The organism is Halalkalibacter wakoensis JCM 9140 (genome assembly GCF_000513095.1).
Classification (GTDB): domain Bacteria; phylum Bacillota; class Bacilli; order Bacillales; family Bacillaceae_D; genus Halalkalibacter; species Halalkalibacter wakoensis.
The window spans coordinates 1-57,671 of the sequence record NZ_BAUT01000014.1; the positions used below are offsets into that span (position 1 = coordinate 1).

52 protein-coding genes, 3 pseudogenes and 1 other annotated feature (1 of these 56 running past the window's edge) are annotated in these 57,671 nt (G+C 38.9%); of the genes and pseudogenes, 40 read left to right on the forward strand and 15 right to left on the reverse strand.

Annotated elements, in window-relative coordinates; all coding sequences use genetic code 11:
* Window positions 1-549 precede the first annotated feature (549 nt).
* From ftsW to JCM9140_RS07880, 4 genes are all read left to right on the forward strand, one after another.
* The gene (ftsW, locus tag JCM9140_RS07865) at window positions 550-1,704 is read left to right on the forward strand and encodes a putative lipid II flippase FtsW (protein WP_034744670.1); all 1,155 of its coding nucleotides are present in this window, start codon (window positions 550-552) and stop codon (window positions 1,702-1,704) included.
* 132 nt (window positions 1,705-1,836) lie between these two features.
* Window positions 1,837-3,018, forward strand: a complete 1,182-nt coding sequence (rodA, locus tag JCM9140_RS07870) for a rod shape-determining protein RodA (protein ID WP_034744673.1) — start codon at window positions 1,837-1,839, stop codon at window positions 3,016-3,018.
* Between the two features lie 69 nt (window positions 3,019-3,087).
* Window positions 3,088-3,774 carry a hypothetical protein gene (locus JCM9140_RS07875; RefSeq protein WP_034744677.1) on the forward strand — a complete coding sequence of 229 codons (687 nt, stop codon included), beginning with the start codon at window positions 3,088-3,090 and terminating at the stop codon, window positions 3,772-3,774.
* A complete protein-coding gene (locus JCM9140_RS07880) occupies window positions 3,761-4,471 on the forward strand; it encodes a pseudouridine synthase (protein WP_034744680.1) in 711 nt (236 codons plus the stop codon). The genes JCM9140_RS07875 and JCM9140_RS07880 overlap by 14 nt, the downstream gene beginning before the upstream one ends.
* Window positions 4,472-4,547: 76 nt before the next feature.
* On the opposite strand, the gene JCM9140_RS07885 is transcribed toward JCM9140_RS07880, so the two are convergent.
* On the reverse strand, window positions 4,548-4,766 hold the full coding sequence (locus tag JCM9140_RS07885) for a DeoR family transcriptional regulator (protein ID WP_034744682.1): 219 nt from the start codon (window positions 4,764-4,766) through the stop codon (window positions 4,548-4,550).
* A gap of 265 nt (window positions 4,767-5,031) precedes the next feature.
* Here JCM9140_RS07885 and pepV point away from each other — a divergent pair, with 265 nt between their 5' ends.
* Window positions 5,032-6,450 (forward strand): dipeptidase PepV, encoded by a 1,419-nt coding sequence (gene pepV / locus JCM9140_RS07890; RefSeq protein WP_034744684.1) that lies wholly within the window; start codon window positions 5,032-5,034, stop codon window positions 6,448-6,450.
* A gap of 59 nt (window positions 6,451-6,509) precedes the next feature.
* On the opposite strand, the gene cysK is transcribed toward pepV, so the two are convergent.
* Complete coding sequence (cysK, locus tag JCM9140_RS07895; RefSeq protein WP_034744686.1) at window positions 6,510-7,442, reverse strand: cysteine synthase A; 933 nt, start codon at window positions 7,440-7,442, stop codon at window positions 6,510-6,512.
* A gap of 163 nt (window positions 7,443-7,605) precedes the next feature.
* On the opposite strand from cysK, the gene thpR reads away from it, so the two are divergent.
* The 5 genes from thpR to JCM9140_RS07920 all read left to right on the forward strand — a co-directional run bounded on the left by thpR (window position 7,606) and on the right by JCM9140_RS07920 (window position 10,609).
* A complete protein-coding gene (gene thpR / locus JCM9140_RS07900; protein WP_034744689.1) occupies window positions 7,606-8,151 on the forward strand; it encodes an RNA 2',3'-cyclic phosphodiesterase in 546 nt (181 codons plus the stop codon).
* A complete protein-coding gene (locus JCM9140_RS07905; RefSeq protein ID WP_034744692.1) occupies window positions 8,151-8,519 on the forward strand; it encodes a CidA/LrgA family protein in 369 nt (122 codons plus the stop codon). The genes thpR and JCM9140_RS07905 overlap by 1 nt, the downstream gene beginning before the upstream one ends.
* Window positions 8,516-9,202 carry an LrgB family protein gene (locus tag JCM9140_RS07910; RefSeq protein ID WP_034744695.1) on the forward strand — a complete coding sequence of 229 codons (687 nt, stop codon included), beginning with the start codon at window positions 8,516-8,518 and terminating at the stop codon, window positions 9,200-9,202. Before JCM9140_RS07905 ends, JCM9140_RS07910 begins: the two co-directional genes overlap by 4 nt.
* 65 nt (window positions 9,203-9,267) lie before the next feature.
* On the forward strand, window positions 9,268-10,212 hold the full coding sequence (locus JCM9140_RS07915; RefSeq protein ID WP_034744698.1) for an NERD domain-containing protein: 945 nt from the start codon (window positions 9,268-9,270) through the stop codon (window positions 10,210-10,212).
* A 76-nt stretch (window positions 10,213-10,288) separates the two neighbouring features.
* On the forward strand, window positions 10,289-10,609 hold the full coding sequence (locus tag JCM9140_RS07920; RefSeq protein WP_034744701.1) for a hypothetical protein: 321 nt from the start codon (window positions 10,289-10,291) through the stop codon (window positions 10,607-10,609).
* A gap of 760 nt (window positions 10,610-11,369) precedes the next feature.
* Here JCM9140_RS07920 and purU read toward each other — a convergent pair.
* A complete protein-coding gene (gene purU, locus JCM9140_RS07925) occupies window positions 11,370-12,236 on the reverse strand; it encodes a formyltetrahydrofolate deformylase (protein WP_034744704.1) in 867 nt (288 codons plus the stop codon).
* Window positions 12,237-12,391: 155 nt separating this feature from the next.
* Here purU and pulA point away from each other — a divergent pair, with 155 nt between their 5' ends.
* Entirely contained in the window at window positions 12,392-14,545 is a 2,154-nt protein-coding gene (pulA, locus tag JCM9140_RS07930) for a type I pullulanase (protein ID WP_052002137.1), read from the forward strand.
* A gap of 102 nt (window positions 14,546-14,647) precedes the next feature.
* Window positions 14,648-15,427, forward strand: coding sequence for a phosphotransferase family protein (locus tag JCM9140_RS07935; RefSeq protein WP_034744707.1), 780 nt, complete (start codon window positions 14,648-14,650; stop codon window positions 15,425-15,427).
* Window positions 15,428-15,532: 105 nt separating this feature from the next.
* Here JCM9140_RS07935 and JCM9140_RS07940 read toward each other — a convergent pair whose 3' ends face one another.
* Window positions 15,533-15,820, reverse strand: coding sequence for a YtzH-like family protein (locus JCM9140_RS07940; protein ID WP_369384409.1), 288 nt, complete (start codon window positions 15,818-15,820; stop codon window positions 15,533-15,535).
* A 118-nt stretch (window positions 15,821-15,938) separates the two neighbouring features.
* On the opposite strand from JCM9140_RS07940, the gene trmB reads away from it, so the two are divergent.
* Window positions 15,939-16,586: a tRNA (guanosine(46)-N7)-methyltransferase TrmB gene (gene trmB, locus JCM9140_RS07945; protein ID WP_034744715.1), complete on the forward strand. Its 648-nt coding sequence runs from the start codon at window positions 15,939-15,941 to the stop codon at window positions 16,584-16,586.
* An 839-nt stretch (window positions 16,587-17,425) separates the two neighbouring features.
* Window positions 17,426-18,268, forward strand: a complete 843-nt coding sequence (locus JCM9140_RS07960) for a YtnP family quorum-quenching lactonase (RefSeq protein WP_034744723.1) — start codon at window positions 17,426-17,428, stop codon at window positions 18,266-18,268.
* A 49-nt stretch (window positions 18,269-18,317) separates the two neighbouring features.
* Here JCM9140_RS07960 and JCM9140_RS07965 read toward each other — a convergent pair whose 3' ends face one another.
* A complete protein-coding gene (locus JCM9140_RS07965; RefSeq protein ID WP_034744726.1) occupies window positions 18,318-18,623 on the reverse strand; it encodes a PepSY domain-containing protein in 306 nt (101 codons plus the stop codon).
* 180 nt (window positions 18,624-18,803) lie between these two features.
* Here JCM9140_RS07965 and JCM9140_RS07970 point away from each other — a divergent pair, with 180 nt between their 5' ends.
* From JCM9140_RS07970 to JCM9140_RS23670, 3 genes are all read left to right on the forward strand, one after another.
* On the forward strand, window positions 18,804-19,877 hold the full coding sequence (locus JCM9140_RS07970; RefSeq protein WP_034744729.1) for a M42 family metallopeptidase: 1,074 nt from the start codon (window positions 18,804-18,806) through the stop codon (window positions 19,875-19,877).
* 77 nt (window positions 19,878-19,954) lie between these two features.
* Window positions 19,955-20,476, forward strand: coding sequence for a DUF84 family protein (locus JCM9140_RS07975; RefSeq protein ID WP_034744732.1), 522 nt, complete (start codon window positions 19,955-19,957; stop codon window positions 20,474-20,476).
* Window positions 20,477-20,512: 36 nt separating this feature from the next.
* A complete protein-coding gene (locus tag JCM9140_RS23670) occupies window positions 20,513-20,677 on the forward strand; it encodes a hypothetical protein (RefSeq protein WP_156314834.1) in 165 nt (54 codons plus the stop codon).
* A 211-nt stretch (window positions 20,678-20,888) separates the two neighbouring features.
* Here JCM9140_RS23670 and JCM9140_RS07980 read toward each other — a convergent pair whose 3' ends face one another.
* Entirely contained in the window at window positions 20,889-21,329 is a 441-nt protein-coding gene (locus JCM9140_RS07980) for a YtoQ family protein (protein WP_034744736.1), read from the reverse strand.
* A gap of 126 nt (window positions 21,330-21,455) precedes the next feature.
* Between JCM9140_RS07980 and JCM9140_RS07985 the strand changes: the two genes are divergently transcribed.
* The 9 genes and pseudogenes from JCM9140_RS07985 (at window position 21,456) to murC (ending at window position 30,236) form a co-directional block, all read left to right on the forward strand.
* Window positions 21,456-21,962 (forward strand): hypothetical protein, encoded by a 507-nt coding sequence (locus tag JCM9140_RS07985; RefSeq protein WP_034744739.1) that lies wholly within the window; start codon window positions 21,456-21,458, stop codon window positions 21,960-21,962.
* Between the two features lie 27 nt (window positions 21,963-21,989).
* Window positions 21,990-23,020 (forward strand): annotated as a pseudogene (locus JCM9140_RS07990) (PTS sugar transporter subunit IIC).
* Between the two features lie 20 nt (window positions 23,021-23,040).
* Entirely contained in the window at window positions 23,041-23,364 is a 324-nt protein-coding gene (locus JCM9140_RS07995; RefSeq protein WP_034744741.1) for a thioredoxin family protein, read from the forward strand.
* A 267-nt stretch (window positions 23,365-23,631) separates the two neighbouring features.
* On the forward strand, window positions 23,632-23,838 hold the full coding sequence (locus JCM9140_RS23080) for a PspC domain-containing protein (RefSeq protein WP_369384410.1): 207 nt from the start codon (window positions 23,632-23,634) through the stop codon (window positions 23,836-23,838).
* 217 nt (window positions 23,839-24,055) lie between these two features.
* Window positions 24,056-24,850, forward strand: a complete 795-nt coding sequence (locus JCM9140_RS08000; protein ID WP_034744744.1) for a DUF1444 domain-containing protein — start codon at window positions 24,056-24,058, stop codon at window positions 24,848-24,850.
* 216 nt (window positions 24,851-25,066) lie between these two features.
* Complete coding sequence (locus tag JCM9140_RS24430; protein WP_034744746.1) at window positions 25,067-25,501, forward strand: hypothetical protein; 435 nt, start codon at window positions 25,067-25,069, stop codon at window positions 25,499-25,501.
* Window positions 25,502-25,704: 203 nt separating this feature from the next.
* A pseudogene (locus JCM9140_RS24435) lies at window positions 25,705-27,495 on the forward strand (DNA translocase FtsK); the annotation flags it as partial.
* A 112-nt stretch (window positions 27,496-27,607) separates the two neighbouring features.
* A complete protein-coding gene (locus JCM9140_RS08015; protein ID WP_034744749.1) occupies window positions 27,608-28,705 on the forward strand; it encodes a nicotinate phosphoribosyltransferase in 1,098 nt (365 codons plus the stop codon).
* Between the two features lie 229 nt (window positions 28,706-28,934).
* Window positions 28,935-30,236, forward strand: coding sequence for a UDP-N-acetylmuramate--L-alanine ligase (murC, locus tag JCM9140_RS08020; RefSeq protein ID WP_034744752.1), 1,302 nt, complete (start codon window positions 28,935-28,937; stop codon window positions 30,234-30,236).
* Window positions 30,237-30,285: 49 nt separating this feature from the next.
* On the opposite strand, the gene JCM9140_RS08025 is transcribed toward murC, so the two are convergent.
* Entirely contained in the window at window positions 30,286-31,401 is a 1,116-nt protein-coding gene (locus JCM9140_RS08025) for an aminopeptidase (protein ID WP_034744755.1), read from the reverse strand.
* Window positions 31,402-31,586: 185 nt separating this feature from the next.
* Here JCM9140_RS08025 and JCM9140_RS25165 point away from each other — a divergent pair, with 185 nt between their 5' ends.
* The 3 genes from JCM9140_RS25165 (at window position 31,587) to JCM9140_RS08035 (ending at window position 32,481) form a co-directional block, all read left to right on the forward strand.
* Entirely contained in the window at window positions 31,587-31,781 is a 195-nt protein-coding gene (locus tag JCM9140_RS25165) for a DUF948 domain-containing protein (protein ID WP_369384407.1), read from the forward strand.
* Window positions 31,782-31,861: 80 nt separating this feature from the next.
* A complete protein-coding gene (locus JCM9140_RS25170) occupies window positions 31,862-32,029 on the forward strand; it encodes a hypothetical protein (protein WP_369384408.1) in 168 nt (55 codons plus the stop codon).
* A complete protein-coding gene (locus JCM9140_RS08035; protein ID WP_034744758.1) occupies window positions 32,026-32,481 on the forward strand; it encodes a YtxH domain-containing protein in 456 nt (151 codons plus the stop codon). Before JCM9140_RS25170 ends, JCM9140_RS08035 begins: the two co-directional genes overlap by 4 nt.
* Before the next feature lie 92 nt (window positions 32,482-32,573).
* Here JCM9140_RS08035 and JCM9140_RS08040 read toward each other — a convergent pair whose 3' ends face one another.
* The gene (locus tag JCM9140_RS08040) at window positions 32,574-34,724 is read right to left on the reverse strand and encodes a cell division protein FtsA (protein ID WP_034744761.1); all 2,151 of its coding nucleotides are present in this window, start codon (window positions 34,722-34,724) and stop codon (window positions 32,574-32,576) included.
* 236 nt (window positions 34,725-34,960) lie between these two features.
* Between JCM9140_RS08040 and JCM9140_RS08045 the strand changes: the two genes are divergently transcribed.
* The 5 genes and pseudogenes from JCM9140_RS08045 to JCM9140_RS08065 all read left to right on the forward strand — a co-directional run bounded on the left by JCM9140_RS08045 (window position 34,961) and on the right by JCM9140_RS08065 (window position 39,803).
* Window positions 34,961-36,037: a bifunctional 3-deoxy-7-phosphoheptulonate synthase/chorismate mutase gene (locus JCM9140_RS08045; RefSeq protein WP_034744764.1), complete on the forward strand. Its 1,077-nt coding sequence runs from the start codon at window positions 34,961-34,963 to the stop codon at window positions 36,035-36,037.
* A 220-nt stretch (window positions 36,038-36,257) separates the two neighbouring features.
* Window positions 36,258-37,259 (forward strand): catabolite control protein A, encoded by a 1,002-nt coding sequence (ccpA, locus tag JCM9140_RS08050; RefSeq protein WP_034744767.1) that lies wholly within the window; start codon window positions 36,258-36,260, stop codon window positions 37,257-37,259.
* 81 nt (window positions 37,260-37,340) lie between these two features.
* Window positions 37,341-38,151, forward strand: a pseudogene (gene motP, locus JCM9140_RS08055) (flagellar motor protein MotP).
* Window positions 38,138-38,896 (forward strand): flagellar motor protein MotS, encoded by a 759-nt coding sequence (gene motS, locus JCM9140_RS08060; RefSeq protein WP_034744770.1) that lies wholly within the window; start codon window positions 38,138-38,140, stop codon window positions 38,894-38,896. The pseudogene motP and the gene motS overlap by 14 nt, the downstream one beginning before the upstream one ends.
* Before the next feature lie 208 nt (window positions 38,897-39,104).
* Window positions 39,105-39,803 carry a 5'-methylthioadenosine/adenosylhomocysteine nucleosidase gene (locus JCM9140_RS08065; RefSeq protein ID WP_034744773.1) on the forward strand — a complete coding sequence of 233 codons (699 nt, stop codon included), beginning with the start codon at window positions 39,105-39,107 and terminating at the stop codon, window positions 39,801-39,803.
* Window positions 39,804-39,859: 56 nt separating this feature from the next.
* On the opposite strand, the gene JCM9140_RS08070 is transcribed toward JCM9140_RS08065, so the two are convergent.
* From JCM9140_RS08070 to JCM9140_RS08080, 3 genes are read right to left on the reverse strand one after another with little or no spacing between them, the layout of a single operon-like run.
* Window positions 39,860-41,023 carry an acetoin utilization protein AcuC gene (locus JCM9140_RS08070; RefSeq protein ID WP_034744776.1) on the reverse strand — a complete coding sequence of 388 codons (1,164 nt, stop codon included), beginning with the start codon at window positions 41,021-41,023 and terminating at the stop codon, window positions 39,860-39,862.
* Complete coding sequence (locus tag JCM9140_RS08075) at window positions 41,020-41,664, reverse strand: acetoin utilization AcuB family protein (RefSeq protein ID WP_034744856.1); 645 nt, start codon at window positions 41,662-41,664, stop codon at window positions 41,020-41,022. The genes JCM9140_RS08070 and JCM9140_RS08075 overlap by 4 nt, the downstream gene beginning before the upstream one ends.
* Window positions 41,665-41,681: 17 nt before the next feature.
* The gene (locus JCM9140_RS08080) at window positions 41,682-42,314 is read right to left on the reverse strand and encodes a GNAT family N-acetyltransferase (RefSeq protein ID WP_034744779.1); all 633 of its coding nucleotides are present in this window, start codon (window positions 42,312-42,314) and stop codon (window positions 41,682-41,684) included.
* A 212-nt stretch (window positions 42,315-42,526) separates the two neighbouring features.
* Between JCM9140_RS08080 and acsA the strand changes: the two genes are divergently transcribed.
* Complete coding sequence (acsA, locus tag JCM9140_RS08085) at window positions 42,527-44,242, forward strand: acetate--CoA ligase (protein WP_034744782.1); 1,716 nt, start codon at window positions 42,527-42,529, stop codon at window positions 44,240-44,242.
* Window positions 44,243-44,340: 98 nt separating this feature from the next.
* Here the strand turns inward: acsA and JCM9140_RS08090 are convergent, their stop codons facing one another.
* The gene (locus JCM9140_RS08090) at window positions 44,341-47,193 is read right to left on the reverse strand and encodes a transglycosylase domain-containing protein (RefSeq protein ID WP_034744784.1); all 2,853 of its coding nucleotides are present in this window, start codon (window positions 47,191-47,193) and stop codon (window positions 44,341-44,343) included.
* A gap of 132 nt (window positions 47,194-47,325) precedes the next feature.
* Window positions 47,326-47,542 (forward strand) — a binding site (T-box leader).
* Window positions 47,543-47,597: 55 nt separating this feature from the next.
* On the opposite strand from JCM9140_RS08090, the gene tyrS reads away from it, so the two are divergent.
* Window positions 47,598-48,839, forward strand: a complete 1,242-nt coding sequence (gene tyrS, locus JCM9140_RS08095) for a tyrosine--tRNA ligase (RefSeq protein WP_034744789.1) — start codon at window positions 47,598-47,600, stop codon at window positions 48,837-48,839.
* A gap of 339 nt (window positions 48,840-49,178) precedes the next feature.
* Here tyrS and rpsD read toward each other — a convergent pair whose 3' ends face one another.
* Window positions 49,179-49,781: a 30S ribosomal protein S4 gene (gene rpsD / locus JCM9140_RS08100; protein ID WP_034744792.1), complete on the reverse strand. Its 603-nt coding sequence runs from the start codon at window positions 49,779-49,781 to the stop codon at window positions 49,179-49,181.
* 465 nt (window positions 49,782-50,246) lie between these two features.
* Here rpsD and JCM9140_RS22425 point away from each other — a divergent pair, with 465 nt between their 5' ends.
* Entirely contained in the window at window positions 50,247-52,460 is a 2,214-nt protein-coding gene (locus JCM9140_RS22425; protein ID WP_052002139.1) for a sensor domain-containing diguanylate cyclase, read from the forward strand.
* Between the two features lie 51 nt (window positions 52,461-52,511).
* Here JCM9140_RS22425 and JCM9140_RS08110 read toward each other — a convergent pair whose 3' ends face one another.
* Entirely contained in the window at window positions 52,512-52,997 is a 486-nt protein-coding gene (locus tag JCM9140_RS08110; protein WP_034744794.1) for a free L-methionine (R)-S-oxide reductase MsrC, read from the reverse strand.
* A 221-nt stretch (window positions 52,998-53,218) separates the two neighbouring features.
* Here JCM9140_RS08110 and refZ point away from each other — a divergent pair, with 221 nt between their 5' ends.
* A complete protein-coding gene (refZ, locus tag JCM9140_RS08115; RefSeq protein WP_034744797.1) occupies window positions 53,219-53,878 on the forward strand; it encodes a forespore capture DNA-binding protein RefZ in 660 nt (219 codons plus the stop codon).
* Here refZ and hisJ read toward each other — a convergent pair.
* Window positions 53,873-54,697 (reverse strand): histidinol-phosphatase HisJ, encoded by an 825-nt coding sequence (gene hisJ, locus JCM9140_RS08120; protein WP_034744800.1) that lies wholly within the window; start codon window positions 54,695-54,697, stop codon window positions 53,873-53,875. The two genes, refZ and hisJ, sit on opposite strands and share 6 nt — an antisense overlap.
* 244 nt (window positions 54,698-54,941) lie before the next feature.
* Here hisJ and ezrA point away from each other — a divergent pair, with 244 nt between their 5' ends.
* Both ezrA and JCM9140_RS08130 read left to right on the forward strand, forming a co-directional pair.
* A complete protein-coding gene (ezrA, locus tag JCM9140_RS08125) occupies window positions 54,942-56,633 on the forward strand; it encodes a septation ring formation regulator EzrA (RefSeq protein ID WP_034744804.1) in 1,692 nt (563 codons plus the stop codon).
* 171 nt (window positions 56,634-56,804) lie between these two features.
* Window positions 56,805-57,671, forward strand: the 5' portion of a protein-coding gene (locus JCM9140_RS08130) for a cysteine desulfurase family protein (RefSeq protein ID WP_034744806.1). It continues 270 nt past the right edge of the window; the window shows 867 of its 1,137 coding nt (coding positions 1-867); it begins with the start codon at window positions 56,805-56,807; its stop codon lies beyond the right edge, outside the window.

Below are 57,671 nucleotides of genomic sequence, written 5' to 3' on the forward strand. Positions count from 1 at the left end.
GGTCCCGCAGGAGTCTGCGTGTCATTCCTCTGCTAGTATCAGCTTTTCATACTCTTAACCCAAGATCCAACTATAACGAGCTTTTGTACGTGAGATATCAATGATGATGCCTTTACTCGTTATAAGATCGTTGAAGAGTGGGGAATTTCTATCGTGCCCCCATCCCGGGAGCGAGGTCGAAGCTGCTTTTTAAGTCCGAAATAAGCAAGCACTTTTTCAGGAGCCACCTCCTTGCGGGTGCAAGTGGCTGGAGCGGAATGGAACGATCCTGTGAAGAGCACATTAACCTGTAAAAGCAACAAAGTATACGAAAACAAAACAATGGGTTATCTAGAAACGTTGAATGGTATCTAGCTAACCTCATGTTTTTCTAACATTTTCGACATTCTTTGGCAAGGAAAGCCTCTTTTGCATGTGAAGGTCGTTTGATATAATAAGAGATGTTCAATATGTCTGTTAATAACAGGCATATTTTACCTGTGTTCTTTTTTGAAAGCTGGTAGATTTCATGGTTGCCTGCTTAAAATGAATAGTTGCTAGGGGGGCGCGATGAAATATTCTTTAAAGAAAGATAATGATTGGTTGTTAATCATCACGACGTTCCTTTTAGCTGGATTTGGTTTGGTGATGGTGTTTAGTGCCAGCTATCCTTTAGGCATTGGACAAACAGTTCCGAATCCATATGCGTTTATTCAACGTCAGTTGTTGTGGTTTATGCTAGCAGTCGTTGCCTTTTTCGTTGTGATGCATTTTCCGTATCGTTTGTATAAAAAAATGTCGCCAATTATCATCATCATCTCGATTATTTCTTTGGTTCTAGTATTGCTTCCTTGGTTTGGAGTAACAATTGGTGGTGCTCAGCGCTGGATTCAGTTAGGTCCATTACGTGTTCAACCATCTGAATTTGTGAAGATTGGGATGATTATTTATTTAGCACAAGTGTATTCACAAAAACAAGCTTATATTGATCAATTTGTTAAAGGGGTAATGCCCCCGTTAGTTGTCGTTGGCTTTGTATTTGGTTTAATAATGATGCAACCAGATCTTGGAACAGCTACATCAATTTTATTGGTTACGTTTTTTCTTGTATTTTTTTCTGGTGCTAAATGGCGTCATCTAATTGGACTTGGAGTCGTAGGCGTTACTCTTTTTATTGTGTTTGCGATGTCAGCTCCTTACCGAGTAAGACGCCTAACGTCATACCAAGACCCATTTGCAGATCCGATGGGAGATGGGCATCAGGTAATCCAATCGTATATTGCCATGGCACATGGTGGATTGAGCGGGACTGGCTTAGGACAAAGTGTTCAGAAACTTTATTATTTACCGGAGGCACATACTGATTTTATTTTAGCTATTGTTGCCGAGGAATTAGGATTATTAGGTGTGTTAATTGTGCTAGGATTGCATACACTTATTTTAATTCGAGGTGTAATGATTGGTGCCCGCTGTAAAAGCCCTTTTGGAAGCTTGCTTGCATTTGGGATTGTGTTTCAGATAGCGGTGCAAATTGTCTTTAATATAGGAGCTGTAACAGGAATGCTTCCTATTACCGGAATTCCATTGCCGCTCATTAGCAATGGAGGTTCATCACTGTTTTTTACCCTCTTATCATTAGCAATACTGGCAAATATCTCGCGTAATAATATACGCCAAAAAAGAATGAAAGACTATAAGGAAGAACCACAGCTTTCTGCTTCTTAAGGAAGGAAGAGAGCTGTTCTTTCATCAATATTCTGCAAAAAAAGTCGATTTTTGAAGCATGGATGGATGTTCCTACTCAAAAAGAAACGAGTATGTGCAACTCTTTGCATCCTTTATTAGATGGAGGCTACAATGGAAGAAAGGAAAACGGGCTTTCAACAGCTAGATTATACTTTGCTCTTTCTGTTGTTTCTGCTCATGTGTATTAGCTTACTAGCTATCTATAGTGGCTCTGGCCAATACAGTGTTGATCCAACATACTATGTAAAACGACAAATTCTTTGGTTTATCGTTGGTATTGTTGTGATGGTTGGAGTCATGTTAATTGATTATGATATGTTTAAAAACTTTTCAATTCCTCTATATGGAATTGGGATTACGCTTTTATTATTAGTAGCTTTTTCTCCTCTAGGTGTGTTTCGTAACGGATCGCAGCGTTGGCTTAATTTAGGGCCGGCGGAAATACAGCCTTCAGAGTTTATGAAAATTTTCTTAATTATTGCGCTCGCGCATTTATTGTATCGAATCACGGCCAATAGAGCACATAAAGACTTGCGGTCGGATTTAATCGTTGTCGCGAAAGTAATTGCCGTAGGGCTTCCTCCGTTCTTTCTCATCTTAAGACAGCCGGATTTAGGTACAGCTCTAGTCATTGCTAGTATTATGGCAACGATGTTATTAATGTCTGGAGTAGCTTGGCGCATTCTTGCGTTTCTTGCATTCGGGGCTGTTGGTGGCATCATGTCACTTGTTTGGCTTCACAATCATAACTTTGAGTTATTCTCAAAGATTATTGCTTCCCATCAGCTTGATCGCATTTACGGTTGGTTAGACCCTTATGAACATCAAGGTTCGTTTGGTTATCAGCTTGTTAATGCAATGAGAGGAATTGGGGCAGGCCAACTGCAAGGTAGTGGATTTATGCAAGGGGTTCAAACTCAAAGTGACCGTATTCCTGAAATTCATACGGATTTTATTTTTACGGTTATTGGTGAAGAGTTTGGATTTATTGGCGCTACGATCTTGATCGTGACGTATTTCTTGTTGTTTTACCGAATGATTATAATCGCCTTAACTTGTAACAATCTTTTTGGAACGTATTTAGTATCTGGAGTAATTGGGTTACTTGTTTTTCAAGTGTTCCAAAACATCGCTATGACGATTGGGCTAATGCCGATCACGGGTCTTGCTCTTCCTTTTATAAGCTATGGGGGTAGTGCCTTGCTGACGAATATGCTAGCGATGGGGATCATACTAAATGTAAACATAAGGACGCGGCATTATATGTTTGAAACCGAGGAAACAGCTATGTAGAGTTGATAATCAATTTGATTACCAGCTCTTTCTTTTTCTAATTTTCCTGAACAGAATGGAGGTAGGACCATGAAAGTTTTGATTGGCTCTGGACGTTTAGCTAGTATGCTTTTATCCGTTTTAGAAAAAGATGAGTCTACGTATGTGTTTGGAAGGAATGAGCAAACTGTGGATAGTTTGCTTCGGCAAGTAGACTTTGCGAAAAAAGCAACTGTTCAAAATTTATCGGAGGCAAAAGTACTGTTTCTCTGTTTACCAAAGGAAGGATATAACGATTTCTTTTCTCATTACCTGAAACTGCTTCGTAAAGATGTAACGATCTATCATATGGCAACAGCTGTGATGAAAAAAGAAGTGGAACAGTTTGCTGGAGGACTTCGCATCGTTCCATTAAAACTAGTAGGACACGCGAAAGTGACAAAAGCAAATAAGGCAGGGTTATTTGTTTTGCCGCCTTCATGTGAAAAAGAAATGACTCACTTGAAGCGATGGTTTCCATCGATGAAAATAGAATTAACAGGTGAAGAAATGGCCTTGCTTGCGAATCAGCTTGGAACAGAAGCTGCGATTAAAATGAGTATGAACTTGACGGAAAAGATGAAAGCTCATAAGATTCCAGATAGCTTAATTAAACAAACGTTTGATCAAACTGTTCACGGTGTGATTGATGCTTACCAAGCAAATGATTTGGGTGGCTTTGCAAAACGAATTGTAGAACAGCAAAAGAAAGGAGAGGATCTAGATGAGGATGGATAAACTGCTTGCCAATATGGGGTTTGGGACGAGAAAAGATGTCAAAAAACTAATGAAATCGGGAAGCGTTCACGTAAATGGAGAAGTGGTAAAAGAAGGGAAAACACATGTTGATCCTGATGCGGATATGGTTACGGTTTTTGGGGAAGAAGTGAAATACAAACCTTTTGTGTATTTAATGATGAACAAACCCCAAGGAGTGATTTCGGCAACGGAGGATGATGAGCATGAGACAGTCATCGACTTGTTGCTATTTGAGCATGCAATGTATGATCCGTTTCCGGTTGGACGATTGGATAAAGATACAGAAGGCATGCTGCTCATTACGAACGATGGCCAATTCTCTCATCAACTCATGTCACCGAAAAAGCATGTGACGAAAACGTATGTAGCAGACGTTCGTGGAGAAGTAACGGAAGAGGACGTTGCCCTTTTCAAAGAGGGAGTGACGCTTGAGGATGGTTATGTGACGAAACCAGCACATCTTGTCATTATCGAGCAAGGGCCTGTTTCAAAAATTGAATTAACCATTACAGAAGGAAAGTATCACCAAGTAAAACGAATGTTTGAAGCGGTAGAGAAAAAAGTACTCACGTTAAAAAGGACGAAGATAGGGAAACTTGACTTAGATCAACGGTTAGAGTTAGGTACATATAGAGAATTAACAGATGATGAAATCACCTTATTGCTAACAAAATAACCAAAAAGATGTCTCTAGGTTGATCCGTAACCTAGAGACATCTTTTTAGCTTTCTTATTAAATAGGTTGTTATCCATCACGAAACGCGCGTTTTCTTTTTCGTAACACTCCATTTGCCGCGAGTAGGACTTTCAACGAGTTTGTTGTATTCTAGTACATTAAGGTCACGTTGAATCGTCCGCTGGGTTATCCCGAATTCTTCAACTAATTCATTCGTTGTGACGGTCCCCCTTTGTTTGATATAAAGGTAGATAGACTTAATACGAGTCAGCATACGATCAGTTGAAGTTTTCAAAAAACCACTCCTTATTCATAATCATGACTTGTTTCTTTGGTAGAGTCTATGTAATAACAGCAAAAACATGCATGTTACTACGGATGAAAAACCCTTTTAACCTAAATGAAAGGACCACAGTTGCAAATACACTGTAAGAAAGGTAATCTTGAAGTGGTCAAATGAAGCATGGTTCATTCTTGTTATATCTATTTTACAATAATTCAAACAACTATGCAAAATCGTTGTACGAAAATGTACCGTACATTCATGGAAGGTGAAAATAATGACAACAATAAATTGGTTTCATGAAGTAGAAAAAAGAAAAGACTTACTTATTGAGCAAACGCAGGAATTTCTACGCATTGCAAGTGTTTTAGACGAATCAACAGCAACAAAACAAGCTCCATTTGGAGAAGGAGTTGCAAGTGCATTAGCTTATTTGTTACAAAAAGGTGAAGAAAATCAATTTTTTGTAAAAAACGTGGATGGATATGCAGGATTAATTCAACATGGTGAAGGAGAAAACAGCGTAGGGGTGCTTTGCCACCTGGATGTTGTTCCAGCCGGTAAAGGTTGGACAAGCTCACCTTTTTCAGCAGACATTCGCGAAAATCGAATTTATGCCAGAGGGGCAATTGATAACAAAGGTCCGACGATGGCTGCATTTGTTGCGCTAATGATTGTGAAGGAATTAGAGTTGCCACTTCAAAAGCGAGTCCAAATGATTATCGGAACGGATGAGGAAAGCAATTGGCGCTGTGTTGACTATTACTTTAAACATGAAGAAATGCCAACAATCGGATTTGCTCCAGATGCTGATTTTCCGATTATTCATGCAGAAAAAGGAATAACAGATGTGAGTTTCAATTGGAAAGGTAAAGAAAAAATCGAGGCATCTCGTTTGAGGTTGCAACGATTTGATGCTGGTGAGAGATTGAATATGGTGCCAGATCATGCTTCTGTAAAAATTGTTGGCGAATTGGGAGAACTGGAGCAATTAGAAAAAAACTTTCATCAATATATACTAGAAATCAATCAAAACGGAAGTGCGACATTGGATAATGGTACGCTTAACCTCGAGTTTGAAGGCATCTCAGCTCATGGCTCAACTCCTGAAAATGGGTTAAATGCAGGTGTGTATCTGGCTCAATTTCTCGCTAATCACTCTTTCCAAAGTGCAGCTAATGATTTTATTACGTTTGTTGTCGAGCATTGTGATTTTGATGGGAAGTTGTTGCAGATCAATACGAGAGATGAAGTGTCAGGTCCGTTAACGATCAATGCTGGGTTACTTCAGTTTGATCAAAGTGGGGAAGCAAAAGCCGGCTTAAATATTCGTTATCCTGTAACCGCATCAGGAGAAGATTGTATAGAAAAGTTGCAAGGGGTTGCTAAGAGAAACGGAGCTTCTTTAATCGTTCATGATCATATGGGGCCAAATTATGTGGAAGGTGATCACCCACTTATTAAAACGTTGCAAAACGTGTATGAACGTCAAATAGGGGAAGAGCCAGAATTGTTAGCAATTGGTGGAGGTACGTATGCTCGGTCTTTGAAAACAGGGGTTGCATTTGGCCCCATGTTCCCTGGTAGAGAAGATGTGGCTCATAAAAAAGACGAGTATATTGACATTGATGATTTGCTGAAAATGACGGCCATATACGCAGAGGCGATTTATGAACTTGCTAAAGATAAAGAATAAAAAGGGGTTAGCTCGAAGGGTCAAAATCGACCTTTTGGGCTAACCTCTGTACATGAAGATTATTCAAACTGAAACAAATCGGTCGATAAGTAGCGTTCTCCTGTATCACAAGCGATCGCGACAACAACATCATCAGGTGAGAGACGTTTGGCTACTTCCATTGCAGCAAAGCAAGCTGCGCCAGATGATGGTCCTACTAAAATAGCTTCTTCTCTAGCGAGAGCTCGTGTCACACGGTACGCATCCTCATCTTCAATTTTTAATATTTCATTGTATACATCTTCATTTAAGATAGGTGGAATAAATCCAGGGCTCGTACCAACTAATTTGTGTGGACCAGGTTTACCTCCAGATAATACAGGGGACCCAGCAGGTTCGACGACATGAATGGTTGCATCTGGGTAAAACGTTTGTAATTCTTCACCTGTTCCTGTAATCGTCCCACCTGTGCCGGACGCAGCAACAAAGGCAGATAAAGGCTTGCCGATTTGGTCGAGTGCTTGTTTAATCTCTAATGCAGTTGTATGACGGTGAGCATCAGGGTTGGCTGCATTTTCAAATTGCATAGGAACAAAACTGTTCGGAATTTCCTTCGCTAACTCATGAGCTTTATCAATGGCACCCGGCATCTTTTCGTCTCCAGGTGTTAAAACGACTTCTGCTCCGTATGCTTTTAAAAGATTAATACGTTCAGCCGACATCGTATCAGGCATGGTTAAAATAGCACGGTAACCACGAGCAGCAGCATTCATTGCAATCCCAATCCCTGTATTTCCACTTGTTGGTTCAATTATGGTTGAATTTGGTTTTAAAAGTCCGTCGTTTTCAGCTTGGATCATCATGTTATAGGCTGCTCGGTCTTTTACGCTTCCACTTGGGTTTTGCATCTCCATCTTTAAGTAAACAGTCGCACCGTTCGGATCTGTAATTCGGTTCAGTCGAACTAAAGGTGTTCGACCAATTAGCTCTGCAATGTTATTTACAACATTCATATGTACACTTCCTCTTTTCAATATAGTACATTCATTTTATCATACAAAATTAATGAATTCCTAGTTGTGATCATCTAAATGAATCTGACAAGTGAATCGAAGAAATAATAAGAAAAGAAATTCATTTAAATACAAAGTAAGGTAAAATAGAAGGGAGAATGTTATGCAATCTCATTACTTTTTAGCGGTACCACTTTCAGATGAACTGAAAAAACAAATTAACGAATCGGTTTCAAAAGCAGATTGGCCTTTTAAGAGCTGGGTTCATGAGCAAGATCTTCATTTGACCCTTGTTTTTTTAGGGGCTTGTACGGAAGACCAACTGAAAGACGTAAAAAAAGTTTGTAATGAGGTTGTATCAACGTGGAATCCTTTTTCATTAGAGCTTACGTCTTTTGGTACGTTTGGTCAAAAGGAGCATCCGAGGGTTTTTTGGATTGGTGTAAGAGAGGAGCAAAAACTTGCTGGGTTGCAGCATGAATTGTTTCGAGCCTGTTCACAACTAGGTTTTGAATTAGATAAACGAGCTTTTTCTCCTCATATAACAGTAGCGAGAAAATGGGTGTCCAAGGAAACCTATGTTGCACAAGAGAACCCAACAAAAGGTCAAAGGTGGAGTATTGATAACATTGTATTGTACAAAAGTGTTGTAACAGAAACGCCGAAATATAAAGTGGAGCAGAATTTTAAAATGAAGGATGAGTCCTAATGACGATAGTTCGAATTGTTCTACATATTGCTATATTAACTTGTTTTTATATGATGGGGGTATGGATTCAACAAGGGTTGAACCTTTCAATACCAGGCAGCATTATAGGGATGCTGCTTTTGTTTCTCGTTTTATCTTTGAAACTAGTACCAGCTAGCTATATCGCGGAAGGATCTTCATTCATCTTAAGACATATGCCCTTATTGTTTTTACCTGTAACAATTGGAATCTTACAGTTTCTTGATATTTTCAAAGGTAGAGGGATTTTATTAATTTTTATTACGATTATTAGTACGATAATGGTTATGGCGGTTTCAAGTCTAGTCGGTCAATATTTAGCGAATCGGAAGGGGGTATCAAAAGAATGAATGTGTTCGTAGGATTGATGTTTATTCTGTTAACGATCGCCGTTTATATTGCTTCAAAAGCACTTTATCGACGGTTTCCATTTCCGTATATGCTACCATTGTTAATCTCAACCATTGTCATGATTGTATTTTTGATCACGTTTCAAATTCCGTATGAGACGTATGCAATTGGGGGAAGATGGCTTGAGTTACTTCTTGGGCCAGCTGTTGTGGCACTCGCCTACCCATTGTATCAGCAACTGTCGATGCTAAAACGTCATTTTATTCCTATTATTGTTAGCGTTACTGTCGGAGCCATTGTTGGAATTGTTAGTGGAATCTTGCTAGCTCGGGTAGCGGGAATTAGTGAGGAGCTTATGTATTCCATTGTCCCAAAATCAGTTACGACGCCTGTTGCAATGGATATTGCGACGACAATAGGAGGCATCCCACCATTAGCAGCGGTTTTAGTCATGGTTGCTGGTATAGGGGGAGTAGTGATTGCCCCATACTTGTTTAAGTGGTGTAAAGTCGTACATGAGATTGGAAAAGGAATTGGAACCGGCAGTGCAGCACATGCGATTGGAACGGCGAAAGCACTTGAAAATAGTGAAAAAGAAGGCGCAGCTAGTTCCGTTGCGATGACACTTAGTGCGATTATCGTATCAATTATTGGTCCATTTATTGTCTTTTTATTTTATTAAATTTTTACTGAGCGAAGACGTTATTTGATTTCAAAATAGATAGTTTTAACGACGGAGGTATGAGTGTGGCTCATTTAGTGAAATTAGAAGATTCTATTTCTCGTTATCAATTTGATCTGAATCGTTATCTGAGTCAATTCACTCGGATGAAGAAGGAACGCTGGTATTATTTGAAAACGGACTGGGAACAGGCTCAAAGTGAAACGAACAATGAGTGGAATCAAGTCGAAACGGTTCAAGGAGATCAGAGACGTCTTCATGGGTTGATTCAGAAGATGAAAAGTTGGTCAAAGATTTCTTCCAAAAGACACGACGAGGACGTGGAACAAGTAGATTCTAACTTTCATCAAAAGACACTTGAGGAAGTAAAAGAAGAATTTTTGCAAGAATTGTTTCATACACAACTTAGATGGGCTAATTCAGCGCTCTTAGAAGAGTCAACGTTGCATCCGAAATATAAAGAAGATCCTTGGCTTCATTTTTTTACTCAAAAGCTTCCAGATAATTATTTTGTAATGTATCACCCTATTTTTTCAGTAAAGCAAGCCCCGATAGAACTAGAAGTAGTTTTAATTAGTCCAACTGAAATTTATTGTATTTCCTTACTAAAAGGGGAGAAACATAGCGTATTTGAAGCTAGTTCTGATCGATTCTGGACTGAATTTGTGAATCAATCGAGAACGAAAAGACTCAGTCCGCTTGTCTCGTTGTCTCGTATGACCGGTGTAATGAAGTCGATTTTGGAAGAAGCCAATTTATCTTTTCCCGTTCGGAATATTGTTTTGTGTAAAGATGGAATAATTGATAACAAGATTCAAGGAGCAAAAGTAGAACTGGTTGACCGAAGAAATTTTCAAACTTGGTATGAAAAAGCAAAGAAGCACCCTTCACCGATTAAGAGTCAGCAATTAAAAATAACCAGCCTCCTATTAGATCACTGCTATACAAATTCGACTGAACGAGAGGCAGATGACGAGGAGCAAGATGTTATTAACGAGGATTTGAACTAGGTACATCAGGTGCGTAAAATAGCAAGTGCATTTCTAGATAGGAAAAGGACCGGAATGGAAGAAAGGAGAGTTTTTGTTGACCGAAAAAGAGAGAAGGTCTCTAGCAGGATACAAACCTGAACATTTTACGTGGAGAGTCAGAAAAGTATTTGACTGGCGAGGTGGAATGGAAGTGATGATTGAGTTTGAAGAGCTTCATGGCTGTGTGAGCTACGGTGAAACTGTACGAGACGCAAAAATGGGGTTAACCGACTCGTTGTATATGTGGATTCGAATGTACGGGGAATCTCAGCTACCAGATTTGCGTGACGGGGCACAGCTCATTCATTTAGACCCACCTATGGATGAAGAAGAATTCAGGTCTATCAATTATGAACTGCGAACATTTACAAACTAGTGAAAGAAGACAAAAGACTCCAGCTACAAGTTGCTTGAAGTCTTGTTAGTTAAGCAGCTTCCGCATAGTTGTGCTTACATGGGTTAACGCGTTCTTTTTATGTTCGTTCCATTGCGCTCCACCCACTCGCACCCGCAAGGAGGTGGCGAGCCTCCTCGGCTACGCCTGTGGGGTCTCGCCCCTACCTCTATTTCCCGCAGGAGTCGAGTGGCTTGCGCTCCATTGCACTTTGGGTTTGTATGGAATGTCCAGCAACCTTTGAGGAAAGCTGTGTTTAACATTCTTTGATTGCTCTCGTAAGAAGAATAAAAGAGAAATTAATTAACTCATTCATTTGATGAAGCATATTATCTTTAGGAACAACAAGGTCATAGTTGCCCATGTCTGGACTTAGAGTCATTGATTCTTGATTGGAGATCAACTGAAAGCTATCTACATACATTTAATAACATAAATATAAATGAAAAAGGCATTGGAAAGGTGAATCTTTTATCCTTTCCAATGCTTATAATGATTTGGATCTTGGGTTGATAGTATGAAAAGCTGATATCAAGCAGGGGAATGACACGGAGACTCCTGCGGGAGCAGTGACCCACGTGTGAGACCCCGCAGGCGACAGCCGAGGAGGCTCACCGGGCACCCGCGGAAAGCGTAGTGTCATTCCCCTGCGGCAGTTGGGCTCTTTTTCATAACCTACCTCTATCTTCCGTAGAAGTCGAGTGGCTGGAACGAACATGGAAGAACCAGTAACTCATAAATTTTAAAAAATAACGGTTTTGTTTCCATGAACAATAATTTGATCGTTAATATGCCACGTGACTGCCCGAGCGAGTGCGATTCGTTCTACGTTTCTACCTGCTACTCGTAATTGTTCTGTGGCGTACCGATGGTTGACGCGTAGGACATCTTGCTCGATGATTGGTCCTTCATCAAGATCGTTTGTTACATAATGAGCGGTTGCACCTATTAATTTTACCCCGCGCTCAAAAGCTTTTGCATATGGGTTTGCTCCAATAAAAGCTGGTAAAAATGAGTGATGAATGTTAATAATTTTCTTCGGGAATGTTCCAACAAACTCTGGTGATAGAATTTGCATATATCTAGCTAAAACGATAAAGTCAACGTCATAATCCAATAGCTTTTGGATAGCTGCTTTTTCAGCATCTTGTTTCGTTTCCTTCGTTACAGGAATATGGAAAAATGGAATATGATAAGCTTCTACTTGCTCTTTTAGATCAGGGTGGTTGCTTATAACGAGAGGAATATCAACATCAATTTCACCAGAACGCCATTTCCACAACAGTTCAAGTAAACAATGGTCTTCCTTTGATACGAATATAGCCATTCGTTTTTTTCTTGATTTCAGTTCCATTCGCCAATCCATTTGAAAGGATTGGGCTACATCTGAAAAAGCTGTACGAAGCATGTCTATTTCAAAATTTTGTTCCAGCATTTCAAACTCAACCCTCATAAAGAACAGACCACCAGATGGATCAGTAGAGTACTGGTCAGATTGAACAATATTTGCTTTGTATTGATGTAAAAATGTAGATACGCTTGAAACAATTCCAGGTTGATCTTGACATGAAATTAAAAGACGGACACTTGAGTTAGTATTGTGATTCATTTTACTCCTCCAAAATTTTTCAATCCTTTTCATGATAGTAATACAAACGTATATGAATGTTTTCAAAAACGATTCATAATGTTAATAAAATAGCTAGACACATAATCATGTGAAAATACTATACTCTTTCGTACCAGAAAAGGGGGCTTTCATCATTGAAGCAAAAGAATGTGTCACTTGTCAATCATCGAATCCGTTCTGCTGAGCTCGTTCAACTTAAAATGATTAGAGTAGTAATGGATGGTTACGACCATTATCATGAAAAAGACTGGTATATTCAAAATGAAACAAACACCTTAAAATTATCGGTCAGCAAGATGGATGATACAGTATTGGAGCTTCAAATTCCACATTGCTTTGAATTTGATAAAGACAATTATCTCCTTTTTGAAGGGGAGAGTTGTTTCATTGAAATAACTGAAGTGGTACGAACAGAGGAGTTTGATGAACTCTTTTATTATAAAAGGGATGACCTAGGTGTCACGTATAGAAAAGAGTGCACAAAACTGGCTGTTTGGAGTCCTGTTGCCACAAAGGTAAATGTGATTGTTTATCAAAATTGGTATGATGAAAAAGGGATTCGATTAGCTTGTACTCGTGATCAAAAAGGCGTTTGGAGAAAAAATATGAAAGGTGATTACGAAGGAAGCTGGTACGTGTTTGAGGTATTTGTTAATAAACAATGGTTAATGGCGGTCGATCCTTATGCTAAATTTTTATCTGTAAATGGCAAGAAAGCGATGATCGGGGATCTCTCTAAAACCAATCATATCTATTGGCCCAAGCTTAAGCCATTAATCTCTCCAAACGATATGATCATCTATGAAGTACATATAAGGGACTTTACCGTAGGGAGAACGAATGGAATTCATCATAAAGGTCAGTATTTGGGGATGACTGAGACCAAAACGGAAGACAAAAGGAAATTAGTTACAGGACTTGACTATCTTGAGCGCCTAGGTATTACGCATGTTGAACTACTTCCTGTACAAGAATTTGGCAGCATTGACGAAAGTGATCGTCATAATCCGAACCATTATAATTGGGGATATGACACGACTCACTTTTTTGTTCCGGAGGGAAGCTATGCAACAGATCCTTACGATGGATATGCAAGAATTATTGAGCTCAAGAAAGCCATTGCAGCATTTCATAAAAAGCAGCTTCGAGTTATTTTGGATGTTGTCTTTAATCATGTATATATCTGGGAAGATTCTCCTTTAGAAAAACTAGTTCCAGGATATTTTTTCAGGCGTACAGATGAGAATGACATGAGCAATGGAACTGGTGTTGGAAATGATTTTGCTTCTGAGCGGAAAATGGCACGTAAAATCATTATTGATTCTATTCGTTATTGGTTACAGGAATTTCAGGTAGATGGATTTCGCTTTGATTTAATGGGGATTTTGGATATTGATACGATGAAGCAAGTGGAAGTGGAAACAAATAAAGTGAACAAACAGATTGTTGTATTAGGAGAGGGGTGGGATTTACCAACTGCTTACCCAAATGAGAAAAGAGCCATTACGGATCAGGCAAGAGAGTTAAAAGGGATCAGTTTCTTTCAGGATAAGTTTCGCGATGGAATAAAAGGAAGTACTTTTGATTCTACTCAGCCAGGTTTTATTAGTGGAAATGGGTTTTCCATTGATGAAATGGTAAGTGGTGTGAAGGCGAGCATAGAATTGTTTTCAAGACCGTCTCAAGCGATCAATTATGTGGAAGCACACGACAACCATACTCTATGGGATAAGTTGAAAAACGTTCACCCTTATGAAGATGAGATCACCCTTCAAAAGCGACATAGACTTGCGACATCAATTGTATTGCTTTCACAAGGAATTCCGTTTTTGCATGCAGGTCAGGAATGGTTTCGAACGAAACATGGCATTGAGAACAGTTACAATTCACCTGATTGGATAAATCACTTTGATTGGAATCAGCGAGCTTATTTTGAAAAGACAGTCAATTATATCCGGGGATTAATCAAAATAAGGCGCGCTCATCCGGCTTTTAGGTTAGAATCGTATCAGTTAATTAAAAAGCATTTTCATTTGTTGCTCGTTGAATCGGACTGTATTGCCTATCATTTAATGAATGTAGGTGATTTTGATCAATGGGATGATGTGATTGTCATGCACAACGGAAGTAATGAATGGAAGAAATTATCACTCCCATCAAATACACAATGGTACATTGTCGTTGACGATCAAGCTGCTTCTCTGATACCATTGAGTAAAATAGGAGAAGACTGTGTGTTCGTTTCTCCATTATCGACATTTGTTTGTATCAATTACCAAACAAAATAATCGTCCGTTTAATTGAAATTAAAATAGGTAAAACCATTATAAATACGTTATAATAACGAATACGAAACAACTCGTTAGTTTATGAAATTGAGGGTGAATTGAGTGGAACAATTTTTAGGAGATGGCTGGAAAGTTCAACCAGCTGGTGGTGCAACAGGCGAAGCATATATAGCCCAGCAAGGTGAACAAACGGTGTTCTTAAAAAGAAACTCGTCACCTTTTCTTGCTGTTCTTTCAGCAGAGGGAATTGTTCCTAAACTACTTTGGACAAGACGCTTAGAAAATGGAGACGTCGTTACAGCACAAAGATGGGTACAAGGTCGTGAGCTGAAAGCTTATGAAATGAAAGAAAGTCGAGTTGCAGCCTTGCTTGCTAAAATTCATGGTTCAAGTGAGTTGCTCGACATGTTTAAGCGAATTGGCAATGAACCGTTAACCCCATATGTAATTGTCGAAAATTTAAGAAGGCAACTTCAGTTCTTTCAGATTGAAGATGAAACGATAGAAGATGGAATGAAGTATTTGTTAGAGAAGTTAGAATCGGTTCTTCAAGAACATTTTGTCGTATGTCATTGTGACATTAACCATAATAACTGGATGTTAGATGAAGAGGAACAACTATACCTCATTGATTGGGATGGAGCAACCGTATCTGATCCGGCTTTAGACCTTGGGTTATTGCTTTATTCCTATATTCCAGAACACGAATGGGAATATTGGTTGGAACAATATGGAGTTGTTCTAGAAGATTCTTTGCGAAATCGGATGCATTGGTATGTCGTATCTCAGTCGATCTCTGTGTTGTTATGGCATTTTGGACGTGGCCAGTTTGAACAAGCTGAACAATTAAAGGAATATATTAGGAGCCTTCTAGAAGAATAAAAGACTCACCTTAATGAGAATGGTGAGTCTTTTGCTTTTTGTTCCTTGCTAATTTCCTCATATGGTGTAGATATTTCCTGAGGAATAAAAAGAAATGGTGTCGAATTATTCAATTGATAAGACGTTTAACCATTGTTCGACATCCTGTTGTTGAAATGGCTCATGATTAAGTTCATGTTTCTCATGGATATGATTAAGGGTTTGTTGGATTTCAGGTTGTAAAGATGCGTCAGTTGCTAATGATGATAGCAGGCGTTCAATTTGTTCAGCCTCATCTGTTGTCATATAGTTTTCAGCGGATTGATTTTCTAATAAGTCCTTAAGTAGGTGTAGCTTGTCCTTGTTCGTTATAGCATTAAAAAGCCCTCCTTCATTCTGTATCCTATGAATTATTTTACTCGTAACAAGTAAATGCTATTCGAAAATAAGTTGTTCTTGTTTTATAATTAGACGAGAAAAAAGTGCAGACCCGAAAGTAAATAAAAAGGGTAACTATTAAGAGGTGATTGTCATGCGTTTAAGAAATATTCCTGGTGCAAAGGAAACTTTGCAACAACATCCAGCTATTATGATTCAAAACCCGACTCAACATAAAGGGAAATGGAACCAATTATTTAATAATGATCACCCGATATATGTAGAAGTCGGAACGGGTAAAGGGAAGTTTTTAGTGGGAATGAGTAAGCTTTATCCTGATATAAATTTCATTGGTGTTGAAAAATACGAAAGTGTTTTGGTCCGTGCTCTAGAACATGTAAACGAGCAAGATCAACCAAATTTAAAATTTTTAAATGAGGATGTTAACGATATTCTTACTTTCTTTGATGTAGGTGAAATCGATCGTTTTTTTATTAATTTTACTGATCCATGGCCGAAGAATAGACATGAGAAAAGACGCTTAACGTATAAAGGATTTTTAACGATGTACGAGCAATTATTAAAAAAAGGTGGAGAAGTTCACTTTAAAACAGATAATCAAGGGCTGTTCGAGTATTCATTAGAAAGTTTCTCAGGATATGGGATGAGTTTACACAATGTTAGTTTAGACTTACATCGAAGTGGCATGAAGAATAATGTCAAGACAGAGTATGAAGAGAAGTTCTCCAAAAAAGGAATGCGAATTTACCGCTGTGAAGCAAAATTTAAGACTGGATCATAAATACAATTGTATACATTTCCTCCTTTTGGGTGTGACAGGTCGAGTCCGAACCGGTAGTCACACTCTTTTTTTTGGATTTTTTGTGAAGATTGTTGCTCTGAGGGAGTTAGCTTATTTTGAAATGGAGCGAAAATCACTCGACTCGTGCAGGGAGTAGAGGGAAGCCACTGAAAAAAGCTCGTTTTTTCGGACTTCGAAAAGTAGCTATGCCCTCGCTCCCGGGATGGGGGGCACGCACCAGCAGGCGGGCGTTGAACTAACCGGCTACGCCGGTGGATTTCAACCTTCCCTTCCCTCCCGCAGGAGTCGGCCCCCCATCCCGTCCGCTTTTTGAGAGGATCGATAGCAATTACCAGAGAAAACAAGGTCTAATAACGTTGCATGGTGAACCACAAATCGCTAAAAATCCCATAGTTAAAGAGGAAATGAATATGTTAAAAGAAATCGTAGAAGAACAAGTTAAAGATAAGTAAAAGGAACAAAAGTAACCTTAGCAGGGGAATGACACGGAGACTCCTGCGGGAGCAGTGATCCACGTGTGAGACCCCGCAGGCACAGCCGAGGAGGCTCACCGGGCACCCGCGGAAAGCGTAGTGTCATTCCCCTGCGGCAGTTAGGCACTTTTTCAGTGGCTTCAAGTATAGCTAGGGCCCTCAAGGCGCAGTGTACAGCTGATGAGGCTAAGCCACCTACTAGCGGGTTCGAGTGGTTGCAGCGCAATGGAACGAACATGGGAAGAACACATAATTCATTCCGTTCAAAAACAAGAAAAGGAAACGGTGAAGGGATAGCGAATATGGAAAGGAGAATAGGAAACGTTTACAAGGAGGAGAAGGTGAATGGATCAGTTAGTGCGTAATGGCTTGACGATTACTTGGTTAAATGGCGGAGTCACTCATATGGATGGGGGTGCAATGTTTGGGGTTGTTCCTAAACCGTTATGGAGCAAAAAGTATCCGCATAATGAAGCCAATCAAATTGAATTAAGGACAGATCCAATGTTGATTCAAAAGGATGGATACAACATCGTGATTGATGCTGGAATTGGAAAGGGGCGTTTAACGGAAAAACAAAAGAGAAATTATGGTGTTTTTGAAGAGTCGTCTATTGAAGAAAGTCTTTCACGATTAAAGCTAAGTCGTGAAGACATTGACTTTGTCCTCATGACGCATATGCATTTTGATCATGCAACAGGGCTTGTTAGAGGAACCGTTGATAAGGAGTCATCCTTTTTCAGTCATGCAGTCGTTTATACGTCTGAAATTGAATGGAATGAGATGAGAAGCCCGAACATTCGCTCGAAAAATACATATTGGGAGATGAACTGGAAGTCGATTCAGGCTCAGGTGAAAACATTCGAGCAAGAAGTAGAGGTCATACCTGGGGTTAAGTTAATCCATACAGGTGGACATAGCGATGGACATTGCATTGTTATAATCGAGCATCAAGAAGAAACATTCATCCATATGGCTGATATTATGCCAACGCATGCACACAAAAATCCTTTATGGGTGTTAGCGTATGACGACTACCCAATGACATCCATTCATGCGAAGGAAAAGTGGCATTCATTCGCAAAAGAGAAAGATGCATATTATCTTTTTTATCATGATTATAAATATCGAGCGGTAAAATGGAATAAAGATGGAGAAATTGTTGATTCGCTAATAAAGACAACCTAAAACAAAGAGCTGTCTCTTCATTGGAGAAAAGAGGCAGCTCAGTTTTCTATTATGTTGATTGTAAATCAAGCAAAGTCCCTGATTTGGTATCAACTAAAAACTCATATTGACTTGTCCCTTCTTCCGTTGTTGTTGAAAGACCTCCACGATAAACTGTATATGAAAGGTTGTTTCGTTCAATCGTTTCTGGAATCATATGTATCCACGAACCGGAAATAGCATACTTTTGAGAGACTGCTTTTTTTACTTGTTTTAAAGCTCTCTCAGGTGAAACTTTATCATTCTTTAACGTAGGACCTAATAAATAACCTGCGGCTAACCCGATTGCTAGTCCTGATACGAAGCGTTTTACCATTACAATCATCCTTTCGAACTTCATTTATGTACACATGTTCAGTATATCCAAAAAAGAAGAACGGTTTCAATATATTACGAATTGATTTTGGAAAACGGGTTGACGGTGGAAATCAAGAAATGTTTCAGATAAAATAAATATGATACATATAATTTCGGGAAACGAAGGGAGCTTATTGACGTGAATGAAGATACTTTGCAATTATTTAAGACATTAACAGAACTTCAAGGTGCTCCAGGATTTGAACATGATGTTCGTAAATTTGTTCGCACAGAGATGGAAAAATATACTGATGAAATTGTTCAAGACCGTTTAGGTAGTATTTTTGGCGTGAAAAGAGGACTCGAACAAGGTCCTAAAGTAATGGTAGCCGGTCACATGGATGAAGTTGGCTTTATGGTTACATCAATTAGTAAAAATGGATTGATTCGTTTTCAGACTTTAGGAGGATGGTGGAGCCAGGTTCTGCTTGCTCAACGTGTTCAAATCATGACGGATAACGGTCCAGTTATTGGCGTTATCGGTTCAACCCCACCACATTTGCTACAAGAAGCGCAGCGAAAAAAACCGATGGATATTAAGCAAATGTATGTGGATATTGGTGCAGATGATAAGGAAGATGCAAGTAAGATTGGCGTGAAACCTGGTCAACAAATTGTGCCGATTTGTCCATTTACGCCAATGGCGAACGATAAAAAAATCTTAGCCAAAGCGTGGGATAACCGTTATGGCGTGGGTCTTTCTATCGAGCTTTTAAAAGAACTACAAAATGAATCAACTCCAAATGTTCTTTATTCTGGAGCTACGGTTCAAGAGGAAGTTGGACTAAGAGGAGCTCAAACAGCTGCGAATTTGATTAAACCTGATATCTTCTTTGCGTTAGATGCTAGTCCAGCAAATGATGCAACTGGTGGGAAAGACGCATTTGGTCATTTAGGAAAGGGAGCATTGCTTCGAATTTATGATCGGACGATGATTACTCATCGAGGGATGCGCGAATTTATTCTTGATACAGCTGAGTCAAATAATATTCCGTATCAATATTTTATTTCTCAAGGTGGCACAGATGCAGGGCGCGTACATATGTCTGGGGACGGGGTTCCATCAGCTGTCATAGGTGTTTGTTCTCGTTATATCCATACGGCTGCTTCGATTGTCCATATCGATGATTATGCGGCAGCAAAAGAATTAATCATCAAGCTGGTTAAAACAACAGATCAGAACACATTGAATTCAATTTCCGAACGTGTATAAACAGAAGTGCAGATGAGGTTGACAGGCTAGGAGATATTCTTCCGTCAGCCTCATTTTTTAATGAAAGGGGAAGGAATATGCTTGTTGCTATTGGGACGAGAAATCCTGCAAAAGTCCATGCCGTCCAAGATACGTTAATACGAGAAAAGCTGACGTTTATAAGTGTGAAAACGGACTCTGGAGTCAGCGATCAGCCTTTTTCAGATGAAGAGACACTACAAGGCGCTCGTAATCGTGCAAAAAGCGCATTAGCTCTTACAAATGCTGACTTATCGTTTGGATTAGAAGGAGGCGTTCACGAAACAGAATCAGGTTTGATGCTCTGTAATTGGGGAGTGCTCGTTCATGCAGATGGAGCAGAGTGGGTTGCAAGTGGAGCTAAATTTCCCTTGCCTCTTGAAATCTCTGACAGATTGCGAAAAGGAGAAGAGCTAGGTGTAGTGATGGCAGATGTGACAGGAGACCTCAACACGAGAAAGCGAGAAGGGGCAATAGGCATTTATACAAACGGATGGGTAAACAGAAAAGACCTGTTTGCCCATATCGTGAAGTTGCTTTATGGGCAGTATCGTTCATCTCTAGGCGATATGTCGCACTAGCTTTACTAAAGAAGAAAATGAATTGAGGCGATAGCGATGTTTGATATCATTTTGGCTGCCCTGACTGTTATTGTTGGTTTTGCGATTATCTATTTGACTCCAAGCGATACACTTTATTGGATTATCCCCTTAGTTGTGTATATGGGTATTCGCTATTACAGAAGGAAAGCAGTAGAAAAGGATAAGGAAAAAGATACTTGAAAATAAGCGATGTAAAAAAGAGGACCTCAGGTAAGTTTGAATAGTCATTTAAAAAGCAGCACGTTAGGCCAAAGTTATGATAATCCAACTTTTTTTAATAGCTTTGATTAACTGGCAGCGGAACCGCATGTTAAGCCTTGTATGAAAAATCCAATCATACAAGGCTTTTTTAATAGAAGACTACGTTCTTTCACTGAAAGCTCTCTTTCCATTACTCAAAAATATACGAAAGTGCTTTTAATGCTTGCTCGGGAGTTTGAACAACTAATTGAGCTTTATTAGCTAACTCTTTTAAAGGATGGTGAAGTTTTTCGTCCCGAATGAGAATGACCGGTTTTTGAAGTGTGATGGCTGTGGCAGCATCCATTGCGCTGTTCCACTGTTTGTACTGTTCCCCGAAATAGGCGATGACAACATCTGACTTAGAAAGCAAGATTTGTGTTCGTAAATTATTAATGCTTGATGCGGCCTCATCTTTTAAAACGTTATTTGGTTGGCTCCCTAAAATCTCCTCACCTATATGATCTGAACGCTGGTGATCTTCCATTGGGCCAGTGAACCTGAGAGGAAGGTTCTGCTTTTGCGCTTGCTCTTTCAATTGAGTTCTCCAAGAGCTATGTATTTCTCCAGCTAAGTAAACAAGTAATTCCATTTTTTCACTCCTTTGCTTTTTCTATTCTAGTGTACCAATAATTAATGAATGGTGTCTTGTCAGGTTTTGTCTATATGGGTATGATTAAGAAGAATTGTGTAACATACTAATAAGGGAGTGTCATGATTGATTAAAAATATAGGTCGTATCAGTATTTGGTTGTCTATTTTCGTTTTTTTAGCCGCTTGCCAAGTGACAGAAGAAGAGGCATTAGAGTTAGGTCAAATCGCCTATCATACTCATTTAGAAGAACCTATGGAGCCTAATACGGAATTATCGATGGTTAATGTTTTTTTACCGAGAGGTTTTGAAGTAATTGATGATATAGAATATAATGTTCAACTTCAAAGTGGCGATCAGCTATTTTTGTTGTTTCATCAGCCAGAGGAACCAGCTACAAGTAACATTCATTTTGAAAGAGATGTAAGGACTGCAGGGGCAGCGTTGCTTTATGAGTTAAGAGAATCAGATGAGCAATTATCTTATTTAATTGTTACAGAAGAAGAGGAAGACCAGCTTTTTGTCATCGTAACGGTTGGAGGAGCTAAAATCTCAACATTAACGACTTACAATGACTTAGAGGAGAACATCGAAGCAATGACATCGATTGTGCGTTCGTACCACGTGGATTAACTTGATCGAAAGTAGGAGGGTGTTATTGTGACAACATTTCTTAAGAAAAAAGGAATAGATTTGACTTGGCGTACGTATTTTATAACGGCTTTAAGCATATGGCACTAGGGTTATTTGCCTCTTTAATCATTGGTCTCATTGTAAGGACTCTTGGAGAGCAAATTGTTTTTCATACGGGATTTGAAACAATAGGGATTTGGTTACAAGAGGTTGGTTCCCTAGCAATGAGCTTAATGGGACCAGCAATCGGGGTGGCAGTAGCATATGGACTAAAAGCACCTAAATTGGTTGTTTTTGCTACAATTATAAGTGGGGCAGCCGGTGCTCAGCTCGGTGGTCCAGCTGGAGCGTTTGTAGCTGCCGTCATTTCCACTGAAGTAGGAAAACTTGTTTCAGGTGAGACGAAGCTAGAAATAATTGTCACGCCTCTTGTAACAATCATTTCAGGGTATTTGTCTGCTTCTTTAATCGGACCTTGGATTCAAGCAGGTTTGCAACAGTTTGGCGCACTTATTATGTGGGGAACCGAACAGCAGCCGATCTTTATGGGAATCATTGTAGCAACATTAATGGGACTTGCCTTAACAGCTCCAATCTCTAGTGCAGCGTTAGCAATAATGCTTGAATTAGAGGGCATTGCAGCTGGAGCAGCAACGGTTGGGTGTGCAGCTCAAATGGTTGGATTTGCTGTAAGTAGCTACCGAGAAAATGGATGGTCTGGCCTTGTTTCTCTAGGGATTGGAACATCAATGCTTCAAGTTCCGAATATCGTAAAAAACCCGCTCATCTTACTTCCTCCAACCATTGCAGGCGCCATATTAGCTCCAATTGCAACAGTAGGGTTTGGAATGACAAACAACCCTGCAGGTGCAGGGATGGGAACGAGTGGTTTAGTTGGGCCTATTATGACGTTTACACACATGGGTTTTTCAATGAATGTGTTCATAGGAGTAGTATTACTATATTTCATAGGTCCTGCTATAATTAGTTTACTCATTGCTGAATGGATGAGAAAAAGAGGATCGATTCGTCTAGGAGATATGAAGATCGAGCAATAAGAGAAACGGAGAGATGATTTATGGAAAAACTTCAAAGTGTAGAACAATTTAAGGAACTTTCAAGTAAAGAAGCGGCTGTATTTATGTTTTCAGCTGATTGGTGCCCGGATTGTAAAGTGATTGAACCAGTATTACCACGAATTGAAGCAGATTTCCCAAGCTTTTCATTTTACTACGTAGATCGTGATCAATTCATTGATTTATGTGGAGAATTAGATATTTTCGGAATACCAAGCTTCTTAGCATTTGTCAATGGACAAGAAGTAGAACGCTTCGTCAGCAAAGACCGCAAATCCCAAGACGAAATAGAAGAATTCCTAACAAAAGCAGAATCACATATTTAAGAGAATTAAAAAAAGGGTGAACTTCCCTTTTTTTAATTCTCGATGCGCTAAGCGAAGCCGCCGTTATGCTTTAAGCGTTTTGAGTGATCTTCTCAAAATGCGCACGGCGAGCGAAGCAGCGCAACAGGGGAAAGCAGAGCCTAGGGAAAGGGTGAACTTCCCTTTTTTTATAACTCTAAGTTAATTAAACATAACTATGAGACTTTATATGCCAGTGAAAAAAGGATCTTTTCTTTTCACTGGATTCTTGAACTTTTACTTATTATGATGGTGAATGATGGGGTGGATGCTTTGAAGAAAAAGTTACGAAAGTCAGCAACAGATAAGTCTATATCTGGCGTGTGTGGAGGAATAGCTGAATTTTTTGGGGTTTCATCTTTCGTTATCAGACTACTATTTATCTTCTTACCAGTAAATTTACTCATCTATATTATTCTCGCTAACATTCTCCCCGATAGTCCTCAATCCCTGTAGTTTCAAAACTTGAAACCTGTATTTGTGAGAATTCCTGCTTTGAAGAAATCTCCTAGTGAAATGGAGTGTCATTCCCCTGCGGCAGTTAGGCTCTTTTTCAGTGCCTTTACAACTCAATAGACTAGACAATTCAGCATAAGACAGCCTTATGGTTCTCCTCATTTGGTTCGACTTTTTGTTTCTGTTAAAATAGAAACGATAAGGAGAGGATCATTTTATGGAAATGAGACAATTTCGAAAAGAGATTGAGCAACGATTAACAAGAGATGGATGGTCTATTATTTATGATCACAAGGAATCGACTTTACGAATAGAAGATAACGAAATAAAAAAAGGAGTAACCCTTTCTTTAAAGCCATTACTAGCTAAATGGGAGAGAAAGGAGTTTGGGTCCATCGATGAAGTAGTAAGGTATGTTGAGGTTGGTTTACAGGCAATGAAAGAGAAGCCTAGCCTTACAGGGAATGAAAAGAAGATATTTCCTGTTATCCGCTCTACATCTTTTCCAGAAGAAACAAAAGAAGGCGAAAAATTATTGTTTGATGAACACACGGCTGAAACAAGAATTTATTATGTCATTGATCAGGGTGAATCTTATTCACTAATTAATAATAATATGCTTGAAGGAACAGGTCTTACAAAAGGAAAAGTTCGGGAAATGGCGATGTTTAATGTGCGATCGCTACCGCAACCATTAAAGGAAGACAAAGTAGCGGGAAATCGATTTTTCTTCTTGCGAGCAAAGGATGGTTTTGATGCAAGTCGAGTGCTTGATCAATCTTTGCTTGAAAAAATGGAGAGTGAAGCAAATGGGCAATTAGCTGTTGCCATTCCGCACCAAGACGTTCTCATCTTTGCAGATATTATTAATGAGCGTGGTTATGATGTACTGGCGCAGTTAGCATTGCAATTTTTCGGAGAAGGTAGGGTACCTGTAACCGCCCTTCCGTTTCTTTATGAAAATGGGGAATTGGAACCAACTTTTATTTTAGCTCAAAGAAAACCAAAATAGATTTTAGCACAATAGGCTCCATCATTGTCAGCTCGTATGTGATACAATAGTAAATACTTAACAATGAGTGTTAAGAAGGGCGCTGAAAAAGGCATATCACCTTTTTCAGTGCCCTTTATCGGTCGAAACATTTTGGTTTAAGTGGACAATGAATTGATTAGAAAGAGAGTGGTCATCGTGCGAACACTGCATCACTGGATGAGGAGACTCCAAGAAATGTTTATGGGATCTACTCCTCAAAAAGAATCCGAAACCCAAAAGGAAGTCAGAACACAAACTACATATGAATCTTTCCCTATTGAAAATAGAAAAAGTTCGTCAAAGGTCGTCTATCAATACCCGAAAAAAGGAAATTTTCGATTTCCAGCCATTGAAGACGAGCCCCCAAGAGCTAGAAAAAGATTTGATGCAAAGCAGGCTTCAGAGCAACTGCAAAAAGTACAAGAGAAAGACACAAGCTCTGTAGAAAAATACGACCTAAAATTCAACCCGAAATCTGAATTTAAACTTACAGCCATTCCTTCTCCTATATATGGATTTAAAGATAGGGAGAGTGCTCAAAGTAAATTAGGAGATCGTCTATCAGTAACACCGTTTGAAAGAACTAGACAAGAAGACATCGAGGCAGCTCCCGTTGCAAGGAGGATGTAGAAGAAGTTCTGAAGAATGAACCGTTTCTATCTTCACCACATTTAGTTGAACGTGTAGAAGAAATAACGCAAGTCGCACCTGTTGAAGAAAAAAGCTTTGAGGAAGAATTGCTTCAGGAAGAATTCATAGAGGAAGAGTTTCAGGCTTCTTCAAATGAACCTGAACGATCGCAAAAAGCATATGGTGTTCCAACCATATTAGAAGAAGCATTGGCTCGTGCCGCATTAGACCAAGAAAACTCTTCAGAAATGGAAGAGAAAGAGGAAGTTATTCAGGATGAGGCCAACAGGTTTGATCAAGCTGAGCAAATAGAGAAACAAGAACAGAAAGAGACGAATGTAAATCCTGCTCATTCAGTAGTGGAAGAACAAACACAAAGCGAAGATGTAGCTTATAAGGAGAATCAACCTGTCACGGATTCAAATCCAAAAGTCCCTGAATCTATGAATCAAGTGGACGAATCATCGGAAAAAAGAGAAAAGAAGCGTTCGATTCCGTTTAATGTCATGATGCTCCCACAAGATAAAGTGAAAAAAAAGCAACCTACAACTGATACAAAATCTGAGGAACCATTGTCTTCTTATGTTTTCCCAAGTATTCAATTGCTGACTTATCCAGAGGTGAAAGAACTGGATGAATCAGCTTGGCTTGAAGAACAAGGAAAAATTTTAGAAGAAACACTTCATAGTTTTCAAGTGGATGCAAAGGTCGTTCATGTAACAAAAGGACCTTCTGTAACGAGATTTGAAATTCAACCAGGCAGAGGTGTAAAAGTAACGAAAGTAACGGGTTTGACCGATGACATGAAATTGGCACTAGCTGCAAAAGATATACGTATTGAGGCACCAATACCTGGTAAAAACACAATTGGGATTGAAGTCCCTAATCAAACATCTAAACCTGTCTTTTTACGTGAGATTTTACGCAGGAAAAGTTTTATTCGCTCTGAATCTCCATTAACGGTTGCATTAGGATTGGACATTTCAGGACAGCCGATTGTAACGGATTTAAAGAAAATGCCTCATGGGCTCGTGGCAGGGGCAACGGGATCAGGAAAAAGTGTTTGCATTAACTCTGTTTTAATTAGTCTTCTGTTTAAAGCAACTCCTGATGAAGTAAAACTCCTATTAATTGATCCTAAAATGGTTGAGTTAGCACCATATAATGGGTTGCCACATTTAGTTACGCCTGTTATTACAGATGCGAAACAGGCAACAGCTTCGTTAAAATGGGTTGTATTAGAAATGGAAAGAAGATATGAGTTATTTAGCCAACAAGGTGTCAGGGATGTAAGTAGGTACAATCAGATTTATTCTGAATCTCCAGAGAAACCAGCAATGCCACTTATACTAGTCGTAATTGATGAGTTGGCGGATTTAATGATGGTTTCTCCTCAAGATGTGGAAGATTCGATTTGTCGAATCGCTCAGAAAGCAAGAGCATGTGGGATTCACTTGTTGTTGGCTACACAGCGCCCGTCTGTAGATGTTATTACAGGCCTTATTAAAGCAAATATCCCGACACGTATTGCCTTTTCTGTTTCGTCTCAAACGGATTCTAGGACCATATTGGACATGGGTGGAGCTGAGCGATTACTAGGAAAAGGAGATATGCTCTTTCATGAGAATGGGTCACCGAAACCTGTTCGCGTTCAAGGGACTTTTGTGTCAGACGAAGAAATTGAAGATGTTGTCGCTCATGTAAAGAAACAAAGAGAGCCTGAATACCTGCTGCAAACAGATCAATTAAAGCATGTCGCTCATGAAGCTGTAGATGATGAACATTTTGAAGAAGCTTGTTATTATGTCATTGAACAAGGATCTGCATCAGCATCTAGTTTACAAAGAAGGTTTCGAGTTGGGTATAACCGTGCTGCCAGGCTGATCGATATGATGGAGGAACGTGGCATTGTCTCTGAAGCAATGGGAAGTAAGCCACGTCATGTTTTAGTTGATGAAATTGAGCTGGAAGAAGTTCTCTATCATAAAGAATAGGGATGTTTACTTGGTGTAATTTTCCTTGTCTTAATACAAAAGGTTCTATATGATAGTAAAATAAAACGTTGCCTATTCTACTTTTGAAAGGTTCTAGCAAGGGGTATTAGGGATGAAAGAAATTACACGGAAGTTAAATGGAGAAATAAAACGTTTAACAAACGAGACCTTTAAATTTGATGAACGTGTTCAAGAGGGTTGGTTCTCCGCCGTTTATTTTTTAAAGACGCGAGAAATTGTTGAAAAGTATCGGCCAAATAATATGGTGACGATGCAGTTTTTTCAAAAAGAACACGCCGTCTTATGCGGAACAGATGAAGTAATTGCCTTAATCAAGACATTTGCCAAAGATGCAGATCAGCTTCAACTGAGGTCTTTAGAAGACGGTGATAAAATAAAACCTTATGAAACGGTATTTACCATAACGGGAAAATATGAGGATTTCGGTTATTTAGAAGGAATCATCGACGGAATCTTTGCAAGACGTACGTCAGTTGCTACGAATGTATATAATGTTGCAAAAGCTGCTAGGCAGTCGGGTATACAAAAACCGATCATCTTTATGGGGGATCGTGATGACCACTTTACGCAACAAGCTGGAGATGGGTATGCAGCCTTTATTGGTGGATCAAAAGCACAAGCAACGCATGCCATGAACGAATGGTGGGGAAAAAAAGGGATGGGTACGATGCCTCATGCTTTGATCCAATTATTCCAAGGTGACCTTGTTGCAGCAACTCGTGCCTACAAAGAAACGTATCCGGAAGATGAGCTTATGGCTCTAGTCGATTATAATAATGATGTTATTACAGATTCGTTAAAAGTAGCGCGTGAATTCGGTTCAGAATTAAAAGGAGTTCGTGTTGATACATCTCGTACGATGGTTGATCAGTTTTTTTGCCGCAATCAAGAGGCAATGGGAACGGTCGACCCGTGCGGCGCAAACCCTACACTGCTTTTTGCTCTTCGGGAAGCATTAGATAAAGAAGGGTTTACCCATGTGAAGATTATTGCAACCGGTGGATTTACAGATAAACGTATAAAAGAATATGAAGAAGCAGGGGTCCCCGTAGACATTTATGGTGTTGGGGGAAGTTTGCTAAAATTAAAAATTGGTTTTACTGGGGACAATGTATTACTAAACGGGGAGCATGAGGCAAAAGCAGGGAGACGATTCCGAGATAACCCAAGACTACAAGATGTCGAATAAGTAGAAGAAATAAGAAACATTCTTCTTTTTTCTACTTACTCTATGTATATGGGTCTTTTCTATGTGTTTGAACATATACTATTGGGGTGAATAATGAAGTACGGCTCAAATTGGTGATCGCGTCGTTTTCTGATATAATGGTGCAATGTAACTGTTGATCTAACAAGGAGCAGTTACTTAATGACACCATTGGACGTAAGAAAACCATGTGAATTTTGGAGGTCCAACTATGACAAATTTCCATTTTATTGGTATAAAAGGCTCAGGTATGAGCGCTCTAGCTCAAGTATTACACGACATGAATAAACACGTTCAAGGATCAGATGTGGAAAAACAATTTTTCACTCAACGGCCTTTAGAACAAAAAGGGATTAACTTACTGCCGTTTGAACGAAACAACATTAAAAGTGACCAACAAGTCATTGTTTCCGCTGCATATGGAGATGATCATGAAGAAGTTCAAAGGGCTCATGAGTTAGGAATTGATGTAAAACAATACCCGACGTTTTTAGGGGAGTTTATTCAAAATTTTACGAGTATCGCTGTTACGGGAGCTCATGGAAAAACATCAACAACGGGTTTATTAGCTCACGTTTTAGGCTCAGCATTTCCGACTTCTTATTTAATAGGGGATGGAACAGGTAAAGGTGAAGAGGATTCAACTTATTTTGCGTTTGAGGCTTGTGAATACCGTCGTCACTTCTTGAACTATAAACCGGATTATTGCATTATGACGAACATTGACTTTGATCATCCGGATTATTTCAAAGATGTAGAAGATGTTTTTTCTGCATTTCAGGAGATGGCGATGCAAGTGAAAAAAGCCATTGTTGCCTGCGGAGACGACCAACATCTTCAAGGCATTCATGCGAATGTGCCAGTTGTTTATTATGGTTTTGAAGAACATAATGACTTTCAAGCAAGGTCAGTTGAGACCACACCAGAAGGCACAAAGTTTGATGCATATGTCCGCAACAGCCTTTACGGTTCATTTACGGTTCCAGGTTACGGAAAACACAATGTGTTAAATGCGTTAGCTGTTATTGCGCTATGTCATTATGAGAATGTTCCGGCTGATGTAGTAGCAACTCATTTAAAGACGTTCAAAGGCGTAAAGCGTCGTTTTACGGAGAAGGTCGTTGATAAACAAGTATTAATTGATGATTATGCACATCATCCAACTGAAATTGCAGCAACGATTGAAGCGACAAAGCAGAAATACCCATCGCATAACGTGGTAGCGATCTTTCAACCACATACATTTACACGAACAAAAACGTTTATTCGTGAATTTGCTGATGCATTAAAACAAGCAGATTTTGTTTACTTATGTGATATTTTTGGTTCTGCTAGAGAACAAAAAGGTGCATTAACAATTGAGGATCTGAAAGTCTTAATTCCTAATTCTCAATTAATTACGGAAGAGTCCATTGAAGTATTAAAAAATCATGAACAAAGTGTATTACTCTTTATGGGTGCAGGGGATATTCAAAAGTTCCAGCAAGCATATGAGAAAACATTAAATTCATAAAAATAGTAAAAAGGGTGATTCACAAACCATTTGTGAATCACCCTTTTGGTTATTTTAAGTTCTCTGGATTTAAAGCTTCTAATTCTGGTAAAACAAAACGACCATCTTTACGAATTAACACATCATCAAAGTAAATTTCGCCCCCGCCATATTCAGGTCGTTGAATCATGACGATATCCCAATGAATGCTTGAATGGTTGCCATTAGACGCCTCTTCATAGCATTGGCCTGGAGTAAAGTGGAAGCTGCCATCGATCTTCTCATCAAATAAAATATCTTTCATCGGATGTTGAATATAAGGATTGACTCCAATGGCAAATTCACCGATGAACCTTGCTCCTTCATCAGAATCTAAGATCTTGTTAATTCTCTCAGAGTCATTCGCTGTTGCCTTAACAATTTTTCCATTTTCGAATGTAAATGAAATGTTCTCAAAAGTGAAGCCTTGGTAAGGAGAAGGCGTGTTATAAGAAATAGTCCCGTTAATCGAGTCACGTACAGGAGCGGTGTATACTTCACCATCTGGAATATTCCGCTTTCCTGCACATTTGATAGATGGAATGTTTTTTACAGAAAACGTAAGATCTGTTCCTGTTCCTTTTAACTGTACTTTATCTGTTTGATCTAATAAGGAAACTAATGAATCCATTGCCTTGTCCATTTTGCTATAGTCTAAGTTACAAACATTAAAGTAAAAGTCTTCAAAAGCTTCTGTACTCGTGTTGGCTAGTTGAGCCATGGATGAGCTAGGGTAACGTAGAACAACCCATTTTGTTTTTGGGACTCGGATTTCTCTATGAACTTTTGTGCCTACAGTTTTCCCGTGTAACGCCATTTTCTCACTAGGCACGTCTGATAGTTCCGAAATGTTATCACCTGCACGTAAGCCGATATAGGCATCCATTTCACTCATCACTTGTGCTTCAAATGATGCCATCATCTCAAGCTGTTCTTGCTCGGCTCCCATTAATAAAGAACGGTCTACTTGATGGTCTTTTAATAAAACGAAAGGTAAACCACCCGCATTGTAAGCTTCTTGAACAAGTGCTGTAACAAGTTCGCGCTGAAGACCAAAGTTCTCGATGAGTACTTTTTCACCTTTTTTCAATTCTACTGAATATGTAATAAGATTCTTTGCTAATGTTTGTATCCGTGGGTCTCGCATGTTTCATACCTCCTTAAGCATTCCTATTCATTGTATACGAATATGAAAAAACATAACAGTAATTGTGAAAAGTTGCAGGAAATCTTTCATTCTTCACGAAATTAGTATTAAGAAAATGTTTAACATGCGTGTAAAGTGGGTATCCGAAAGATAGACGGTATACTCAAGGAGGTGAAAGACGCTTTATGGAAAGTCTGTTGTACATAAGTGCGTTAGTTGCTGCAATAGCTTTTGCGGTATTAGTTATATATCTTGTTCGAACATTAAAATCAGCGAATCGAACGCTTGACCATGTTGCAAATACAATGGCTGGTTTGGAAAAGCAAGTAACAGGCATAACAAAAGAGACGGAGGAACTGCTTCATCGTACCAACGTTTAGCGGATGACCTTCAAGAGAAATCGGAATCATTAAATACAGTTTTTTCTTCGGTTAAAGAGCTAGGAGATTCGGTTGGACAGGTGAATAAATCAATAAGGCATGTGTCCGATACTGTCTCGACGCAAGTTGTCAAACAGTCAGATCAAATTGCAAAAGCCGTTCAATGGGGCAATGTTGCAATTGATTTATATTCTAAGTTTAAACAAAAAAAAGAAGCAAGTGAAACTGAAGGAGGAGAAAGACGATGAGTGATAAGAATAGCATGAACACAAAGGACTTTTTAATTGGATCATTAATTGGGGGAATTGTAGGTGCTTCTACAGCATTGTTTTTAGCACCAAAATCAGGGAAAGAGCTTCGTAGTGACTTAAATGAGCAAGCGCAATTAGCTCGTGATAAAACGACGCAATTTACAACTACAGCTTACGATAAAGGAAATGAGTGGGCTACGTATGCAAAGGAAAAATCTTCAAATATAGCAAAAGTTGTTTCCGATCAGTCTGCTCAAGTTGTTGGAAAAGTAAAGGAAGCAACAGCAAATTTAAAATCTGAAGCGGAAGACGCTGCTAATTCAGCCAGTGACATTGTTGAAGATTTAGCTGGAGATGTTAAAGATTCTGGTGAGGAAATTGCTGAAACAGTTGAAAAAGAAGTAAGTGACATACAGGCAAAGATTTCGGAGGAAACAACAACGAAATAAACAAAAAAGGTTGTCATTATACATAGATCCGATATTCAGTAGATGAAGACGTAGATTCTACTGGATATCGGATTTGTATGTGACAACCCTTTTTATGTTTTGCTCACTTCAATAACAGATATATCGACTTGATCCTTATCAGATAAAGGGCTGCTAAAAGATGCCTCATCTCCGTTTATTTTAATTGACAATCGTTTCCCTACTAAAGAGGCAATATTAATCTCAATAAAGGAAAACAGATCTTGTAAAATAAAAGAACGGTTATTCTTCGTTTTGAACGTGAAGCTGTCATTTGGATGGAAAGCTTCGTCTAAGCTCACAGGTTGCTCGTTCCTGAAAACGTCCACGGTGTTCTTTGTCAACACAAGTGGTTCGCCGTTATAGGTGACGCGGATGGACCATTGTGTGTCATAGCCTTTTGAAAGTAAGAGATCCTGAATGGTAGAACTTGAATGCTTTAGTTCCATTTCAATGTTGTCATGATTTGCTAGAACATAATCCAAAGACTGCTTTTTCCCATTTACAAAGATATCAGGCAGATGATTCGTATACGTCCAATTTTCTTCATTGACGGTTACTGTTATAGGTCTTATATAAGATAAATACCCTTTATATTGAAGCAAATCGCGTAATGTATTCGCATTTTTGGTTGTAATAACATTACGTTCAGCAACGATTGTATCAGCGGAAACTTCTTGATTGTTTATATAATACGTAATAGGCAATTCAACGAGTTCATTGTTCAGTAAAATTTGCTTACTTGGAATATCACCAAGTAAATCTTTTATAGTAATAGTAGATGATTCTCCGTCCTGACCACGTTGTACATGGAGGCAATCGTTTGCTTCAAGAGGAGCATCTAATGATGTTGGTTGATCATTTTTTAATAAAATAGGTGGACCACCATGTTGTCCAGGAATTGAAATAAGCTTACCAAATACAGTGACCATAAGAGCTAGTCCAGGCTTTCCGTACAATTTAGCAATATCAATTCCTGCAGCTAGTAACCCATCACCAACGGTTAATTTTTTTACGTCAAAAAGCCTTAGTGTGCGATTGTTTACTATAATACTGATATACTCAATGGGATTTTCTTTTGCAGCAATGGCAATTCCAATAGGCGTCACAAGCTCAGGACCATAGACTTCTTCCGCATTTTTATCTAAAAGTTTGATGGCATCGGCGCCTCTGATTGCAACCCGGTTTGAAGCTAGTCCAAGGTATTCTTGAATAAATTGAGGCAAATTTGGTGTTAAACTCCCTCCTCCGACTAACATGACAGCTTGTGGTGCTTGACCATTAAGGTGAAGAATTTCATCCGTTATGGACTTGGCTAACTGTCGAATCGATGCTTCAATTGTTGCTTCGACTTCAGTTTTCTCATATAAAATCTCATTGCCAAGTATATCAATCATTGATACGCTATCTTGATGAAGTAGGTCTCTTTTTACCTTTTCTGCATCGGGAAAATCTAATAAATACGAATCACTAATGGCTTCCGTAATTTCATCACCGGCAACAGGGACCATGCCGTACGCAATAATAGTATTCTCAGCTGTTAAGGCGATATCAGAAGTTCCTGCTCCGATATCAACTAAAGCTACATTTAACCGTCGCATGGATGGAGGTATTAATACATTGATGGCGGCAATCGGTTCAAGTGTTAATGCTTCTAACTCTAAATCTGCTCGAGCAAGAGCAGCTAATAAGGATTCAACGACTACTTTTGGCAGGAAAGTCGCTATTACTTCAACAGAAGCTTCTTTACCACTTTGATCTAGTAAGCTTCCGATTATTTCGCCATCAAGTCTATAAGCAAGCACCGAATATCCGACACAATAATATTCATAAGCTGATTGATTTGCTTCTTCATTGGCTAATAAAAACTGGGCATTTTGTACTGCGCTTAGTTCTAAATGGAGCAAGTCATCTCGAGTTAGCATTGGTTTTGTCTCAATGTCGACTGTCATTTGAGAACGCTTTGTTTTTAATGAACGTCCTGCTGCGGCAACACATACTTTTTTTAAAGGACCGTGTTTTGCTTCAAGAGAATTTTTTATTTGTTGGATTACTTTGGCTACGGCAGGGACATCATGAATTTGTCCATCAAGCATCGCTCTTTCATCGTGTTCTTTTACAATTTTATCGATTAATTGGTACGTACCGTCGTTTGGCTGTAACAAAAGACCAACGACCGTACGTGTTCCAATATCAAGGGCAAAAAGTGGAAGATCAGCGGACATGAATTATCACCTTCATTGGCAAGGAAGCAGTATACTCCCTTCCCGGAATTTAACTATATTTATTCTACTAAACATTCCTGCTGTACGTAAACGAAATAATAACTTTATTAAATTAACGTATAAAAGCGTAGAAGCATAAAAGCTTAAAAGCGTTAAAGAAAATTCGTGACATTCTCAGAATTTTCATTTATAATAATTCTTAAATACAAAGGAAGCAAAAAAGGGAGTGGAGAGTAGTGAGTAATGATAAATTAGATGTGTTGAGATCAGAACTAGATGAGGTGAACCTGAAGCTTCTTGAGACCATTAATGAGCGAGCTCGTCTTGTTCAAGAAATTGGAAAAGTAAAAAGTACACAAGGTGTAAATAGATTTGATCCAGTCAGAGAACGAAGCATGCTTGATCACATTGCTGCCAATAACAAGGGGCCTTTTGAAACATCAACTCTGCAACATTTATTCAAGCAAATCTTCAAAGCTAGTCTTGAATTACAAGAGGAAGATAACAGCAAGGCATTACTCGTTTCAAGGAAGAAGCATCCTGATAATACAGTCGTTGATTTAAAAGGTGTCATGATGGGAGATGGCCAGCAACGTCTTGTTATGGGGCCTTGTGCGGTTGAAAGCTATGAGCAAGTACTAACGGTAGCGAAAGCTCTAAAAGAACGTGGAATCAAACTGCTTCGTGGTGGTGCGTTTAAGCCTCGTACATCACCTTACGACTTCCAAGGTTTAGGGCTAGAAGGGTTACAAATTCTTAAAAAAGTAGCGGATGAGCTTGATATGGTAGTCATTAGTGAAATTGTTAGTCCGGCTGATATTGAGACTGCGTTAGATTATGTAGATGTCATTCAAATTGGCGCACGTAATATGCAAAACTTCGAATTATTAAAAACAGCAGGAGCCGTTGATAAGCCCGTCTTATTAAAACGAGGACTATCTGCTACAATTCAAGAATTTATCCATGCAGCTGAATACATTGTTGCAAAAGGGAACAACAATTTAATGTTATGTGAACGTGGAATTAGAACGTATGAAACAGCAACTCGAAATACATTAGATATTTCGGCTGTTCCAATCCTTAAACAAGAAACGCACTTGCCTGTATTAGTGGATGTTACTCACTCTACTGGAAGACGCGATTTACTGTTACCAACTGCTAAAGCGGCATTTGCTATTGGTGCAGACGCGGTGATGGCTGAAGTTCATCCAGACCCAGCTGTTGCATTATCAGATTCGGCACAACAAATGGATATTCCACAATTCAATAAATTTGTTGACGACTTGTTGGCTTCAGGGCTATACAAAGGATAACGAAAAAGGAGTTACCACTATTTGTTGGTAACTCCTTTTTTATGAAAGAATTATGGAAAAACCAGATTTTTATTGCTCGAAAATGAAAATACTATGAAAAATTTTCGAAGGATGTCGATATAAGTAGTGTAGAACATTGCGGACCTCTTCAGAGTATCGTATGATATCTATACAATCATGAAAACGAAAAGGTTATTTTCAAAAATTGAGGAGGATCCTAGTGAATACAACCATATATGATGTAGCAAGAGAAGCTGGAGTTTCAATGGCGACTGTTTCACGTGTCGTTAACGGAAATCCAAATGTAAAGCCCGCAACACGAAAAAAAGTTCTTGAAGCAATTGAAAGGCTTGGTTATCGACCGAATGCGGTTGCTAGAGGATTAGCTAGCAAAAAAACAACGACGGTAGGGGTTATCATCCCTGATATTTCAAGTATCTTTTTTGCAGAATTAGCACGAGGGATTGAGGATATTGCTACGATGTACAAGTACAATATCATTCTTTGTAACTCTGACCAAAATCAGGATAAAGAAATTCACCTAATTAACACATTACTTGAAAAACAAGTAGATGGAATTGTTTTTATGGGAGGACATATTACAGAAGAACACGTTTTGCAATTTAAACGTTCTCCTGTACCGGTTGTTTTAGCAGCAACGTTAGACGCTAATAACGAAATTCCTTCTGTAAATATCGATTATAGACAAGCTGTTTATGATGCCATAACAGAGTTAATTCAACGAGGACATGAACGAATTGGAATGCTTTCAGGAACATTAGATGATCCGGTTAATGGATATCAAAAGTTTATAGGTTATCGAGAAGCCATTGAAGGTGCGGGCCTATCATTTGATGAACAATTGGTCGTCATTGGTGATTACACGTATGATTCAGGCATTGACGCAATGAAGTCTTTCCTTGAATTAGAGAACAGACCATCTGTTATTTTTGCATCTACTGATGAGATGGCATTAGGTGTGATTCATGGGGCACAAGACCATGGTTTATCCATTCCAGACGATATAGAGGTACTTGGCTTTGATAATACGCGATTAGCAACGATGGTTCGGCCAACTCTATCAACTGTCGTACAGCCGATGTATGATATTGGTGCGGTATCCATGCGATTGTTAACAAAATTAATGAATAAAGAGGAAGTAACCGATCAAGTTGTCGTGCTCCCACATCGAATAGAATTTAGACAATCAACGAAATCATAAGGGATTTTAATTGAATATGCACTATACGATGGCAACACCGTATAGTGCTATTAAAAGTTGAAGTTCCCATGGGAGAGGATTATGAAAAAATTTGACATTATGACACCAGTAGGAATTGTTCTAGGTATAGTTGTACTTCTACTGGCTGTTTTCTCAAACTCTGGACCTTCTGGACTTGTATTCTTTATTCAGATTGCCTCTGTACTCATTGTAATAGGTGGTCTTATAGCTGCAATTATTATTACTTTTTCCATGCAAGAAGTGAAGCTTGTTCCAAAAGTAGTTGGTCAAGCGTTTCGAACTGAAACTCATGATCTAAATCAATTGATTGATACGTTTGTCGAGCTTTCAACAAAGGCGAGGCGTGAAGGACTTCTAGCTTAGAGGCTGGTTTAGATGATGTTGAAGATCCTTTTATTAAGAAAGGTGTTTTGCTGGCTGTTGATGGTATTGAACCTGACGTCATTAAGGATATTATGATGGCCGAAGTGATTGCGATGGAAGAACGTCATCGAAAAGGCAGAGCGATTATTGAAAAAGCTGGAGAATATGCTCCTGCTTGGGGAATGATTGGGACCCTTGTTGGTTTGGTTCTTATGTTGCAAAATTTAAATGATCCAGCTACGTTAGGTCCTAATATGGCTGTTGCACTACTAACAACTTTATACGGGACAGTATTAGCCAACTTAGTCTTTTTGCCAATGGCTACAAAGCTTTCAAATAAAACCGATGAGGAAGTATTTGTTAAACAAATTATCATTGAAGCGTGATTGGGGTTCAATCTGGCCAAAATCCTAAAGTCCTTCAAGAAAAACTAAGTGCATTCTCGGTTGCGAATAGAAAAGCAACAAATGATGAAGACGTACAAGGTGACCAAAATGTTGCATCGTAATCGGAAGCGGCAAGAAGATAAAGGTGCTCCCAAATGGATGGTTACGTTCTCGGATCTTATGACTCTCATTCTCGTTTTTTTTATTTTGCTATTTTCGATGTCAGTTGTAGATGCTCAAAAGTTTCGAGCCATTGCTGATTCGTTTCAACAGCGTCAAATTTTTGAATATATGCCATCTGCGATTGATTTCGAAAATCCTAGTGAAGAACGAGGAGAAGAGAGAAAAGATCCATTTGAGGAAGGCGATTTTGGTGATGAAACAGATTCTACTGCTGAATTAGATGAATTGCTTCATGAGGTGAATGAATTTCTAGAAGAAAACGAATTAACAGAAGTCATTTCAGCAACAAGAGATGACCGTGGTGTAGTACTGGTTTTACAAGAGCGAACCCTTTTTGAGACAGCTGAAGCCGAATTACTCGATGAAGCTGAACTGTTTTTATCGAAGGTTGGTACATTGTTAGAATCAATACCTAATATTGTTAAAGTAGAGGGGCACACGGATAGCCGTCCTATTTCAACGTATCGATTTCCTTCGAATTGGGAACTATCGGGAGCTCGTGCTAGTAGTGTAATTCGTTTTTTAATAGATACGTATAATCTTGAACCAAGTCGGTTTATTGCAACAGGTTATGGCGATACACGCCCTGTTGTACCTAATACGACTGTTGAAAATTTACAAATGAATCGTCGGGTTGTCATCGTTATTTCTGATCCCACATATGATGACGGTGATACGTATTAAAGTGACTAACGTGAGTAACAGGAACACAGTACCGAATAAATTTTGCATTTGCTCTGTTTTTTCGGTATATTTGTGGCAAGTTATGCTCGATTAGTCCTTTTTTATGGCTAAAATCAAGATTCAAAAATAATATAAACGCGAAAACAGTCATTGCAATGCTACGTTTTTATAATAAAATTTAGCTGTTGTTGGAATTAGGAGGCTTACGATGAAGATTGGCATTATTGGTGCTATGAACGAAGAAATAGATCGAATGAAATCAGAAATGGAAGTGACAAAAGAGCATTGTTATGCAACGGTTACTTTTTATGAAGGAAGAATGAATCAGCAAGCCATTGTCCTATGTAAATCGGGAGTAGGAAAGGTGAATGCTGCTCTTACAACACAACTGTTAGTTGATCATTTCTCGATTACTCATTTACTTTTTACAGGGGTTGCTGGAGCCGTTGATGAATCGTTAGACGTAGGAGATCTCGTCATTTCAACTAGTGCTATGCAGCATGATCTCGATGTGACTGCTCTTGGATTTAAAAAAGGTCATATCCCTTTCTTTGAAGGAACATCTGACTTTCAAGCAGACGAAGAGCTTGTTGAAGTAGCTGTCGATGCTGCAAAGAAACTAACAAATAGGCAAATCGTAAAAGGACGAATTGTTAGTGGGGATCAGTTTGTTGCTAATTATGATTATGTACAAAAGTTAAGGGAGGAATTCCAGGCTGCTTGCGTTGAGATGGAAGGAGCGGCTGTCGCGCAAGTTGCGGCTATGAATAAGGTACCGTTCGTTATTATTCGATCAATGTCAGATAAAGCCAATGGGGATGCGTCCGTTAATTTTGAGGAATTTACACATCTGGCAAGTGAACAATCCCATATCCTTGTTTCAAACATCTTATCATTACTCAAGTGACATAGAAAAAGGGCTACTAAATGTGAGAAACCGCTCTCATATTTGTAGCCTTTTGTTTATTTTCTCTTTTCATTCCGTATATGAAAAAGAGCTTTCTCCAACGTTTTTGCGTTTTTTTCAGTGATTTCTGGTTTACGAGGGATAGTTGGTACAATGTTGCTATCGAACCAGTTGTTTGGGAGTTTCTCTTCCGCTTTATTAGACCATTTATTCAACCATGCTTCAGGTATTGCATCTGAGAGTAGGTTGGTTTGGTTGGTCATCGTTAACCAAATATAAGCCCATGCTCTAGGAACAACACGCCAAATGTCATAACCACCTCCACCTACAGCAATCCAACGTCCATCACAAAATTCATGAGCTAATTCATGAGCAAGCTTAGGGATTCGTTTATACGTTTCAATCGTAGAACAGAGATGAGTGAGCGGGTCGAAGTGATGGGCATCTGCTCCATTTTGCGTAAGAATAACGTCGGGTTTAAAGAACTCAATCACTTCACGAAAGGACGTTTCATATACCTCTAAAAAGGATTCATCTTCTGTAAAAGCATCAACCGGAACATTGATAGAGAATCCATAGCCTTTTCCTGTTCCTTTTTCGTGCACCTGGCCTGTCCCTGGAAACAGATATCGACCTGTTTCATGAATGCTGAGTGTACAGACATCAGGATCATCGTAAAAGGCCCATTGCACTCCATCTCCATGGTGGGCATCTGTATCAACGTATAAAACTCGTGCACCGTATTTCTTTTTCATGTACTCAATAGCAATTGAACTATCGTTGTAAATGCAAAAACCAGACGCCTTTCCTTTGAAACCGTGATGTAACCCACCACCTAAGTGAAGCGCATGTTGTGCTCTACCTGTCATTACTTCATCCACAGCTTGTAGGGTACCACCAACTAACAAAGAGGCTGCTTCGTGCATGTTAGCAAAAATCGGTGTATCCTCCGTCCCTAAACCGTAATTTGCTGCGATGGCCGGATCTAATAATCCATGTCCAGCAGTCTTAACAGCATCTATAAAGGCTTCATCATGAATAAGAGCAATTTCTTCGTCCGTAGCGATACGTGGAGCAATAATCGATTTAGTATCTAACATATTTAAACTCGTTAATAGATCGTAAGTGAGTTGAAGACGCATGTGATTAAAAGGATGTTTATCATTAAAACGGTATGCTAATTGTTCATCAGAGAAAATAAATACCGCATCTTTTTTCATCCTATTATCCCCGGCTCACTTGGCCAAATTACGTCATATCCTTTGTCTTCAATCACTTTAACGACTTTTCTTGGATCAATCGTCTGTATACGAAAAACGAGAATCTTAAAGGTTGGATCGGAATGAGGATAAACTAAAACACTTGTAATACTAATCTTCAATTCTTTAAATATTGCAGCAATATCAGATAGCTTTCCAGTTATGTTTTCAACCTTTACCTCAATATGTGAGCTCGGTTGATGTGCTCCCATTAATTCAACTAGTGTGTGCAACATGTCTGTTTCGGTAATGATGCCAACCAACTCATCATCTTCTAATATGGGTAAACAACCAATATGATGTTCATAGAAAAGGGTAGAAACTTCTTCTACAAAATCTAATGGGTGAGCTGTGATGACATTTGTTTTCATAATAGAAGAAATAGGTTTATGAAAATCTTCAAGGTGATCAGTAAAGTGAAAAATAGAAGGACTAGCATCTCTAATATCACTATCAGATACAATGCCGACCAATTCTTTCTTGTCATTCACGATAGGAATGTGACGAATTTGATGAAGTTCTAACAGCTGCATGGCATCTTTAATCGTTGATGATTCATTCACTGTTATAACATTACGTTTCATAATATTTTCAATTATCATCATGTATCACCGCCTTATTAGTACATAAATCGATTTTGGAATCGAAGCTGATCAAATTGTTGAATTGAATCTGTATCGACTCGTTTCCCAATACGAGCCATAAGGCAATTAGCTGGGTGGGAGCAAATCTCAGGATCATCGGTAGCGTACCATTCTAGGCCACCTGCATTCATCATTTTTTCCATGACTTTGCGATACTCCCAAACATCTAGACCACTGCCTTTTAAGTCCCAATGCCAATAGTATTCAGTTGTAATAATTATATAATCTTCCATAGCATCATCTAACACAGATAACCGTAATAAATTTTTCCCGACTTGGGCGCCGCGGTACTCAGGTGCAATTTCTATAGCGCCAAGTTCAATTAAATTTTCCATCTTTCCTTCTGACCACCGCTCCATTGGATCTGGGTAAACAAACGTTACATAGCCGACAATCATATTTCCATCTCTTACAACATTGATTCGGCCTTCTGGTAAATCAGCAATCTCTAACAGTGCTTTTTTTTGTTGTTCAGGTGTTCTGAATGCGACGAGACCAGAATGAAATTCATGGGACTTTAGTGCATCGGAAGTTATTGGTCCTTCTAATAGAAGGGAGTGCTCTTTGAAAGGCACTTCGAGTGAATAATATGTCTTATGATGAATCATGATTTATGTAACCACCTTTATAGAGCCGATTTCCCCTTTATTATACATGATGAATACGGTTACGTGTCTAAATGTCATTGAATTTTCAGAAAAACAAGTGACGAATTTTTTTCTAAAAAATGTCTAATTTTAAAATTTTAAATTGATATAATATTCTGCATGTATTATACTAAGTAGTATATCGAAACTACATAAAGAGAGGAAGATGTACAATGAATATGCAAGCGCTTCCATCTGTTAAAGGAAACCATAACTTAGAGAGCTATGAACAGACTGCACAGTCTTTTGACTGGAAAACAACAGAATCCCAATTTACTTGGAGTAAAACTGGTAACGTTAACCTCGCTTATGAAGCCATTGATCGTCATGTAGAGGAAGGCAAAGCGGATAAAGTAGCCCTTTATTATAGCGATGCAAATCGAAACGAACAATATACGTTTAGTGACATGAAGAAGTTTTCAAACAAAGCTGGAAATGTCCTTCGTGATGCAGGAGTCGTAAAAGGAGATCGAGTATTTATTTTTATGCCTCGTTCACCTGAGCTATACTTCTCCGTTCTTGGAGCGATCAAATTAGGAGCTATTGTTGGCCCATTGTTTGAGGCTTTTATGGAGGGCGCCGTAAAGGATCGTCTAGAAGACAGTGAGGCAAAAGTACTTGTTACAACTCCAGCATTGTTAGAGCGTGTTCCAGTGGACGATTTACCAAATCTTGAAACGGTTTTTATTGTTGATGAAACGTTTGAAGAAAAAGATGGCTACTTAAATCTTTTAACAAGACTGAATGGAGCTAGTGAAGACCTAGATGTTGAATGGGTTGATCGTGAGGATGGCTTAATTCTTCATTATACATCTGGTTCTACTGGTAAGCCTAAAGGTGTTTTGCATGTTCATAATGCCATGTTGCAGCATTATCAAACAGCTAAATGGGTATTGGATCTTAAGGACGATGATGTTTACTGGTGTACAGCAGACCCAGGTTGGGTAACAGGTACTTCGTACGGGATTTTTGGTCCTTGGTTAGTAGGAGTAACGAATGTGATCCGTGGAGGTCGTTTTAGTCCACAAGATTGGTATGAAACATTAGAGAAACATAAAGTTTCGGTATGGTATAGCGCTCCTACCGCATTTAGAATGCTCATGAGTGCTGGGGATGAACTTGTTAAGAAATATGACTTATCAAACTTACGTCATATGTTAAGTGTAGGAGAACCACTAAATCCAGAAGTCGTTCGTTGGGGTAAGAAAGTGTTCGATCTTCGTATTCATGATACGTGGTGGATGACAGAGACGGGAGCGCAAGTGATTTGTAATTATCCAGCAATGGAAGTTCGCCCTGGTTCAATGGGGAAACCAATTCCAGGAGTGAAAGCTGCGATTATTGATGATAAAGGAAATGAGCTTCCTCCTAATCGTATGGGTAACTTAGCGATCAAAAAGGGCTGGCCATCGATGATGCGTGCCATTTGGAAAAACGAAGAAAAATACAACAGCTATTTTGAAATCGAGGGCTGGTATGTTTCGGGTGATTCAGCCTATATGGATGAAGACGGTTATTTCTGGTTCCAAGGAAGAATTGACGATGTTATTATGACTTCTGGGGAGCGCGTTGGTCCATTTGAGGTTGAAAGCAAATTGGTAGAGCATCCTGCTGTTGCAGAAGCTGGTGTAATCGGCAAACCAGACCCAGTTCGAGGAGAAATCATCAAAGCATTTGTTGCTTTACGTGATGGCTATGAAGTAACAGATGAACTTAAAGAAGATATCCGTAACTTTGTGAAAAAGGGTCTAGCAGCACATGCAGCTCCACGTGAAATTGAGTTCAGAGCGAAATTACCTAAAACACGTAGTGGGAAGATTATGAGACGTGTATTAAAAGCTTGGGAGTTAGACTTGCCAACGGGTGACTTATCAACAATGGAAGATTAATAACAAAATGAGCGATTGGTTATTTTTAACCGATCGCTCACATTTTTGTTAAAAAAAGAAACGCTAGGGGAACCTAGCGTTCTTCGTATTTAAACCATTTAATCATCGTTGTTCTCATTCCTATTATTCCCGTTTCCATTCCCGTTCCCATTTCCATTTCCATTTCCGTTTCGCTCTTCTTCTTTAGGTTCATCAGTCTCTGGCTCTGGTTCAGGTTCAGGTTCCGGCTCCGGCTCCGGCTCTGGCTCTGGTTCTTGACGATAGTTATTTCCTTTAACTAAGGAAGAAGCTGACGATTCACGACCAGCTGAGTCCACTGCCGTTACATAATAAGAATAGTTATTTCCGTTATTCACATTGAAGGAAGTCGTTTCATTTCCTCTAACATGGTTATATAAGCGGTAATCTGTACTTTCATTTTCAGCTCGGTATATACGATAGCCAACAATATCATTATCAGAATGCTTAGACCATGAGAGAGTATTGCTACTTAGGTTCAAACCATTTACCTCAGATGGAGTGTTTCCGTTGTTAGGTGCTTTTTTGTCTGGAACTAAATTTCTCATATTATCAGGCAAATAATTGCTAATGTTGCTAATACCAAGAATGTCATCCGATACCATTAAGCCTTCTTGGGTAAATTCAGAAGGTGTATTTTCAAGGGCTAGGAAGTTTTCTCCATTAATCGTAACAAATCGTGCATTCTCTAAACTATCGTCCGTTTGGTTCGGGATGAATCTTGCGTCAAATAAATCTGTTGTGACTAGACCAGCTGCTTGGCAGGCTGGAGACGGTAATAATCCCGTTAAGCTACAAATCGAACGAGAGACAATGCCATCAGGCCTTGAAAAGCGACTGCTAGGAGCCATCAACTCTGGATCTTTGCTATGAGCAGCATTTGCAATGTTTGCCCAAATTTGTTGTGTTCTTGGACCATAACGCATTCCATTGACAGTTGTTGAAATTTCGGCTCCTCTGTCATAACCAATCCAAACACCTAATGTCACATTTGGGTTGGTGGCAACGAACCAAGAATCACGCGTATTACTCGTTGTACCCGTTTTCCCTGCCCAGTCAGCAGAAAAACGAAGTCGACTTGGTACAGAACTTGCTGTTCCGCCAGCTTTTAAAACATCTCGAAGCATATCTAAAGTTAAATAAGAAGCCTGAGGGCTATATACTTCAACTTCTGTAGGTTCATGCTCATAAATGATTTCACCATCTGGTGTTTCAATCCGCTCAATTAAATAGGATTGAATGAACTTCCCGCCATTGGCAAAGGTTGCATAGGCATTCGTGTTTTGTTCAACAGTCACATTGTGGTCTGTCGAACCTAGTGGAGCAGAAGGGTAAGGCTCACCACTATTTAGATTGAAACCTAATTTTAGCAACGTTTCTCGCGATTTTTCGTGTGGAACCATTAGGAAGGATCGCACAGCAGGAATGTTTCTTGATCTAGCAAGAGATTCTCTTACAGATAACAAACCTTGATGAGAATTATCAAAGTTCGATAATCGTTCCCCGCCAGGATATGTTGTAGGCGTGTCTGGAACAACAATTCCAGGTTGAACGGCTCCAACATCCATTGCCGGTGCATAGGCTAGTAAGGGCTTCATCGTAGAACCATTTTGTCTATAGGCGCTTGTAGCACGGTTGAATTCACGGCCTACTGTTTCTTCCCTACCGGCGACAAATCCTTTTATGGCACCTGTATGATTTTCAATTAATACAGCTGCGACTTCTTCTTGTTGACCATTTTTTTCAGGTCCAAATAGCTGGTCTGTTTGAACAGCTTCTTGCATGGCTTTGTAAATTTCTTCATCAATGGTTGTATGAATGTGATAACCCTCTGAGCGCAATTCGCTTCTAGCTACACGTTCATAGTGATTCTCTAATTCCAGTCGTTCTTCAGCATCAAGCTCATCTAAATCAACGTCACTGTTTTGGAGTTTCTGTTCTGCAAGAACCTTTGCCGCTCGTGTTAAAACCTCATTTGTTAAATAAGGATATTCCTCAATAGGAGCAGGGGTTCTTTCAGTAAAATCTGCAGCAATGTCATATACAAGAGCCTCTTCATATTCTTGCTCACTGATGTAACCAGCTTCGAACATTCTTGAAAGGACCGTTCTCATCCGATTCATGCTCGGGTCCAGATTTTCCTTAACTTCTCCACCCGGTAAAAATGGTGTATAACCAAAAGGGCTTTGTGGCAATCCGGCAATATAGGCTGCCTGAGGGATTGATAGTTCACTAGCTTCAACCCCAAAAATTCCAGTTGCAGCTGCTTGAGCTCCGGCAATTTGCCGCCCAGATGAATTTCGGCCGAACGGAACTATATTTAGATATGCCTCTAAAATTTCATCTTTTTCTAGGAAGTGTTCCAATCTCATCGCAAGCAGAATTTCAGTTGCTTTTCGATCAAAAGAAACCTCACTTGTTAGGATTTGGTTTTTTATTAATTGTTGGGTAAGTGTACTTCCGCCTGTTTGCAAAGAAGAGTTCGCAAATTCTTGAAACGTTGCACGCATAATGGCTTTTGGTACAATACCTTCGTGTTCGTAAAAGTATTCATCTTCTGTCGCAATGAGTGCATTTTTTAAGTGAGGGGAGATATCGTCTAAAGATACTTGATAGCGCTCAATATCTGAAGGCAATTCACCTAAATAAACATCATTAGCGAAATAAGCGACACTTGTTTCTTCATAATCATAGATTTGTGCACGCATTTCATCAGGTCCGCGCAATGGCTCATCCTTGACAAGTGCAGCAAAATAGCCTGCTGCCGTCCCGCCAATAAAGAAGAGTGACATACATCCTAATATTAAAAAAACGAGAAATAAGTTCCAAAAAACTTGGTATGTAATGCCAATGTTTCTAAACACTTTTCGTTCATGTAATGTACGTGGTATCTGTTTTATTTTTTCTATAAACGATCGTTCGTTAGTAGTCATAGCAAACCTCCCATTTTCAGTAAATATTATATCACATGGTGTCGAAAGACGATATGGTTTCAGGCAGATTGACATTGGTGGTTGATTGTGGTAAAAAAGAAACACTGAGACGTTTCCTTTAAAAAAGTAAATAGTTAAGCGTTGAATGATCGAAGTAATCTTCACTTCCCTGTTCAAGAGAGCTAATGGTAGGTGCGAATTAGTACATAAGTGACGGATGAATTACAGTCAGGAGCTTTCTTTGTGATAAGCGAAGAACGGTATCTACCGTTATGTAATGAAGTGGGAGAGAAAAAGATTCATCTATTCTCTTCAACAAGGGTGGTAACGCGAAGACCTCGTCCCTTTTTTAGGGGAGAGGTCTTTTTTCTTTTATATAAATACATGAGAATGGGGTATTGATGATGGAAAAAGAATTTACATTAACAAAAGAACAACAAGTAGAAGTGGAACGACAACTAGCATTTTTACAACGTGGTGTCGTTGAGATTGTACCTGAAGCCGATTTTAGAAAGAAAATTGAAAAGTCGGTCGTTACAGGGAAACCTTTAAAGATCAAATTAGGAATGGATCCTTCTGCACCGGATGTTCATATTGGTCACACGGTTCCACTTCATAAATTACGTCAGTTTCAAGAGCTAGGACATGAAATCCAAATGTTAATAGGCGACTTTACAGGACGGATTGGTGATCCAACTGGAAAATCTGAAACCCGCAAGCAATTAACAGATGAAGAAGTGAAAAAGAACGCAGAAACCTATGTAGAACAATATGGGAAAATTCTTGATATGGATAAAGTAACGATCTATTACAACTCAGAATGGTTAAAGCCATTACAGTTTGAAGATGTTGTAAAGCTCGCTGCTAATATGACCGTTGCTAGAATGTTAGAGCGTGATGACTTTGAAAAACGTTATAAATCAGGCCAGCCTATTTCTGTCCATGAATTTTTCTACCCATTAATGCAAGGCTATGACTCTGTAGCTTTAGATACAGATATCGAAGTTGGAGGAACGGATCAGAAGTTTAATCTCCTGATGGGAAGAACACTCCAAGAAGCATACGGAAAGGAAAAACAAGTTGCCTTAACGCTACCGCTCATTGAAGGACTTGATGGCGAAAGAAAAATGTCTAAGTCTTTAAATAACTATATCGGAATTGATGAAGCGCCAAATGAAATATTCGGTAAGTCCATGTCGATTCCAGATGAGTTAATGATTAAGTATTACAAACTAGCTACAGATTTACCAATGGAGGAAATCGAGAAGTTAGAAGCTGATTTAGCGGATGGCAGTGTACATCCTCGTGATGCAAAGATGAATCTGGGTGCACTTTTTGTTGAAATGTACCATGGGAAAGAAGCAGCTGAAGAAGCAAGAAATTATTTTCAAACGGTCTTCCAAAAACGTTCACTTCCAACAGATATTCCTGAAACAAAATGGGAAGGAGAGTCTCCAATCTGGATCGTTGATTTGTTAGTGGAACTAAACATGCAGTCATCTAAAGGAGAAGCACGTAGAATGATTCAAAATGGTGGGGTAAAAATCAACGAAGAAAAGGTTGAGGATGTCCAACTCCAAGTCGAAGTTGAAGATGGAATGATTCTTCAGGTTGGCAAGCGGAAATTTATGAAGCTGACGAAGTAAACAGGACAGAATACAGGAAAGAAGCCAAAAGCCCAAAAGAGTCAGAAGAGAGGGTGTCTTCTGACAGGAAAGGTGTCAAAAGCCCAAAAGGAGTCAGAAGAGAGGGCACCTTCTGACAGGAACGAGGTCAAAAGCCAAAAAAGAGTCAGAAGAGAGCATCTTCTGACTCTTTTTATGTGGTTAATTGCTTCCGGAGCAGTTGGACTTAAAATCTTAGCCTATCCTATATAATAGAAGAAAAACTAAAATCATGAGCCAAGGCTAGAGTCTAATGGAGTAACCTCTTTTACTTTTCTTTACGAAAAAAGCCAGTCCATATGGACTGGCTTTTCATAAAGCTTAACGAGAGTAGAACTCAACGATAAGAGCTTCTGTGATTTCAGCAGGTAACTCAGAACGTTCTGGAAGACGAGTGTACGTTCCTTGTAAGCTATCAGCATCAAATGTTACATAAGCTGGAACGAAGTCGTTTCCTTCAAGAGATTCCTTGATGATGTCAAGGTTACGAGACTTCTCGCGAACACCAATTGATTGACCAGGTTTTACGCGGTAAGATGGAATATCTACGCGGCTTCCGTCAACTACGATGTGACCGTGGTTAACTAATTGACGAGCAGCACGACGAGTACGTGCAAGACCCATGCGGTAAACTAGGTTATCAAGACGAGACTCAAGAAGAATCATGAAGTTCTCACCGTGAATTCCAGTCATTTTACCAGCATCATCAAAGATGCGACGGAATTGACGCTCGTTTACTCCGTACATGTGACGAAGCTTTTGCTTTTCTTGAAGTTGTAAACCATATTCAGAAAGTTTTTTACGTTGGTTTGGACCGTGTTGCCCTGGAGCATACGGACGTTTTGCTAATTCTTTCCCCGTACCGCTTAATGAGATTCCTAAACGACGAGATAATTTCCAAGATGGACCTGTATAACGAGCCATAATTTGACTCCTCCTTGTTATTTTGATGTTGCAAAATAACAACCGGTGGGTAATCTCAAACAATGTTCATTTTGCTTTCATGCATCTTCGCTTCGACAGCAAGAAGTTACACGATGCACCTCGTTTATGTGCAGCCGCACGAGGAACAAAATGATGGAACATTGTGTGTTTACCGTGGCTGTCTTATTTCACACAAATTATATTATATGAAAATCAAATGTATATGTCAAGAAAGGAACTAATAGAATAATGATTACATAAAAATGTAAATTTTTACTCTCAAATCGGGAAAAAGCATAGTATAATTATAGTATATAGTTAGAGGAATTAGTTTAAATGAATTCGTTACATAGTCCTTTTTGAAAGAGTAGTTCATGAATGAAAGCATGTTTAGCTAGACCCTTCAATGAATTTTAATCAGACTAGGTCCTTTGGACTAGTTATGCGATTGTGTGGTGTTTGAGAATGAATGGCTATATAAAATATGAAGCTTCAAACAAATATGAAGATATATTACGTAGAGTCGTTGCGAGAATTTCTGCAAATCAGTCATTTTTTACACCGGCTGTATTTTTTATTGCGACTGAAACGAACATCACTTCTATAAATGAAATAGGTTACATCCCGAAGTCATTAGTAGAAGCTAAGACGTTTTTTCACCAACATTTCATCCCGGAAACGATCTCTAGTCCTTATGAAGACTATCGACAAATTGTAGTCCCTATTGTAGCGGATCAAAATGGAGAAACTTTATTTTTGGGAGTCATTGTTCAATGTACAACAGAATCCATTCCCTTTATTAGTCAATATGTTGAAGCACTTTCAAACGGGATTGGTTCCTCTCTTTATGATACAAAATACGAGATTACAACGGAAGAATTATTACTAGAAGCTAATTACAAAATGGAGTTTAGCCGTTTAGCTGGGTCCTTTATTGAATGTTGTTCCAAAAAGCAAAGAGACTATGAGCTTGTGATTTATAAATATAAGGAAAAAAAACTTAGCCCGGTAGGTTCATCCGCTCAACAGCTTCATTCTGATATTGTTTTGACAAAAGATCTAGCTGCGCTTTTACTTCATCGCACAGAAAATGCAGTCGTTCTAAAGGCGGAACAATTAACAGGTGAAGTTGACGAAAGGAAGTTTGCTATTTTTCCCATTGTACTTGAGGGGGAAATTGTAGCTGCAATTGTTTTCATCCTTAGTAGGCTTGAACATGCTTCCTCATTGGCTTGGGTTAATAAATTAGTGCCACTTTTTCAACGAGGCTTTGAGCAGGAAAAGTTGAATGAAGATGAGAAGCGAAAAGACATCTTAATGTTGGTTACGAAGAAGTTTCATTCCACAATGGATATTGCAGAAGTCTTAGGGGAGATTGTAGCGGCGATTAAACGAGTTTATCCAAGTTTCCTTGTCCATTTGCTGATCTCACAAGAGTGGAAGGCTAAAGATGACTTGCCTATTAAACCGTTTATGTATGGATCGGATCAAGGTAACGGAAAAGCAGAACAAGCTTATTTATCTGGTCGAATTCAAGTTGAACATGAAGCTGATAATGGAACGATTTTCTTGTATGCTCCATTGAAGGGGAAACAAGGGGTATACGGGGTAATGGAGATACAGACAGTCGGGTATTCTGATATACCAAAAGAAGAAATTGATTTTATAAAAATGTTAGCTGATACGGGTGGGATCGCTCTTGAAAATGCAGAATTGTTTCAACAAAGTCGAAAGCTTATTAGGGATTTACAGCTAATAAATGAAACATCACATCAATTAAACTTAAACTTACGCTTGTCAGATACCATTAATTTTATGACACAACAAATTACAGAATCATTTGGTGCCGAGCAAGTTGGTTTTTTTATTTTCCAAACGAATGGAGAATTTATTGTTCTAGAAGGAAGTTCGGAGTTGTTCTGCCAAAAATCAGTTCATATAGACCTTGAGTCGTTCATGCTAAAAATAAAAAGAGAGAAAGATTCGATTTTTATTGGTGATACCGACTTACAAGATGTTAATGTACTTCAGGGCTTTAAATCAGTCCTGGCCGTTCCGATGATTCAGAACAAAGAATTAAAAGGTGTCGTGATTGCCGTTCATAGGAATACCAATCACTTTAGCTTTGATAATTTTAAATTACTTCAGTCTCTTGTTCACCACTCTACGCTCGCTTTCACCAATTCGATGCTTCATGAGGAGCTAGAGAAGCTAGTGATTACAGATCACCTTACAAGGCTGTATTCACGAAATTATTTAGATGAGTGCATTCAAGAGTCGCTAATGAAAGAGAATCAAGGAACCTTTCTTTTACTCGACATTGATAACTTTAAGAAAGTGAATGATACGTACGGGCATCAAGTTGGGGATGATATCATTATCCAAGTGGCGAATGTGTTAAAAAGAAACATCCGAAATGATGATATTGCCGCAAGATGGGGTGGGGAAGAGCTGGCGATTTATTTTCCTGAGATTGAAATCGAAGTGGGTCTCGACATTGCCTATCGTATTTTACGCGCGGTTGAACTAGAAACGAGTCCTAGAGTAACGGTCTCAATCGGTCTATCGTATTGGACAAATAACGATTCAAAGCGCTCTTTGCAAAAACTCTTTACATTAGCTGACCAAGGCTTATATGTTGCAAAGGAAACAGGAAAAAACCGTGTTGTTGTGAAATAACATAAGGGAGGTGTGAGTTAGCTAAATCACACCTCCCTTTTTGGCATTCAGTTACAACGCCAAATGTTTTTCAAGCACGTTTACAAATGATTCTAAAAGTGCCTGATCTTCTTCTGTAAACCGCGAGATTAGCGGACTATCTATGTCAAGAATAGCTACAATTGTACCTTTGTGTCTAACGGGAATGACAATTTCTGAGCGGGAGGCTGCATCGCAAGCAATGTGTCCAGGGAATTGATGAACGTCTGGAACAAGAATGGTTTCCTCTTTTTCTACCGCCGTTCCGCACACCCCTCTGCCAATAGGAATGCGTACACATGCAGGCAAGCCTTGAAATGGGCCTAACACTAATTGATCATTTTCTACTAAATAAAAGCCAACCCAATTAACATCGTCTAAAAAGTGACTGAGTAGGGAGCTAGCATTAGCAAGATTTGCAATTAGACTTTCCTCACCTGCAAGCAAAGAATCTAATTGCTTGTTTAACGTCTCATATTGTTGTTGAAGGTTACCACTATACGTAAGTTTTTCAAACATATTATCGTTCCTTTCATATTACAAAATCTATTTTGCCATTTTAACATGATGTAGACAGAAAAGAACAATAAAAATAACTCGTTCGAAAGAGTAAAGGGGAAAGAGGTGAAAAGGATCGAATTTTGCAAGGTGACATGAAAGTTTTGTCGAGCGATTTATAGAGGATAATGACCAACTAACACGAACTTTATAAGAGAGGATAAACAAGGAGGTCTACCATTATGAAGGAAACAAAGAAAGATAGAATTATTGATGCTGCTGTTCGACTTTTTTATACGCAAGGTTTTGATGGTACTTCAGTCCGGGATATCGCTAGTAAAGCTAACGTCAATGTCGCTCTTGTCTCCTATCATTTTGGTGGAAAAAAAGGCTTGTATGAAGAATTAATGATTCAATTTTTGGAAGGGCACCTTACGATCATTAAAACTGAATTAGAGCATGTCAAAGGAACCGTGAAAGATCAATTGCTGTCACTCATAAAATCATTGCTTCAGTATCAATCGGCTAATCATTTCGTTGCACGTATGGTGCATCGTGAAATGACAATGGATTCTGTTTTAGTCCGAGAGTTAATGTCGACCTATCTACGAAAAGAAAAGCATGACTTTGAAGTTCTAATTCATAACGGCATGAAAAAGGGAGAATTTCGGAAACAACCACTTGATTTTGTTCTTATCCATTTACGAACAATGATTATCATGCCATTTCAGTCTCCCCATTATTTAAGTGAATTATATCAAATCACAACAACCGAACCATATTTTATTGAAAGATATATGAAACATATTAAGCATTGGATTGATTTATGGCTTTGTAAGAACCCACAGGAGTATAGCCACAACACATCAACGACATTTTTGTTACCTAGGTCCATTTCATAAAATGGCTTGAGGCTTTGTTACGGTAGCTAGAGGGGATAATTGATCAATCCCGCTTAATAATGCACGAGCTTGATGGGCATCTGAGCCATAAACTAATGGAATAGAAAGGTCAATCGCTTTTTTAATGATTTGTTCAGGAGGATAGGGCTCTTTGCATAATGGCTTGATACACCCAGCGCCATTGTAATCGAGTTCATATCCTTTTTTCTTGATTCCAGTCAAAATCGTCATTGTTTCATCGTAAAAATCGTTTTTGACCGGGAATTTTTTTTGGAACTTGCTCGCAAGTGTCATATGGCCAATTCGTTTTGGTTTATAGACACCTAGATCCACCTGTACGGATTGCAGAACAGCCTCATAATAACGCTTGTATACAGCCTCTACAGAACCAAGCTCAATACTAGCCTCTTCAAAAACTTCAGGACTATAATCAATGCAGACATACCGGTCGTTTAACTGTAAAAAATGAACAGATAAAATGCTGTCATCTAGCTGTGGCCCTACCTCATTTAACAATTCAATTGTCTCTTTTTCAAATCCAGCAATATAATCAACTTCTAGTCCCACGTAGATGTTTAAGTGATTACGATAGTAACGTTTTAATGCATTTACTTCTGAAATATACCTTGATAAATCTTCCCACTTCATCCCACTGTCTTGTAAAGGGGTAGGATCAGTAAAGGAACGAGGAAGTGGGGCATGCTCAGTGAACGTAATTCCTTGTATATTGGATGCGATAGCTTGTTCACAATATTTTTCAAATGAATCGTTTGTCCCATGCGGACAGAATGGACTATGTATATGACCGTCGTGTATCATTATTTCCCCCCCAACGTTGGTAAAAGCGAGTTTCTTAAATCTAATTTTCATTTTAAAAAAACTATGAATTTAAAGCTTATTAATTGAATACAAACTAGCCATTTCATGGTATCATAGAAACTATCGAAATCGTAAAAATCTTAGACAAATTTGTCAAAAATAGAGGATTTTTGTTTTTTTTGCCGAAACAACAAGAAGCTAAATTTGAATGGACAGACTATTGAGCAAAGAAGGGAGTCCTCATATGCTTTATTATTTCATATATATATTAATAGCTTTCATTGCTATTTTCATACTTATTAGTTCGATTATGAGAAAACGAATTTACAAAGAAGTCGATCGACTTGAGGATTGGAAAAATGGGATTTTGAATCGAGATATCCCGGATGAGATTGGCAAGGTAAAGCATTTGCACATGTCGGGCCAGACAGAAGAGAAATTTGAAACATGGAAAAATGAATGGGATGAAATTGTCGGAGGCATCTTGCCAGATATTGAAGAGAAGTTGTTCGATATTGAGGACTTTGCGGCGAAAAATCGATTTAACAAAGCAAAGCAGCAGCTCGAATTAACGGACAAACGTTTAACGAGTATTGAAGAGCAAATTAAAACATTGTTAGAAGATGTTCACGGGCTTGTCCAAAGTGAAGAGCAAAATCGCTCTGAAATTGACGTAGTTCGTGTTGCTTATAAGGAGTTATGCTCGGCTATTACAAAGAAACGTGGATCTTTAGGACCTGGATTAGTAGCGTTTGATAAAGATGTCGATAAAGTGAATCAATTGCTTGAACAATTTGATCAAGCTACAGCAGATGGAAGTTATTTAAGTGCAAGGGAATTTCTTGTCGAAGCACAAGAATTAATAGCCCGTGTCGAGACATTGTTAGATGAGTACCCGAAATTACTTGTTCAAGTAGAAACAAAAATTCCAGCTGAAATAAAAGAAATTCGCGATGGAATGGTAGAAATGGAAAAAGCAGGTTATCAGCTTGAACCATTTTCTCTTCTTTCTCGCATCGAAGTTATGGAACAGGAATTGGTTAAGATTAAAGAGGCCCTTGTCGTTCTGGATTGTGATGGAGTAGAAGATCAACTTCTTGATTTGTCAAATCGACTTGAACAGCTATATGACACGTTAGAGTATGAAGTTGAATCAAAACAGTATGTCCAATCGAAATTGGTTGAATTAGCTAATCAGGTGGAAGAAAACCAAGAGAAAGTAGAACAGTTGGCTTCTGAAACCGTTGATGTTCAAAAAAGTTATTTTGTGTCAAAGGAACAACTAAATGCACAAAAGCAAATAAAGGAACAAGCTCATGATTTGACGAATCAGTTATTTGTTTTATCAGATGCAGCCGATCATCAAAAACAAACGTACACATCTATCCGTGAAATGGTCGATCTGTGGCAAAATGATATGAACAAGCTAGCAGGTGAAATTGAATCTGAAAAAGAAACATTGTTCGCTTTAAGAGAAGATGAACTAAAGGCTAAAGAAACGATACAATCTTTAAAACAAATCATTCTAGAAACCCATCGAACGATTAAGAAAAGCAACATCCCGGGATTGCCAGAGCATGCATTGCTTCAATTGGAAAGTGCAGAAGAGGCATTAATGCGGGCAACAGAGCAACTTTCTGAAATCCCACTTGAACTTGGACGTGTGACTGTTCTTGTGCAAGAAGCTGAATCGATCGTTAAGAAAAACCAAGAATCTGTCTTCCATTTAGTGGAACAAGCGGATTTAGCAGAATTGGTTATTCAATATGGGAATCGTTTTCGCAGTCGCTCACAAGAAGTAGCCAATGGATTGCTAGAAGCTGAATTACGCTTTAGACAATATGAGTACGAAGAAGCACTAGAGTGTGCTCTTCAAGCGGTTGAAAAATATGAACCAAATGTATTGGAGATTGTCAAAGGATATATGCCAGTATAGGAACAAAGCAGGGCTGCTGCTAGAAGGTGATACATAACCTTTTAGTAGCAGCCCTTTTTAATGGAGCAGTGAATAACTGGCAATCTACATAATATACCTTGTTATTTAAGGATTTTGTGCTAACATATATGGGTGCGTAGAACGATAATGAGTCATGGGAGGGAGTATGCGATGATATATTTAGATAATTCCGCAACGACCAAACCGTATAAAGAAGTAGTGGAAGCCTATGCAACAGTTGCATCAACTTATTTTGGAAATCCATCTTCTCTTCATACATTAGGATTGCAAGCAGAAAAATTAATTGGGGAATCAAGAACTCGAATTGCTCAAATTCTTAACATAAAATCAAGTGAGATCATTTTTACTTCTGGTGGAACAGAAGGGAACAATATTGCGATTAAAGGAACGGCTTATTCCAAAAAAAGCAGAGGCAAACATCTTATTACAACAACGATTGAACATCCATCGGTGTTTGAAGCTTTTTCACAGCTTGAAACAGAAGGGTTCGATGTAACGTATATACCTGTAGATCAGCAAGGTCAAATAAAGGTTCGTGACTTAGAAAAGGCTATTCGTCCTGATACGACTCTTGTATCGATGATTCATGTTAACAATGAAACGGGAAGTATTTCTCCTATTGAAGAGACAGGAGAACTGCTGAAGAAATTCCCACACGTTCTTTTCCACGTTGATCATGTTCAAGGCGTCTCAAAAGTTCCTCTTGATTTGAAAAAAGCAGGTGTAGACTTATGTACGTTTTCAGCTCATAAGTTTCATGGAATGAAAGGAAATGGCCTTCTATATGTAAGAGAAGGTGTGAAGATAGCGCCCCTTTTTCATGGAGGAGAACAAGAACATCGTGTAAGAGCTGGTACGGAAAATGTCGCAGGAATTGTTGCAATGGCAAAAGCGTTACGCTTAGCTGTTGAGAAAGACACTAGCCATTTGGACGAATTGAGAGCGTATCTGACTGAACAGCTGACTTCATTAGAAGGTATCCAGCTAAATAGTCCAGCCCAAAACGCTGCTCCGCAT

Excerpts from the sequence above, each read along its gene's own strand:
- purU (WP_034744704.1), bottom strand. The coding sequence starts at position 12,236 with ATGAATCACAATACTAACTCAAGTGTCCGTCTTTTAATTTCATGTCAA.
- acsA (WP_034744782.1), top strand. The coding sequence starts at position 42,527 with ATGAATATGCAAGCGCTTCCATCTGTTAAAGGAAACCATAACTTAGAG.
- JCM9140_RS08035 (WP_034744758.1), top strand. The coding sequence starts at position 32,026 with ATGAGTGATAAGAATAGCATGAACACAAAGGACTTTTTAATTGGATCA.
- JCM9140_RS08040 (WP_034744761.1), bottom strand. The coding sequence starts at position 34,724 with ATGTCCGCTGATCTTCCACTTTTTGCCCTTGATATTGGAACACGTACG.
- trmB (WP_034744715.1), top strand. The coding sequence starts at position 15,939 with ATGCGTTTAAGAAATATTCCTGGTGCAAAGGAAACTTTGCAACAACAT.
- ezrA (WP_034744804.1), top strand. The coding sequence starts at position 54,942 with ATGCTTTATTATTTCATATATATATTAATAGCTTTCATTGCTATTTTC.
- JCM9140_RS08070 (WP_034744776.1), bottom strand. The coding sequence starts at position 41,023 with ATGAAAAAAGATGCGGTATTTATTTTCTCTGATGAACAATTAGCATAC.
- JCM9140_RS08075 (WP_034744856.1), bottom strand. The coding sequence starts at position 41,664 with ATGATAATTGAAAATATTATGAAACGTAATGTTATAACAGTGAATGAA.
- JCM9140_RS22425 (WP_052002139.1), top strand. The coding sequence starts at position 50,247 with ATGAATGGCTATATAAAATATGAAGCTTCAAACAAATATGAAGATATA.
- JCM9140_RS08090 (WP_034744784.1), bottom strand. The coding sequence starts at position 47,193 with ATGACTACTAACGAACGATCGTTTATAGAAAAAATAAAACAGATACCA.
- JCM9140_RS08065 (WP_034744773.1), top strand. The coding sequence starts at position 39,105 with ATGAAGATTGGCATTATTGGTGCTATGAACGAAGAAATAGATCGAATG.
- JCM9140_RS07995 (WP_034744741.1), top strand. The coding sequence starts at position 23,041 with ATGGAAAAACTTCAAAGTGTAGAACAATTTAAGGAACTTTCAAGTAAA.
- JCM9140_RS07910 (WP_034744695.1), top strand. The coding sequence starts at position 8,516 with ATGAATGTGTTCGTAGGATTGATGTTTATTCTGTTAACGATCGCCGTT.
- JCM9140_RS08025 (WP_034744755.1), bottom strand. The coding sequence starts at position 31,401 with ATGCGAGACCCACGGATACAAACATTAGCAAAGAATCTTATTACATAT.
- murC (WP_034744752.1), top strand. The coding sequence starts at position 28,935 with ATGACAAATTTCCATTTTATTGGTATAAAAGGCTCAGGTATGAGCGCT.
- JCM9140_RS25165 (WP_369384407.1), top strand. The coding sequence starts at position 31,587 with ATGGAAAGTCTGTTGTACATAAGTGCGTTAGTTGCTGCAATAGCTTTT.
- cysK (WP_034744686.1), bottom strand. The coding sequence starts at position 7,442 with ATGAATGTTGTAAATAACATTGCAGAGCTAATTGGTCGAACACCTTTA.
- thpR (WP_034744689.1), top strand. The coding sequence starts at position 7,606 with ATGCAATCTCATTACTTTTTAGCGGTACCACTTTCAGATGAACTGAAA.
- JCM9140_RS07975 (WP_034744732.1), top strand. The coding sequence starts at position 19,955 with ATGCTTGTTGCTATTGGGACGAGAAATCCTGCAAAAGTCCATGCCGTC.
- JCM9140_RS08015 (WP_034744749.1), top strand. The coding sequence starts at position 27,608 with ATGAAAGAAATTACACGGAAGTTAAATGGAGAAATAAAACGTTTAACA.
- JCM9140_RS07905 (WP_034744692.1), top strand. The coding sequence starts at position 8,151 with ATGACGATAGTTCGAATTGTTCTACATATTGCTATATTAACTTGTTTT.
- refZ (WP_034744797.1), top strand. The coding sequence starts at position 53,219 with ATGAAGGAAACAAAGAAAGATAGAATTATTGATGCTGCTGTTCGACTT.
- JCM9140_RS07960 (WP_034744723.1), top strand. The coding sequence starts at position 17,426 with ATGGATCAGTTAGTGCGTAATGGCTTGACGATTACTTGGTTAAATGGC.
- ftsW (WP_034744670.1), top strand. The coding sequence starts at position 550 with ATGAAATATTCTTTAAAGAAAGATAATGATTGGTTGTTAATCATCACG.
- JCM9140_RS07875 (WP_034744677.1), top strand. The coding sequence starts at position 3,088 with ATGAAAGTTTTGATTGGCTCTGGACGTTTAGCTAGTATGCTTTTATCC.
- pepV (WP_034744684.1), top strand. The coding sequence starts at position 5,032 with ATGACAACAATAAATTGGTTTCATGAAGTAGAAAAAAGAAAAGACTTA.
- motS (WP_034744770.1), top strand. The coding sequence starts at position 38,138 with ATGTTGCATCGTAATCGGAAGCGGCAAGAAGATAAAGGTGCTCCCAAA.
- tyrS (WP_034744789.1), top strand. The coding sequence starts at position 47,598 with ATGGAAAAAGAATTTACATTAACAAAAGAACAACAAGTAGAAGTGGAA.
- rodA (WP_034744673.1), top strand. The coding sequence starts at position 1,837 with ATGGAAGAAAGGAAAACGGGCTTTCAACAGCTAGATTATACTTTGCTC.
- JCM9140_RS07880 (WP_034744680.1), top strand. The coding sequence starts at position 3,761 with ATGAGGATGGATAAACTGCTTGCCAATATGGGGTTTGGGACGAGAAAA.
- hisJ (WP_034744800.1), bottom strand. The coding sequence starts at position 54,697 with ATGATACACGACGGTCATATACATAGTCCATTCTGTCCGCATGGGACA.
- JCM9140_RS07965 (WP_034744726.1), bottom strand. The coding sequence starts at position 18,623 with ATGGTAAAACGCTTCGTATCAGGACTAGCAATCGGGTTAGCCGCAGGT.
- JCM9140_RS24430 (WP_034744746.1), top strand. The coding sequence starts at position 25,067 with ATGTTTATGGGATCTACTCCTCAAAAAGAATCCGAAACCCAAAAGGAA.
- JCM9140_RS07980 (WP_034744736.1), bottom strand. The coding sequence starts at position 21,329 with ATGGAATTACTTGTTTACTTAGCTGGAGAAATACATAGCTCTTGGAGA.
- rpsD (WP_034744792.1), bottom strand. The coding sequence starts at position 49,781 with ATGGCTCGTTATACAGGTCCATCTTGGAAATTATCTCGTCGTTTAGGA.
- JCM9140_RS08000 (WP_034744744.1), top strand. The coding sequence starts at position 24,056 with ATGGAAATGAGACAATTTCGAAAAGAGATTGAGCAACGATTAACAAGA.
- JCM9140_RS23080 (WP_369384410.1), top strand. The coding sequence starts at position 23,632 with ATGGTGAATGATGGGGTGGATGCTTTGAAGAAAAAGTTACGAAAGTCA.
- JCM9140_RS08110 (WP_034744794.1), bottom strand. The coding sequence starts at position 52,997 with ATGTTTGAAAAACTTACGTATAGTGGTAACCTTCAACAACAATATGAG.
- JCM9140_RS08080 (WP_034744779.1), bottom strand. The coding sequence starts at position 42,314 with ATGATTCATCATAAGACATATTATTCACTCGAAGTGCCTTTCAAAGAG.
- JCM9140_RS23670 (WP_156314834.1), top strand. The coding sequence starts at position 20,513 with ATGTTTGATATCATTTTGGCTGCCCTGACTGTTATTGTTGGTTTTGCG.